This window comes from Rubellimicrobium thermophilum DSM 16684 (assembly GCF_000442315.1).
Taxonomy (GTDB): domain Bacteria; phylum Pseudomonadota; class Alphaproteobacteria; order Rhodobacterales; family Rhodobacteraceae; genus Rubellimicrobium; species Rubellimicrobium thermophilum.
The window spans coordinates 56361-112740 of sequence record NZ_KE557318.1 but is presented as its reverse complement, the minus strand read 5'-3'; the positions used below and the strand labels follow the sequence as shown (position 1 = coordinate 112740).

General features: G+C 69.7%; 51 protein-coding genes and 6 pseudogenes (2 of these 57 only partly in view). 36 read left to right on the top strand and 21 right to left on the bottom strand.

Annotated elements, in window-relative coordinates; genetic code table 11:
• The 3 genes from RUTHE_RS00520 to RUTHE_RS00510 all read left to right on the top strand — a co-directional run.
• Window positions 1-171, top strand: the final stretch of a protein-coding gene (locus tag RUTHE_RS00520) for a protein-L-isoaspartate O-methyltransferase family protein (RefSeq protein ID WP_021096258.1). It extends 471 nt beyond the left edge of the window; the window shows 171 of its 642 coding nt (coding positions 472-642); the start codon falls outside the window, past its left edge; its stop codon occupies window positions 169-171.
• Window positions 172-193: 22 nt separating this feature from the next.
• Window positions 194-1585 carry a TolC family outer membrane protein gene (locus tag RUTHE_RS00515; RefSeq protein ID WP_040644819.1) on the top strand — a complete coding sequence of 464 codons (1392 nt, stop codon included), beginning with the start codon at window positions 194-196 and terminating at the stop codon, window positions 1583-1585.
• 123 nt (window positions 1586-1708) lie between these two features.
• On the top strand, window positions 1709-2344 hold the full coding sequence (locus RUTHE_RS00510; RefSeq protein ID WP_021096256.1) for a hypothetical protein: 636 nt from the start codon (window positions 1709-1711) through the stop codon (window positions 2342-2344).
• Window positions 2345-2347: 3 nt separating this feature from the next.
• Here the strand turns inward: RUTHE_RS00510 and RUTHE_RS00505 are convergent, their stop codons facing one another.
• Window positions 2348-3808 carry a cobyric acid synthase gene (locus tag RUTHE_RS00505; RefSeq protein WP_021096255.1) on the bottom strand — a complete coding sequence of 487 codons (1461 nt, stop codon included), beginning with the start codon at window positions 3806-3808 and terminating at the stop codon, window positions 2348-2350.
• A 67-nt stretch (window positions 3809-3875) separates the two neighbouring features.
• On the bottom strand, window positions 3876-4226 hold the full coding sequence (locus tag RUTHE_RS00500; RefSeq protein ID WP_021096254.1) for a DUF6280 family protein: 351 nt from the start codon (window positions 4224-4226) through the stop codon (window positions 3876-3878).
• A gap of 221 nt (window positions 4227-4447) precedes the next feature.
• Between RUTHE_RS00500 and RUTHE_RS00495 the strand changes: the two genes are divergently transcribed.
• Window positions 4448-5326 carry an inositol monophosphatase family protein gene (locus RUTHE_RS00495; protein WP_021096253.1) on the top strand — a complete coding sequence of 293 codons (879 nt, stop codon included), beginning with the start codon at window positions 4448-4450 and terminating at the stop codon, window positions 5324-5326.
• Window position 5327: 1 nt separating this feature from the next.
• Here the strand turns inward: RUTHE_RS00495 and ygfZ are convergent, their stop codons facing one another.
• Genes ygfZ through RUTHE_RS00480 form a run of 4 tightly spaced genes read right to left on the bottom strand, consistent with a single transcriptional unit; the run spans window position 5328 to window position 8558 of the window.
• Window positions 5328-6074, bottom strand: coding sequence for a CAF17-like 4Fe-4S cluster assembly/insertion protein YgfZ (gene ygfZ, locus RUTHE_RS00490; protein WP_021096252.1), 747 nt, complete (start codon window positions 6072-6074; stop codon window positions 5328-5330).
• Between the two features lie 17 nt (window positions 6075-6091).
• Window positions 6092-7684 (bottom strand): ABC transporter ATP-binding protein, encoded by a 1593-nt coding sequence (locus tag RUTHE_RS00485; protein ID WP_021096251.1) that lies wholly within the window; start codon window positions 7682-7684, stop codon window positions 6092-6094.
• Window positions 7685-7686: 2 nt separating this feature from the next.
• The gene (locus tag RUTHE_RS18115) at window positions 7687-7899 is read right to left on the bottom strand and encodes a hypothetical protein (RefSeq protein ID WP_021096250.1); all 213 of its coding nucleotides are present in this window, start codon (window positions 7897-7899) and stop codon (window positions 7687-7689) included.
• Window positions 7896-8558, bottom strand: a complete 663-nt coding sequence (locus RUTHE_RS00480; protein ID WP_051150345.1) for a fused DSP-PTPase phosphatase/NAD kinase-like protein — start codon at window positions 8556-8558, stop codon at window positions 7896-7898. Before RUTHE_RS00480 ends, RUTHE_RS18115 begins: the two co-directional genes overlap by 4 nt.
• Before the next feature lie 123 nt (window positions 8559-8681).
• On the opposite strand from RUTHE_RS00480, the pseudogene RUTHE_RS00475 reads away from it, so the two are divergent.
• Window positions 8682-9853, top strand: a pseudogene (locus tag RUTHE_RS00475) (pyridoxal-phosphate-dependent aminotransferase family protein).
• On the opposite strand, the gene RUTHE_RS00470 reads toward RUTHE_RS00475, so the two are convergent.
• Window positions 9850-10968, bottom strand: a complete 1119-nt coding sequence (locus tag RUTHE_RS00470; RefSeq protein WP_040644865.1) for a pyridoxal phosphate-dependent aminotransferase — start codon at window positions 10966-10968, stop codon at window positions 9850-9852. The pseudogene RUTHE_RS00475 and the gene RUTHE_RS00470 sit on opposite strands and share 4 nt — an antisense overlap.
• Before the next feature lie 228 nt (window positions 10969-11196).
• Here RUTHE_RS00470 and RUTHE_RS00465 point away from each other — a divergent pair, with 228 nt between their 5' ends.
• Window positions 11197-11403: a hypothetical protein gene (locus RUTHE_RS00465; RefSeq protein ID WP_021096246.1), complete on the top strand. Its 207-nt coding sequence runs from the start codon at window positions 11197-11199 to the stop codon at window positions 11401-11403.
• Window positions 11404-11866: 463 nt separating this feature from the next.
• Here the strand turns inward: RUTHE_RS00465 and RUTHE_RS00460 are convergent, their stop codons facing one another.
• The gene (locus RUTHE_RS00460) at window positions 11867-12361 is read right to left on the bottom strand and encodes a CAP domain-containing protein (RefSeq protein WP_021096245.1); all 495 of its coding nucleotides are present in this window, start codon (window positions 12359-12361) and stop codon (window positions 11867-11869) included.
• A gap of 92 nt (window positions 12362-12453) precedes the next feature.
• On the bottom strand, window positions 12454-14952 hold the full coding sequence (locus tag RUTHE_RS00455) for a GcvT family protein (RefSeq protein ID WP_040644861.1): 2499 nt from the start codon (window positions 14950-14952) through the stop codon (window positions 12454-12456).
• A gap of 427 nt (window positions 14953-15379) precedes the next feature.
• Here RUTHE_RS00455 and RUTHE_RS00450 point away from each other — a divergent pair, with 427 nt between their 5' ends.
• From RUTHE_RS00450 to RUTHE_RS00425, 6 genes are all read left to right on the top strand, one after another.
• Entirely contained in the window at window positions 15380-15694 is a 315-nt protein-coding gene (locus tag RUTHE_RS00450) for a BufA1 family periplasmic bufferin-type metallophore (protein WP_021096243.1), read from the top strand.
• A gap of 112 nt (window positions 15695-15806) precedes the next feature.
• On the top strand, window positions 15807-16694 hold the full coding sequence (gene bufB / locus RUTHE_RS00445) for an MNIO family bufferin maturase (RefSeq protein WP_021096242.1): 888 nt from the start codon (window positions 15807-15809) through the stop codon (window positions 16692-16694).
• On the top strand, window positions 16691-17443 hold the full coding sequence (locus tag RUTHE_RS00440) for an HvfC/BufC N-terminal domain-containing protein (protein WP_021096241.1): 753 nt from the start codon (window positions 16691-16693) through the stop codon (window positions 17441-17443). Before bufB ends, RUTHE_RS00440 begins: the two co-directional genes overlap by 4 nt.
• Entirely contained in the window at window positions 17440-17904 is a 465-nt protein-coding gene (locus tag RUTHE_RS00435; RefSeq protein WP_021096240.1) for a DoxX family protein, read from the top strand. The genes RUTHE_RS00440 and RUTHE_RS00435 overlap by 4 nt, the downstream gene beginning before the upstream one ends.
• Window positions 17792-18568: a sigma-70 family RNA polymerase sigma factor gene (locus RUTHE_RS16590; protein ID WP_084464956.1), complete on the top strand. Its 777-nt coding sequence runs from the start codon at window positions 17792-17794 to the stop codon at window positions 18566-18568. The genes RUTHE_RS00435 and RUTHE_RS16590 overlap by 113 nt, the downstream gene beginning before the upstream one ends.
• Window positions 18565-19239, top strand: coding sequence for an NrsF family protein (locus RUTHE_RS00425; RefSeq protein WP_021096238.1), 675 nt, complete (start codon window positions 18565-18567; stop codon window positions 19237-19239). Before RUTHE_RS16590 ends, RUTHE_RS00425 begins: the two co-directional genes overlap by 4 nt.
• Before the next feature lie 13 nt (window positions 19240-19252).
• Here RUTHE_RS00425 and RUTHE_RS00420 read toward each other — a convergent pair whose 3' ends face one another.
• Together RUTHE_RS00420 and RUTHE_RS16905 are read right to left on the bottom strand one after the other, a co-directional pair.
• Window positions 19253-19918, bottom strand: a complete 666-nt coding sequence (locus tag RUTHE_RS00420) for a LacI family DNA-binding transcriptional regulator (RefSeq protein WP_211217709.1) — start codon at window positions 19916-19918, stop codon at window positions 19253-19255.
• A gap of 28 nt (window positions 19919-19946) precedes the next feature.
• Entirely contained in the window at window positions 19947-20243 is a 297-nt protein-coding gene (locus tag RUTHE_RS16905; RefSeq protein WP_211217708.1) for a LacI family DNA-binding transcriptional regulator, read from the bottom strand.
• 157 nt (window positions 20244-20400) lie between these two features.
• Between RUTHE_RS16905 and RUTHE_RS00415 the strand changes: the two genes are divergently transcribed.
• From RUTHE_RS00415 to RUTHE_RS00375, 10 genes and pseudogenes are all read left to right on the top strand, one after another.
• The gene (locus RUTHE_RS00415; protein WP_021096235.1) at window positions 20401-22746 is read left to right on the top strand and encodes an alpha-L-rhamnosidase; all 2346 of its coding nucleotides are present in this window, start codon (window positions 20401-20403) and stop codon (window positions 22744-22746) included.
• A gap of 23 nt (window positions 22747-22769) precedes the next feature.
• A pseudogene (locus RUTHE_RS17235) lies at window positions 22770-23240 on the top strand (extracellular solute-binding protein); the annotation flags it as partial.
• Between the two features lie 103 nt (window positions 23241-23343).
• The gene (locus RUTHE_RS17230) at window positions 23344-24048 is read left to right on the top strand and encodes an extracellular solute-binding protein (RefSeq protein ID WP_021096233.1); all 705 of its coding nucleotides are present in this window, start codon (window positions 23344-23346) and stop codon (window positions 24046-24048) included.
• A 67-nt stretch (window positions 24049-24115) separates the two neighbouring features.
• Window positions 24116-24982, top strand: a complete 867-nt coding sequence (locus RUTHE_RS00405; RefSeq protein ID WP_021096232.1) for a carbohydrate ABC transporter permease — start codon at window positions 24116-24118, stop codon at window positions 24980-24982.
• On the top strand, window positions 24979-25818 hold the full coding sequence (locus RUTHE_RS00400; RefSeq protein WP_021096231.1) for a carbohydrate ABC transporter permease: 840 nt from the start codon (window positions 24979-24981) through the stop codon (window positions 25816-25818). The genes RUTHE_RS00405 and RUTHE_RS00400 overlap by 4 nt, the downstream gene beginning before the upstream one ends.
• Before the next feature lie 4 nt (window positions 25819-25822).
• On the top strand, window positions 25823-26800 hold the full coding sequence (locus tag RUTHE_RS00395) for an ABC transporter ATP-binding protein (RefSeq protein ID WP_021096230.1): 978 nt from the start codon (window positions 25823-25825) through the stop codon (window positions 26798-26800).
• A 611-nt stretch (window positions 26801-27411) separates the two neighbouring features.
• The gene (gene panC, locus RUTHE_RS00390) at window positions 27412-28275 is read left to right on the top strand and encodes a pantoate--beta-alanine ligase (protein WP_021096229.1); all 864 of its coding nucleotides are present in this window, start codon (window positions 27412-27414) and stop codon (window positions 28273-28275) included.
• Complete coding sequence (gene panB / locus RUTHE_RS00385; RefSeq protein WP_021096228.1) at window positions 28272-29090, top strand: 3-methyl-2-oxobutanoate hydroxymethyltransferase; 819 nt, start codon at window positions 28272-28274, stop codon at window positions 29088-29090. Before panC ends, panB begins: the two co-directional genes overlap by 4 nt.
• A gap of 68 nt (window positions 29091-29158) precedes the next feature.
• Complete coding sequence (locus tag RUTHE_RS00380) at window positions 29159-30139, top strand: quinone oxidoreductase family protein (RefSeq protein ID WP_021096227.1); 981 nt, start codon at window positions 29159-29161, stop codon at window positions 30137-30139.
• Window positions 30140-30387: 248 nt separating this feature from the next.
• Window positions 30388-31881 (top strand): replicative DNA helicase, encoded by a 1494-nt coding sequence (locus RUTHE_RS00375; RefSeq protein ID WP_021096226.1) that lies wholly within the window; start codon window positions 30388-30390, stop codon window positions 31879-31881.
• A 272-nt stretch (window positions 31882-32153) separates the two neighbouring features.
• Here the strand turns inward: RUTHE_RS00375 and RUTHE_RS17220 are convergent.
• Window positions 32154-32783 (bottom strand): annotated as a pseudogene (locus RUTHE_RS17220) (L,D-transpeptidase); the annotation flags it as partial.
• Between the two features lie 227 nt (window positions 32784-33010).
• Here RUTHE_RS17220 and alr point away from each other — a divergent pair.
• From alr to RUTHE_RS00310, 12 genes and pseudogenes are all read left to right on the top strand, one after another.
• Window positions 33011-34048 (top strand): alanine racemase, encoded by a 1038-nt coding sequence (alr, locus tag RUTHE_RS00365; RefSeq protein ID WP_021096224.1) that lies wholly within the window; start codon window positions 33011-33013, stop codon window positions 34046-34048.
• A complete protein-coding gene (locus tag RUTHE_RS00360) occupies window positions 34045-34821 on the top strand; it encodes an MlaE family ABC transporter permease (protein ID WP_021096223.1) in 777 nt (258 codons plus the stop codon). Before alr ends, RUTHE_RS00360 begins: the two co-directional genes overlap by 4 nt.
• Window positions 34818-35570: an ABC transporter ATP-binding protein gene (locus tag RUTHE_RS00355; RefSeq protein WP_021096222.1), complete on the top strand. Its 753-nt coding sequence runs from the start codon at window positions 34818-34820 to the stop codon at window positions 35568-35570. The genes RUTHE_RS00360 and RUTHE_RS00355 overlap by 4 nt, the downstream gene beginning before the upstream one ends.
• A gap of 144 nt (window positions 35571-35714) precedes the next feature.
• Window positions 35715-36590, top strand: coding sequence for a hypothetical protein (locus RUTHE_RS00350; protein WP_021096221.1), 876 nt, complete (start codon window positions 35715-35717; stop codon window positions 36588-36590).
• A 66-nt stretch (window positions 36591-36656) separates the two neighbouring features.
• Window positions 36657-38003 (top strand): DNA repair protein RadA, encoded by a 1347-nt coding sequence (gene radA / locus RUTHE_RS00345; RefSeq protein ID WP_021096220.1) that lies wholly within the window; start codon window positions 36657-36659, stop codon window positions 38001-38003.
• 33 nt (window positions 38004-38036) lie between these two features.
• The gene (locus tag RUTHE_RS00340; RefSeq protein WP_021096219.1) at window positions 38037-38597 is read left to right on the top strand and encodes a CvpA family protein; all 561 of its coding nucleotides are present in this window, start codon (window positions 38037-38039) and stop codon (window positions 38595-38597) included.
• An 89-nt stretch (window positions 38598-38686) separates the two neighbouring features.
• Window positions 38687-40159: pseudogene (gene purF / locus RUTHE_RS00335) on the top strand (amidophosphoribosyltransferase).
• A gap of 149 nt (window positions 40160-40308) precedes the next feature.
• Window positions 40309-40689 carry a hypothetical protein gene (locus RUTHE_RS00330; RefSeq protein WP_040644814.1) on the top strand — a complete coding sequence of 127 codons (381 nt, stop codon included), beginning with the start codon at window positions 40309-40311 and terminating at the stop codon, window positions 40687-40689.
• A gap of 54 nt (window positions 40690-40743) precedes the next feature.
• The gene (locus RUTHE_RS00325) at window positions 40744-41421 is read left to right on the top strand and encodes an SDR family NAD(P)-dependent oxidoreductase (RefSeq protein ID WP_021096216.1); all 678 of its coding nucleotides are present in this window, start codon (window positions 40744-40746) and stop codon (window positions 41419-41421) included.
• A 50-nt stretch (window positions 41422-41471) separates the two neighbouring features.
• Window positions 41472-42263 (top strand): 5'/3'-nucleotidase SurE, encoded by a 792-nt coding sequence (gene surE / locus RUTHE_RS00320; RefSeq protein WP_021096215.1) that lies wholly within the window; start codon window positions 41472-41474, stop codon window positions 42261-42263.
• Window positions 42260-42904, top strand: a complete 645-nt coding sequence (locus RUTHE_RS00315) for a protein-L-isoaspartate(D-aspartate) O-methyltransferase (protein WP_021096214.1) — start codon at window positions 42260-42262, stop codon at window positions 42902-42904. The genes surE and RUTHE_RS00315 overlap by 4 nt, the downstream gene beginning before the upstream one ends.
• A 56-nt stretch (window positions 42905-42960) precedes the next feature.
• Complete coding sequence (locus RUTHE_RS00310; protein ID WP_021096213.1) at window positions 42961-44169, top strand: peptidoglycan DD-metalloendopeptidase family protein; 1209 nt, start codon at window positions 42961-42963, stop codon at window positions 44167-44169.
• A 45-nt stretch (window positions 44170-44214) separates the two neighbouring features.
• On the opposite strand, the gene RUTHE_RS00305 is transcribed toward RUTHE_RS00310, so the two are convergent.
• Window positions 44215-44781: a 5-formyltetrahydrofolate cyclo-ligase gene (locus tag RUTHE_RS00305; protein ID WP_021096212.1), complete on the bottom strand. Its 567-nt coding sequence runs from the start codon at window positions 44779-44781 to the stop codon at window positions 44215-44217.
• Window positions 44778-46163, bottom strand: coding sequence for a magnesium transporter (gene mgtE, locus RUTHE_RS00300; protein WP_021096211.1), 1386 nt, complete (start codon window positions 46161-46163; stop codon window positions 44778-44780). Before mgtE ends, RUTHE_RS00305 begins: the two co-directional genes overlap by 4 nt.
• A 117-nt stretch (window positions 46164-46280) precedes the next feature.
• Here mgtE and guaD point away from each other — a divergent pair.
• Window positions 46281-47564 (top strand): annotated as a pseudogene (guaD, locus tag RUTHE_RS00295) (guanine deaminase).
• 805 nt (window positions 47565-48369) lie between these two features.
• Window positions 48370-49413 carry an LLM class flavin-dependent oxidoreductase gene (locus RUTHE_RS00290; RefSeq protein WP_021096208.1) on the top strand — a complete coding sequence of 348 codons (1044 nt, stop codon included), beginning with the start codon at window positions 48370-48372 and terminating at the stop codon, window positions 49411-49413.
• Here the strand turns inward: RUTHE_RS00290 and RUTHE_RS18505 are convergent.
• The 7 genes and pseudogenes from RUTHE_RS18505 to RUTHE_RS00255 all read right to left on the bottom strand — a co-directional run.
• Window positions 49410-51202 (bottom strand): annotated as a pseudogene (locus RUTHE_RS18505) (ABC transporter ATP-binding protein). The gene RUTHE_RS00290 and the pseudogene RUTHE_RS18505 overlap by 4 nt on opposite strands.
• The gene (locus RUTHE_RS00280) at window positions 51199-52158 is read right to left on the bottom strand and encodes an acetamidase/formamidase family protein (RefSeq protein ID WP_021096205.1); all 960 of its coding nucleotides are present in this window, start codon (window positions 52156-52158) and stop codon (window positions 51199-51201) included. The pseudogene RUTHE_RS18505 and the gene RUTHE_RS00280 overlap by 4 nt, the downstream one beginning before the upstream one ends.
• A 6-nt stretch (window positions 52159-52164) precedes the next feature.
• Window positions 52165-53796, bottom strand: a complete 1632-nt coding sequence (locus RUTHE_RS00275; RefSeq protein ID WP_021096204.1) for an ABC transporter substrate-binding protein — start codon at window positions 53794-53796, stop codon at window positions 52165-52167.
• A 28-nt stretch (window positions 53797-53824) separates the two neighbouring features.
• A complete protein-coding gene (locus RUTHE_RS00270) occupies window positions 53825-54745 on the bottom strand; it encodes an ABC transporter permease (RefSeq protein ID WP_021096203.1) in 921 nt (306 codons plus the stop codon).
• Between the two features lie 3 nt (window positions 54746-54748).
• Window positions 54749-55645, bottom strand: coding sequence for an ABC transporter permease (locus RUTHE_RS00265; protein ID WP_021096202.1), 897 nt, complete (start codon window positions 55643-55645; stop codon window positions 54749-54751).
• Window positions 55620-56228, bottom strand: a complete 609-nt coding sequence (locus RUTHE_RS00260) for an ANTAR domain-containing response regulator (RefSeq protein ID WP_021096201.1) — start codon at window positions 56226-56228, stop codon at window positions 55620-55622. Before RUTHE_RS00260 ends, RUTHE_RS00265 begins: the two co-directional genes overlap by 26 nt.
• Window positions 56225-56380: the 3' end of a transporter substrate-binding protein gene (locus RUTHE_RS00255; protein ID WP_021096200.1), read on the bottom strand. Its footprint extends 885 nt past the window's final position; the window shows 156 of its 1041 coding nt (coding positions 886-1041); the start codon falls outside the window, past its right edge; the stop codon is at window positions 56225-56227. The genes RUTHE_RS00260 and RUTHE_RS00255 overlap by 4 nt, the downstream gene beginning before the upstream one ends.

The window sequence follows — 56380 nt, the reverse complement described above, 5'->3', positions numbered from 1 at the left end:
GAATCCCAACTCGCCGAGGATGGTCGCATCGCCGCCTTGTTCCTCGAGGACGGGGTCGGCGCGGCCCGGCTCGGGCGCAAGGAGGCCGGCCGGCTGCACTGGCGCCATGTCTTCAATGCCGGCGCTCCCGTCCTGCCGGGCTTTGAACGCCCGCGTGTCTTTGTCTTCTAGGATCCGTGGAAGGGGGCAGCCCATGCGTCATCGTCTCGGAGTCCTGCTCGGAGGGGCGCTTGCCATGGCGGTGCTCGCGACCGGAACGGTCCGGGCCGAGACATTGGCCGATGCTCTCGCCTGGGGTTATGAGACATCGGGCCTGATCGAACAGAACCGTGCCCTGCTGCGTGCCGCGGACGAGGATGTGGCACAGGCCGTCGCGACGCTGCGTCCCATCGTCAACTGGCAGGCCAATCTCAGCACGACATGGCCCGATCCCTCTCCCCTGGGAAGCAGCTACACGCTGGGCGAGGCGGCGGTGACGGCGGGTCTGGGGCTTCAGGCCAGCCTGACCCTGTGGGATTCGGGCGCGCGCGAACTGGGCGTCGAGGCGCAGAAGGAGATCGTCCTGGCAACCCGGCAGAGCCTCCTTTCGGTCGAGCAGCAGGTCCTGCTGCGCGTCGTGCAGGCCTATATGGAGGTGCGCCGGGTGCGCGCCTTCGTGGATCTGCGTCAGAACAACCTGCGGCTGATCACGCAGGAGCTGCGGGCTGCGCAGGACCGTTTCGATGTGGGCGAGGTGACGCGGACGGATGTGTCCCTGGCCGAGGCCCGCCTTGCCGCGGCCCAGAGCCAGCTTGCCGCCGAACAGGGTGCCCTGGCCCGCGCCATCGAGGAATATCAGGCCGCGGTCGGTCGGGCGCCGGGGTCCCTGGCCCCTGCCCCTCTTGCCCGCCTGCCCGGCTCGCTGGCCGAGGCCAAGGCCATCGCCCAGCGCACCCATCCCGTCATCCTGCAGGCCCAGCACGAGGTTGCCGCGGCCGAAATCGGGATCGCCCGTGCCCGAGCGGCGACAAGACCGACAGTCTCGCTCGGCGGGCAGCTGCGGATCGATCAGGATTTCGAGGAGAGCGCGGCGCTCTCGCTCACCGCCGAAGGACCGATCTATCAGGGCGGCCGGCTTGCGAGCCAGATCCGGCAGTTCATGGCCCGCCGCGATGCTGCCCGCGCAGGGCTGCTGCAGGCGGCGCGCCAGGTCGAACAGAATGTGGGCAATGCCTGGTCCTATCTCGAGTCTGCGCGTGCCGGACGGCTGGCCTATGAGGCGCAGGTGCGCGCGGCGCAAACTGCGTTCGACGGCGTCCGGGAGGAGGCGACGCTGGGGGCACGGACCACGCTCGATGTGCTCAATGCCGAACAGGAGCTGCTTGACGCCCGTGCGAATCTGATCTCTGCCGAGGTGGACGAGATCGTCGCCAGCTACACGCTTCTTTCGGCCATGGGCCTGCTGACGGCCCGCGATCTGGGCCTGGCGGTGCAGCTCTACGATCCCACGGTCTACTATGATCTGGTTGACGACGCCCCTTCGCCGATGTCGGAACAGGGACGTGCCCTTGACCGTGTTCTCCAGGCGATCGGGGCGGATCGCTGACCGGCCTCCTTGCCGAGGTGCGGCCCCCGTGCCGCAAGACCGGGACCATGGGATGTCCCGTGATTGCCATCGGTTGGCGTCGGAGCCGAATCCGGTCTAGGTTTCATCCGCAAGGAGGAGGCCATGTCCAATCCCGTCCCTTTCCAGTCGCGAGACGATGTCCTGGCCTCGATCCGGCGACTGGTCCTGGAAGAGGCTCCCCGGTCGCCGGGCCCCGGCAGGCTGCTGCTGACACCGGCCCTGCGCGTGGCGCCGCCCGATCCGGTCATCCGCGAAACTCCGGCAGAGGCGGTTGAACCCCCTGCAATCATCGCCCAGGCGGTGGCCGAGTCCGTCTCCGAGCTGCTGCGTGATCACCGGCATCCTGCCCCTGCCGACCCGCTCGACGCAGAGCCGTCCCCCTTCCTGCCGGTGGATCCCCCCGAGCCTTCCGCCGCCGGCGGGGTCGCTGAGATCGCCAGCCCCCTGTCCGAACCGCAGGAGGGCCAAGGCCAGGATGCCAGCGGGGATGCGGCAGAAGAATGGCAGCCGCTGACCAGGCCGGCTGCGGCGACCGCGCTGTCTTCCCGCCATGCCGGGAGTCGTGCCGCCCCGCCGCCGCCCCCCCCCCCGGCGCTCGATGATGACCGTCTGCGGCGTCTGATTGCCGAAGTGGTGCGTGAAGAGCTGCAGGGCGAGCTTGGCGAGCGCATGACGCGCAACATCCGCCGCCTCGTCCGGCGCGAGGTCTTCCGCATCCTCGAAAGCCGGGACGACTGAGCCTCAGACCCGGCCAGAGATTTCGAGGATCGCCTCGAGATCCAGATGCCGCGAAACATGATCGGCCAGCCCGTCCAGGGCGCTTTCCACCGCGGCATCCCAGGCAAAGGGCTCGGGCTTGGCCCCCAGTTCGGCCAGCAGGGCGGCGCGGAAATCATCCGAGCCCAGCAGGCCATGGAGATAGGTGCCGCGCACCCGTCCATCGGCGCTGGCGGCGCCTTCGGGTCTGCCTTCGACGGACAGCCAGGCGCGGGCGCAGTCCGGGCCGCTGCTTCGTCCCATGTGGATCTCGTAACCGCGCAGGCCTGAGCCGCTTGCCGGATGCCGGCCCGAGACAAGCCCGAGGGTCTTGCGGGGCGTCATCACGGTGGTGATGTCGAGAAAACCGAGCCCGTCCGCGCCGCCCGGCGGGCCTTCGATCCCCAGGGGATCCTCGATCCGCCGCCCGAGCATCTGATATCCGCCGCAGAATCCGAGGATATGCCCGCCCCTGCGGCGATGGGCCAGCAGGTCGATATCCCATCCTTCGGCGCGAAGCGCGGCGAGATCGCTCAGTGTCGCCTTGGATCCCGGCAGGATCACCAGATCGGCATCACCCGGCAGGGCACGCCCGGGCGGGACAATCTCCACCGAGACACCGGGATGGGCCGTCAGGGGATCGAGATCGTCGAAATTCGCGATCCGCGGCAGGCGCGGGACGGCCACTTTCACCGTCCCGCCATGACCGGCCGGACGGGCTGACAGGTCGAGGATGTCTTCGGCGGGAAGGCGCCAGGCCTCCTCGAACCAGGGCACCACCCCCAGGGCACACCAGCCCGTGCGTTCCTCGATCGCCCGGCGGCCCTCCTCGAACAAGGCGGGATCGCCACGGAACTTGTTGACGGCAAAGCCCCGGATCATCGCCCGGTCGCCCGGATCCAGCACGGCATGGGTGCCGACAAGCTGGGCGATGACGCCGCCGCGGTCGATGTCGCCGACCAGGATCACGGGCACGCCTGCGGTGACGGCAAAGCCCATGTTGGCGATGTCATGCGTCCGCAGATTGATCTCGGCGGGGCTTCCGGCCCCTTCCACGAGGATGAGGTCATGCGCCTTTGCAAGGCGCCGGAAGCTTTCGAGCACAGGCTGCATGAGCGACGGCTTCAGGACTGCGTAATCCCGTGCCCGGACCGAGGCGAGACGCCGGCCCTGCACGATCACCTGGGCCCCGGTCTCGGTCTCCGGCTTGAGGAGGACGGGGTTCATGTCGACAAGGGGGTCGAGTCCGGCCGCCCGTGCCTGCAGGGCCTGGGCGCGGCCGATCTCGCCGCCATCGGCCGTGACCGCGGCATTGTTCGACATGTTCTGGGGCTTGAACGGGGCAACGCCGAGGCCCCGCCTGCGGAAGGCCCGTGCAAGACCGGCAACCAGCAGGCTCTTGCCGACATTGGAGCCGGCCCCCTGGATCATCACGGCGCGCGCCATGCCTGCCGCTCCATACGAAAAGGCGCGGCCCGAAAGGCCGCGCCAGAGCAATCCGCCCGGCCTGTCCTCAGGCGGCGCGAGCGCGTCCGCCCCCGCCGGAGACGATCTCGGCAAGCTCGGCTGCGTGGCGACGCTCGCTCTCCTCGCGCGAGAGGGCGACCGAGGTCCGCACACCGCGCGCCACGAAGTCCATCAGCCCCTGGACGACCCGTTCGGTCGGGTCGATGCCGGCACAGGTCAGCACCTCGCGCCCGTCCTTGGAGCGCGCCCAGCGCGCGATCTGCTCCGGGCCGTTCCCGAACTTCTTGTCGTCGGCGATGGCGTCGTCGAGCGCAGCCAGAACCACAGCAGCAAACAGCTTGCGCGCACGGTTGCCCTGCTCGTTGTTGTACGCCGTGGCGTCGATGAAGTCCGTCATGATGCTTCCTTTGCCTAGTTCTTGCTCTTGGTTGCCGCGAAGCCCGGCGCACTTATGCCCATCCGAAGCCGCAATAGGCCTGCTTATTCGGCATGGCTGTCATGCTTGACATGCATGGCATGGCAAGACGGCGGGTCCGGCCCCTCGCCTTGCCAGTCAGCCGGAGCAGCCATATAGGTGCACCGACGGATCCTTCAACCTCCCAGCGGACCGGTTGCATCATGCCCTTGCCCGACGGGCTGTCCAGAGCCGACGGCCAGGCCGCCGCGCCGATCACGCAGGACCAGCGGGCCCTGCTTCTCCGTATTGTCCGGGATGCCGCGCGCGAGGCGATCATGCCCCGCTTCCGGGCGCTCGATCCCTCGCAGATCGCCACCAAGAGCGGACCGGCCGATCTCGTGACGCTGGCTGACACCGAGGCCGAGGCCCTCATCCGCGAGCGTGTCGGCGCCGCCTGGCCCGAAGCGGCAGTGCTGGGCGAAGAGGCCGTCGCCGCCGATCCGTCGCTCCGTTTGCAGATGGGAACGGCCGATCCCTGCGTGATTGTCGATCCCGTGGATGGCACCTGGAACTTTGCCAAGGGCCTGTCGCTCTTCGGGGTACTTCTGGCCGTGCTGCGGGGCGGAAAGCCGGTCTGGGGCCTGCTCTATGACCCGGTCATGGACGACTGGATCGAGGCCGCCGTCGGAGAACCGGCACGGCTCGTCTCGGCCGACGGTCGGGAACGCATCCTGCGCAGCTCGCGGGAGGCACGGCCGGGACGGCTGACCGGCTACATGCCGCTTGGCCTCTACCGGCGGGAGGAGCGGGCCCGGATCGTGGCCGAATTCCCGGACTTCCTGCGCATCACCTCGCTGCGCTGCGCGCTGCACGAATACCGCATGGTGGCACAGGGCCATGCCGAGTTCGCCCTGTCCGGGCCGACGCCGCATCCCTGGGACCATGCTGCCGGCGTGCTGGCAGTTCAGGGCGCCGGCGGGGTTGCGCGCTTCCTTGACGGCTCGCCCTACGACGCGGCGCGGCCGAAGGGCGTTCTGCTGGCCGCAGGCTCCGAAGCCGCCTGGGAGAGTCTTGCCCGGCGCTTTGCCTTCCTCGCCTGAGTCACCCCGTCCAGGACGGGTCGGGCGAGACGCGGGCCGTGCCTGCCGCCATGTCCGGCTCTGCCCGGTCAAAGCGCAGATAGGCGATGCCCCGGCCGCCCGACTGGGTGAAGAGCGTGCCGGCCTCGCGCCCGTCCGCCGTCAGGACCGGCGTGCCGACAGGGGCCTCCCCCTCCACCAGAACGCGGGTCAGGCCCTTTCTCAGCACGGTCTTGTGCTTCATCCGTGCCGTGACCTCCTGCCCCACGTAACAGCCCTTGCGGAAATCCACTCCGTGCAATCGCTCGAATCCCGCCTCGAGGATGTAGGTCTCCGGGGTCAGTTCGATCCCGCTTTCGGGGATGACATGGGCGACGCGGATTGCGTCCCAGTCGGTCCCGTCATCGCCCCCCTCCTCGTCATAGAGCCGCCAGCCCAGTGCCGGATGGCGCGGATCGGCCAGCCCGCCGGGGGGAACAGGTCCCGTGCCGCGGCGGACCCGGAGCGCCGTCAGGCCGATCTGCACATCCGAGCGCAGCCGGTAGAGCGAGAGCCGCTGGACCAGCAGCCCGGCGAGGGCCGCATCGACATCGAGCAGCAGACGTCCCCCTGCCTCATGCAGCAGGAAATCGGCCAGATACTTGCCCTGCGGGGTCAGCAGCGCCGCGTAGACAAGGCCCTTGTGCGCGCGCCGCACGTCATTGCTGACCAGAGCCTGCAGGAACGCTTCGCGATCCGCCCCGGCGATTTCCAGCACCGTCCGGCCCATCGCCCTTCCCCCCCTTCTCATCCATGCCGGGCCGTCCGGGAACGGCCGATTTCCGGCGTCGCTGCCGGCTGGAACTGGAGTCGGTGCAGATCGGCATAAAGACCGCCGCGGGCCAGCAGCTCCTCATGCGTGCCCTGATCCACGGCGCGACCGCGGTCCATGACCACGATCCGGTCCGCTGCCTGCACCGTGGCAAGCCGATGCGCGATCACCAGCGTCGTGCGCCCCCGGGCAAGACGCTGGAGCGCGGTCTGCACGATCACCTCGGAGCGGGCGTCGAGCGCGCTCGTCGCCTCGTCGAGCAGCAGCACCGGCGAATCGCGCAGCAATGCGCGGGCTATGGCGACCCTCTGGCGCTGTCCGCCCGACAGGGCCGAACCCCGCGGCCCCGCGGGACTGTCGAGCCCGAGCGGCAGATGGGCCGCGAACTCGTCCACATGGGCGGCCGCGATGGCGGCCTGCAGACGCGTCTCGTCCAGATCCCGCCGCCCCAGCAGGACGTTCTCGCGGATCGTCTCGTCGAAGAGGGGGGTTTCCTGCGTGACCACGCTGAACAGGCGCCGCAGCTCGGCCGGATCCATGGCGGTCACCGGCACCCCGCCCACCGTCGCCTCGCCCGATTGCGGATCCACGAGGCGGGTCAGCACGCCGAAGACGGTGCTCTTGCCCGCGCCCGAGGCCCCCACCAGGGCCGTTGTCTTGCCGGCCGGGGCGACAAAGCTCAACCCGTCGAGAGCCGGCAGGCCGCCATAGGACAGGTGGACATCGCGGAAGACGATCGCGGGCGGGCCTTCGGGCGGCCTGCGCGGCTGCGCCGGCGCGACGACCGAGGGGCGTTCGTCCAGCAGGGCCCGCAGGCGCACAAGGCTCGCGCGGGCCTGACTCCAGCTGCCCGACAGGGCGGCGATGCGGCGCAGCGGCTCGAAGGCCAGGCCCATCGCGGTAAAGAAGGCCATGAATTCGCCCAGAGTCCGGTCGCCCTCCACGATCTGCACCCCGCCCAGCAGCAGGACGGCGATGAAGCCGATCCCGCTCATCAGGTCCACCAGGGACGGGATCACCGCCCGCGCGGCGGCGCCCTTCACTTCGGCGCGCACCCGCGCCCCCTGGAGATCACGATAGCGGCGCGACTGATAGGCCTCGAGACCGTTGAGCTTGACGACGGCCAGGCCGTGGAACACCTCGTCGAGGCGCGTGGACATCCGTGCGGCGAGTTCGCGGGCAGCGGCGGCCCGGCGCTGCACGAGCCGCTGCGCCAGCAATGCAGGCAGCACAAGAAGGGGCACACCCACCAGCGCTACCAGCGTCCAGCGCCAGTCCACCGCCAGCACCACCGCCAGGAGCGAGACCAGCGCCACCCCATCGCGTCCAAGCCCTGTGAGGACCGATGTCCAGACCTGCCCCACGGCCGCCACATCGCCATGGACGCGCTCGATGAGGGCGCCGGGCGGATGGCGCTGATGGAAGGCGCCGTCGAGCCGCATCAGATGGTCCAGCAGATCGCTGCGCAACCGTGCGGAGGAGCGCTCTGTCGCCCGTGCAAGGGCCACCTTCTGTCCGGCCGAGGCAAGGGCGCGCAGGGTAAAGATGCCCCCCACCGCCAGCGCCACGGTCAGCAGTGCCGCCTCGTTCCCCCCCCACGGAAGACGCGATCGAACATCGGTTCCATCATCGCGGCCAGACCGCCCAGGGTGGCCCCTTCGACCGCCATCAGCAGGAGCGCCAGCACGATCATCCGCCATTCGGGCGCCAGATAGCCGCGCCAGAGCCAGGCGGAGAGGCGGCGAGGCGATGGCGTGGCACCCCCAGAAGCCGGGACCGTCATCGCCGGAATCCTGCTTCAGCCGCGTGGCTGTCGTATTCGGTGGCGAACCACTCCTCGATACCGATCGCCCCCCGGGCCAGGCGGGCTTCGTAGAGATCGAGGACATGGTCGAGAATCCCGGTGCGCGAGCCGCGGATGTGGAGATAGCGGAAGGAAAGATGCCGCCGCGCCTCGGTCAGGGTGGCCCCCTCATGGGCCAGAAGATAGAGCGCGGAGGCAAACCCCGTCCGGTCCGCGCCAGACTTGCAATGCATCAGGAAGGGCCGCTCCAGGGTGCGGAAGGCCTCGAACAGGGCAAGGACCTGTTCGCGCCGGGGGGCACGGCGGGCCTGGAGCGCAACCGCGACCAGCTTCAGCCCCAGGGCCTCGCAGCTTTCGCAGGCGAAGAGGAAGGCGGGTGTGCGGCCCGGCCCGCGCAGATTGAGCACCGAGCGAAAGCCCATCGCCTTCAGCGCAACGAAACGGGCATGGGTCGGCTGATTGGATCGCCAGACGCCCGGGGCCACCTGATCCATGTTGGACCAGTGCCGGCGCAGCAGGCCGTGATCGGCCAGATGATAATGCAGCCAGGCCAGGCGGCGGCTCCGGGGATCGGCGATGTCCCAGCCGGACCGCTTCGAGGCGGCATGGCGCCCCCACAGACGTGAGAGAAGGGTCACGGCACGGGTATCCCTCTGGACGGAAGCGCAGCCCGATTTAGGCCCTGTCCCCCCTCTGGGCAAGGCAGTTGCATCGGCCGGCCAGACCGCTAGGGTCGCCCGGCCCTTCACGGAGCCCATCCCATGCCCGGCGTTCCCTACCGCGCCATTCCCGGTCCCTCGGTCGTGCCCGAGCGCGTGCTGCGCGCCATGCACCGCACCTCGCCCGACATCTACGGGGGCGAAATCGTCGCGCTGGGCGAGGGGCTTGTCCCCCGCCTCAAGGCGGTGGCGCGGACCGATGCCGATGTCGCGATCTACATCGGCAACGGCCATGCCGTCTGGGAGGCCGCGCTCTGCAATCTGCTGCGCAGGGATGACAGGGTTCTGGTCCCGGTGACGGGCCATTTCGGCCGCGCCTGGGCGGGATGGGCAGAGGCCCTGGGGGCCGAGGCCGTCATCCTGAACCATGACGCCGGCAGCCCCATCGATGCCAACGCGTGGAGGCGGCGTTGCGGGCGGACCGCGAGGGGCGCATCCGCGCCGTTCTGGCCGTCCATGTGGATACCGCTACCTCGGTCCGCAGCGCCATCGCCCCCCTGCGCGCGGCCATCGATGCGGCCGGGCATCCCGCCCTGCTGATCGCGGACTGCATCGCCTCGCTCGGCTGCGACCGCTTCGAGATGGACGCCTGGGGGGCCGATGTGACGCTGGCCGCCTCGCAGAAGGGGTTGATGGGGCCGCCGGGCCTCGGCTTCGTCTGGTTCAACGCCCGCGCGGATGCGGCGCGCCAGCAGGCGGATCGCGTCACGCCCTACTGGGACTGGCGTCCCCGTGCGCGCCCGGCAGGCGGATTCTGGCAACGCTGGGGCGGCACGGCACCCACGCATGGGATCTGGGCGCTGGATGCGGCGCTGGCGATGATCGAGGAGGAGGGGCTCGAAGCCGTCTGGGCGCGGCATGCCCGGCTTGCCCGGGCAGTCTGGGCCGCGGTCGAGACCTGGGGGCCGCCGATGCGCCTGACGGTGCCCGATCCGGCCGCGCGGTCCCATGCCGTCACGGCCCTCGCGCTCGGCCCCGGGCAGGCGGATGCGCTGCGGGCCTGGGTCGAAGGCGAGGCGGGGGTGACGCTGGGCATCGGGCTGGGGCGCGAGCCGGCGGATGCCTTCTTCCGCATCGGCCATATGGGGCATGTCAATGCGCATATGGTGCTGGGCGTGCTGGGCGCGATCGAGGCGGGACTGGCGGCGCTGGGCATCCCCCATGATGCCGGCGGCGTGGCCGCGGCAGCGCGTGTGCTGGCGGGGCCGGGCTAGCATCCAGCGCCCTCCCTTGCCTCGGCCAGCGCAGCCGGCAGGGCTGCCGCGAAGGCCGCGAGCGCCTCGTCGGGGCCGGCAGAGACGCGGATGCAGCGGTCGAGGGGCGCCGCGCCCGGCATCCGCACGAAGATCCCCCGGCGCAAAAGCCCCTCCAGCACGGCGCGGGCAAAGGGGCCGTCGCGGCCGCAGTCGATGGTGACGAAATTCGTCGCCGAGGGCAGAGGGACCAGCCCCTCGGCGTGCGCGAGGCGGGCGATGCGGTCGCGCGCGGCGGCCACCCGCTCCACCGTCTGCGTCACCCAGGCGTCATCCTCCAGCGCGGCCAGCGCCCCGGCCTGGGCCAGCCGCCCGAGCCCGAAATGGTTGCGCACCCGGTCGAAGGCGGCGATCAGCCCCGCCGGACCGAGGGCATAGCCCACGCGCAGACCGGCCAGCCCATGCGCCTTGGAGAAGCTGCGCAGCCGGATCAGCCGCGGATCGGCGGGGTCGCAATCCGGCAGGGTGCCTTCGGGCGCGAATTCGGCATAGGCCTCGTCGAGGACGAGAAGCGTCTCGCGCGGGAGATCGTCGAGCAGGCGCTGCACGGTCTTTGCCGCATGCCAGGCGCCCGAGGGATTGTCGGGATTGGCCAGATAGACGAGGCAGGCACCGCTTTCGCGCGCAAGGGCGGCCAAGGCGTCGAGATCCGGGCGGTCGTCGCGATAGGGCGCAGTCAGAAGGCGCCCCCCGAAGCCCGCGACATGAAAGGCGAAGGTCGGATAGCTCCCGCGGCTGGTGACGACGGGGCTTCCCGGCTCGACCGTCAGGCGGACCAGAAGCCCGAGCAGGCCGTCGATCCCTTCGCCCGGCATCACATGGGCGGGGTCGCAGCCATGGCGGGCGGCGAGGGCGGCGCGCAGGTCATGCATCTCCGGATCGCCATACATCCAGACCTCGCGGGCGGCCCGTTCCATCGCCGCGACAGCCCGCGGAGAGGGGCCGAAGCCGTTCTCGTTGGCGCCGAGGCGGGCCGTGAAGGTCAGGTGCCGCTGTCGTTCGATCGCCTCGGGTCCGACGAAGGGGACGGTCGCGGGCAGCGCGGCGGCAAGCGGGGTCAGGCGAGGATCGGACATGGGCAGATCGGACATGGGCAGAGAGTGGTGCGCCCCGGACCCCGCGGCAAGGGTGGCCTCCTGCCCCCGCCTCGTGCCGCGCGGCCGGCGCCCTCCGGCCATGCCGGCAAGGGGCCTTGCACGGCCGGAAAAGCAGCCTTGCAGGACGGGCGCTTCTTCGCTGCATCGCAGCGCGCCATATCGGCAGGCGGGGATCAGCCGATCCCCATCCTGCCTGCGGAGCCTGCCATGACCGATCTGCCGCTGTCCCCTTCCCCCCGGCCCATCCGCCTGCTGCGGCATCTGGGCGCTGGTCTCGCCCGGGCGCTGCTCCGGCACCCCCGGATCGCCGCGATCGAGGCGCTGAGCCGGCTTTCGGATGCCGAGCTGGCCGCATCCGGCACGACGCGCCGGCGCGAGCTCGACCGCATCCTGGGCGCGCAGGCGCAGCTCTGACCGGCCGCAGGGCCGGACGGCCTTCGCCGCCCGCGGAACCGGGACGGCGATGGGGAAGCGGCCGGAAAGCCGGACAGGCCGAAGGCGTGGCGAAAGGCGTGCCGGACGGCGGATCACCGTCACGGTTCTGTCTCCCACCTGCAGAAGATGCGTCGTCTGCCGGCGCGCGGACAGCCGGTCCGGGCGCGGGGCTGCCCCCCAGGCATCCGGGCGACGGGGCAAGGTGAGGAGAGAACGTCTGGGCGGCATGGCATCCTTCCTGGGCAGGGGTCTTGCGATGCGCCCAGGATGCCCCCCAAGGGTTAACGGCAGGTTATGGCACCGCGCGCTGCAAGGGCCATCCGCGCAACGCCCGTCCGAGGGGTCGGGCCGGCGCCGAATCAGTGCGGATCGTGGGGATCGTGGATTGCCACGGATCGGATCCCATCAGATCCCATCAGCCGGATCGGCGAATCGGCGCGGATCAGCAGGCATCGGCCAGCAGCAGGACCCAGCTCGTCCCGTTCTGCCCCAGTCCGAAGCGCCCGAAACGGGGGTTGAGGATATTGGCGCGATGGCCGGGCGAGGTCATCCATCCTTCCAGCACCTGCTGAAGGCTGCGCTGGCCGCTGGCGATGTTCTCGCCGATGTAAGGAGTCCGGCAGCCGGCGGCGGCGGCACGGGTGGCGGGGCGCGAGCCGTCGGCGCCCCTGTGGGTCAGCCCCGCCCCGGTGGCGAGGAAGGCGGCATGCGACCGGGCGGCGGCGGTCAGGCGCGAATCGGGCCGCAGGGGGGACAGTCCCCTGGCCATGCGCAGATCGTTCAGCGCCTGTCCCGCGGCATCCAGCGCCATCGGGGCGGGATCGGGCGTTGCCGCGCGCGAGGCCGCGGCAGGGATGCCGGCCGGGACGGGGATGACGATCAGGCAGCCAGGCAGCAGCGGCAGCGCGGCAAGGGCAAGAAGGGCAAGGGGTCTCATGCCGGGGCTCCGTTCCTTCGGGCCTCTTGTCGCATGCCGTTCCTCAATGGCGGATCAACGGGGCCGCCGGGGCGGCCCCGTTCCGCACCGGATCAGCCATCGGCGCGGATGCGTGCGTTCTCCGGATCATAGGGGCTGTCGGGCGTCACCTCGGCGTTCCAGAGCTCGCGGAACATGCGGACCTGCAGGCGCGTGCCGGGCGTGGCCAGATCGGGCCGGACATAGCCCATGCCGATCTGCTTGCCGAAGGCGACGGAATATCCGCCCGATGTCAGCCGGCCGACGCGTTCTCCGTTCAGGAAGATACCCTCGCGGCCCCAGGGATCGGCATCGGCGGGGCCGTCGATCAGCAGTGTCACGCATCGGAAGCGGATGCCGGTCTCGAGCATCTTCGCCTTGCCGCGGAAGTCCTTGGACAGGTCCACGAAGCGGTCGAGTCCGCCTTCGAGCGGCGTGGCGTCGCGCCCCAGTTCGTTGCCGAAGGCGCGGTAGCTCTTTTCCTGCCGCAGCCAGTTCTGGGCGCGGGCCCCCACGGGTTTCAGACCGTGCTTCTCGCCGACGGACCAGATCAGATCCCAGAGGTAGCGGCCCATCTCGATGGGGTGATGCAGTTCCCAGCCCAGTTCCCCGGTATAGGCCACCCGGACGGCGCGGACCGGGCACATGCCCAGTTCGATGTCGCGGTAGGACAGCCAGGGGAAGCGCTTGTTGGACAGGACCGTGTCGGGGTCGGCGTCCCTGACGATCTCCTTCAAGAGGGCGCGGCAGTTCGGGCCGGCCATGGCATAGACGCCCCATTGCGTGGTCACATCGTGGATGTCGATGTGCCCGCCCCCCTGCGCCATCCAGTCCTCGGCCGATTTCAGCAGGAAATCGCTGTCATAGGCTGTCCAGGCGCCAGCGGAGATGAGGTAGTATTCGTTCTCCTTCAGCCGGACGATGGTGTATTCGGTCCGCGTCGTGCCGTGGTCGGTCAGGGCATAGGTCAGGTTGATCCGGCCGACATTGGGCAGCCTGTTGCAGGTGAAGTGGTCGAGGAAGGCGGTGGCGCCGGGGCCGCTCACCAGATGCTTGGTGAAGGCGCTGGCATCGATGATGCCGACCGTGTTGCGGATCGCCCGGGCCTCCTCAACCGCATAGGGCCACCAGGCGGCGCGGCGGAAGCTGCGGGCAAAGTGATCGTAATCCGCCGGCGCGTCCTTCGGGCCATAGTAGTTCGGGCGTTCCCAGCCGTTCACCTGGCCGAACTGGGCGCCCATCGCCTTCTGCCGGTCATAGGCGGGGGCGGTGCGCAGCGGGCGGCAGGCTTCGCGCTCTTCGTCCGGGTGGTGCAGGATGAAGACATGGGCGTAGCACTCCTCGTTCTTGCGGGAGGCGTATTCGGTCGTCATCCAGCCGCCGAAGCGCTTGGGGTCGAGGCTGGCCATGTCGATCTCGGCCTCGCCCTCGGTCATCATCTGGGCGAGGTAGTAGCCGGTGCCGCCCGCGGCGGTGATACCGAAGGAGAAGCCTTCGGCCAGCCACATGTTGCGCAGCCCCGGTGCCGGGCCGACCAGCGGGTTGCCGTCGGGGGTATAGCAGATCGGGCCGTTGAAATCGTCCTTCAGGCCGACATGTTCCGAGGACGGAATGCGGTGGATGAAGGACATGTATTCCTTCTCGATCCGGTCGAGATCGAGCGGGAAGAGATCGGCGCGGAAGCTGTCGGGCACGCCATACTGGAAGCGGGCCGGGGCGCCCTCCTCATAGGGGCCGAGGATCCAGCCGCCGCGTTCCTCGCGCACATACCATTTGGCATCGGCATCGCGCAGGACCGGGTGCTGGGGATTGGTCTTGCGCCATTCGACCAGCGCCGGGTCCGGCTCGGTCACGACATACTGGTGTTCGACCGGGATGGCGGGAATCCGGATGCCCAGAAGCCGCGCGGTGCGCTGGGCATGGTTGCCGGTGGCGGTGACGACATGTTCGGCGCGGATCGTCGCCCGGTCCCCGGTGGGGACGAGATTGCCGCCGCGATCCTCCATGCGGGTGACGGTGACCTCCCAGTGGTCGCCGCGCCAGGCATAGCCGTCCACCTGCCATTTGCGTTCGATCGTGGCACCGAGCTGGCGTGCGCCCTTGGCCATGGCCTGGGTGACGTCGGCGGGGTTGATATAGCCGTCCTGCGGATGGAACAGCGCACCCTTCAGATCCTCGGTGCGCACCAGCGGCCAGCGCTCCTTGATCTCCTTCGGCGTCAGGAATTCATGATAGACGCCGGCCGTCTCGGCCGTGGCGGAATAGAGCATGTATTCGTCCATCCGCTCCTGCGTCTGGGCCATGCGCAGGTTGCCGACGACGAAGAAGCCCGGATCGAGGCCCGTCTCGTCCTTCAGACCCTTGTAGAACTCCACCGAATACTTGTGGATGTGGGTCGTGGCATAGGACATGTTGAACAGCGGCAGCAGCCCTGCCGCATGCCAGGTGGAGCCCGATGTCAGCTCGTCCCGTTCGAGCAGCATCGTGTCCCATCCCGCCTTCGCGAGGTGATAGGCGATGGCCGTCCCCACCGCACCGCCCCCCACCACGAGAGCGCGCACCTCCGTCTTCAGAGTCGTCATCGGCCCTGCCCCTCTCTTGCGTCGCGGCCAATCTCCCCGCCGCAGGGGATAGGGCGCCGCCGCAATCGACGCAACGCGAGAGGAAAACGACCCCCGCCCCGCGCCTGCAGACGCCGACCCTGCGGCGGTGCGGACCAGCGGCACATGGGCCGCGCAGGATCCGTCCGGAGGGCGCGCGAAGCACCAGCCTGCGGCGATGGCGATGGCGCGTTCCTCGGCACTGCGGCGGGGCTGGGGTGGCTGGTCCATGTCCCGATCGGGCCCCCGCCGCCCTGGCCCGCAGCTCGTCTGACAGGCGTGGGGCATGATCCCGGGAAAGCCCTCGTCTCACCTTTTCGTGATGCTGTTACGTCAGATCGCCGCCCTGCGAATGGACAGATCGAGGGGCGATGAGGCCCTTCGACAGGAGGACCATGTGATGAGCACCATGACCGCGATGCCCGCCTTGGGCGCGACATTGGCCTGTGCCCTGGCGGCGATGGCCGCCACGCCTCTTGCGGCCCAGGAGGCGCAAGAGATGGAGAAATGCTACGGGGTCGCGCTCGCCGGACAGAACGACTGTGCTGCCGGGCCGGGAACGACCTGTGCCGGCACCTCCAAGGTCGATTATCAGGGCAATGCCTGGATGCTGGTTCCTGCCGGCACCTGCCTGACCATCGAGATCCCGCCGGCGCCGGACGGCACCCCGCGGATGGGCTCACTCGAGCCGCTGGATCGCGACATCCCGGCCTGAGCACCGCCCGGTCCGCACGAAGGGAACGGGACAGGCCCACCACAGGTCCATACCGGCCGGACAGGCACCCCCGAGGCCGTTCCGGCCGGCCCGCCAGGAGGAGCGATCGACCATGAGCGGACTTCCCGCGGCCGCCGGTATCGGCTTCAAGCCGGTGCATTTTGCCGCCCTGCGCGCTGCCCTTGGCAAGGATCCGGCCGCGATCGGCTTCATCGAGGTCCATGCCGAGACCTACATGGGCGAGGGCGGCCTGCTGCATGCCCAGCTCGCCGCCCTTCGTCAGGATCTGGCCCTGTCGCTGCATGGAATCGGTCTGTCGATCGGCGGGCCGGACCCGCTCGACCGTGCCCATCTCGCCCGGCTGCGCCGGCTGTGCGACCGCTATCAGCCCGAGAGCTTTTCCGAGCATCTGGCCTGGTCGAGCCATGGCGGAGGCTATCTGGCCGATCTGCTGCCCCTGCCCTATACTTCCGAGACGCTCGGGATCGTCGCCGATCACGTGGATGAGGTGCAGCAGACGCTGGGCCGGCGGATGCTCCTCGAGAATCCGGCGACCTATGTCCTGTTCGAACAGTCCTCGATCCCGGAAGGGGAATTCCTGGCCGCAGTGGCCGAACGGACGGGCTGCGGACTGCTGCTCGATCTCAACAACCTCTTCGTGTCGGCGACGAATCATCGTCGCGATGTGGATGCGATGCTGGCAGGTTTTCCGCTGTCCCTGGCGGAAGAAATCCATCTGGCCGGCCATGCCGAGGAGTCTCTGCCCGACGGCCCGTTGCTCATCGACAACCATGCCTCGCCGGTGGCCGATCCGGTCTGGGCCCTGCTGGCCGAGGTCGTCCGCCGCGTCGGCCCCCTGCCGACCCTGATCGAATGGGACAATGACGTGCCGGACTGGCCGGTCCTGGCCGCCGAGGCGGAACGGGCGACCGCCATTCTCCGCTCTGCCGGACAACCGGAGGGGCCAGCGGCCCGCACGAGCCGGGAGCAGCCGGCATGATGCGGCACCATGACTTCGTCGCCGCCTTCGCGGCGTCCCTGCGCGACGGCGTGCCCCCGCCCGGCATGACCGCCGGCCGCCCCGAAGAGACCGCCCGGCGCCTTGCCGTCTATCGCAACAACGTCGCCGTCAGCCTGACAGAGGCCCTGCGGGCGCATTTCCCGGTCGTGGCGCAACTGGTCGGCGACGCCTGTTTTGCTGCGCTGGCGCGTCTCTTCGCGGCGGGCCGCCTGCCACCCTCGCCCGTCCTCGCGGAATGGGGAGAAACCTTTCCCGCCTTTCTCGAAGGCCTGCCTGCCCTGGCCGACTATCCCTATCTGGCCGATGTCGCCCGGATCGAGCATGCGCGCCTGCAGGCCTTTCACGCGGCCGATGCGCCGGCGATCGATCCCGCGCGGCTGGGGGAGGCCGATCCGGGCCGCCTGCGGCTCGGTCTGCATCCTTCGGTCACGCTGCTGCGACTTGCGCATCCGGCCGTCTCGATCTGGGCCGCGCATCAACCCGGCGCGGCCCGGAGTCCCATTCCGCCCGGCCCGGAAACCGCCCTCATCCTGCGCGAGAGATCCCTTGCGATATCGGTCCGCCGCCTGGGGCCCGGCGATGCCGCCCTGATCGGAGAACTGCGACAGGGCAAGCCCCTTCTGGCCGCCGCCGCCGCCGCCCGCGCCGCCGACCCCGCCCATGACCCCCGGCCCTGTCTTCTGCAGCTGATGACCGCCGGGGCCCTTGTCGAAGGGACCGTTGCATGAGGATCCTGATCCCGGTGCTGCGCCGCTTCAACCGCTGGCTTGCCGTCATCCCGGAGGCGGCAGTCTGTCTTGTCCTTCGCCTTTCGGTGGGGATGATCTTCTGGCTTTCGGGACGGACGAAGGTCGAAGGCCTGTTCACCATCCGTGAGACGACCTGGTTCCTGTTCGAGCATGAATATGCCCTGCCTCTGATCCCGTCCGGGGTGGCAGCCGTTCTGGCCACGCTCGCCGAACATCTCCTGCCGCTGCTGCTGTTCGCGGGACTGGCCACACGACTGGCGGCGCTGGGCCTGCTGACGATGACCGCGGTGATCCAGATCTTCGTCTATCCCGACGCCTGGCCCACGCATGCCCTGTGGGGCGCAGCGCTTCTGGCCCTTGTGGCGCGGGGCGGCGGACGGTGGTCGCTGGACCACTGGCTGGGCCTCGACCCGGCCCATGACGGCCGGAGGCCCGCATGAGGCCGCCTCGGCCACGGGGCCCCGCAAGGGCCACCCGTTCCGTCCTTCCCCGTCCCGCCCCGCCATGTCAGAAGGAATGACGGACGCAGCGTCGGAAGGTCGGGAGGGCAGGCTGCAAGCGGAAGACCCATGGGAATCCCTGCTGCGGAGCGCGAATGCCGGGGATGCACGGGCCTTCGCGCGGTTCCTGGTCGCCGTGACACCCACCATCCAGGGAATCGTGCGCGCCCGCGCCCACCTCCTGACACGGGAAGATCGGGACGACCTCGTCCAGGAAATCCTGATCGCGATCCATCTCAAGCGGCGGAGCTGGCAGCCGGACCGGCCGTTGCGGCCCTGGCTGCATGCCGTGATCCGCTACAAGATCATCGATGCCCTGCGCCGCCGCAGCAGACAGGCGCAGTCCCGCCATCTGCCTATCGAGGATCTCGACGAATCCCTGTTCTGCGAGGATCCGGCGGATCCGAGCGTGCCGCTCGATCTCGACCGCATCCTGGCCCGGATCGACGAACGTTCGGCCTTCATCATCCGGGCAAGCGCCCTGGACGGGCAGCAGGCCGCCGATATCGGCGAACAGCTGGCCCTGGCAGAGGGAACGGTGCGCGTGCTGCTGCATCGCGCCCTGCGCAAATTGTCGGATCTGGTGCAGAGGACCCTGCCATGACAGACCGCCATCACCCACGGCCTCGGCATGACGGGACGGAGAGCGGGCTCGAAGGGCTCGTCCTTCGCCTGGCGATCGCCGAACCGCCACCGCCCTTCCGGCCTGTCCGGATCGCCCTGATCATGCTGCTGGGCGCGACAGCGGCGGGCGCTGTCCATCTGACATGGGCAGGCCCGCGTCCGGATCTGGGCGCCTCGCTTCTCGATCCGGTCACCCTGGCCAAACCGGCCCTGCCGCTGATCCTTCTGATCTTCGCCCTGACAGCGACACTGCGGCTGTCCCGACCGGAGGGACAGATCCGGCCATGGCCGCTGGCCCTGGTGGGCCTGGCGGCGCTGGGGCTGGTTCTGGGCAGTCTGGCCGGCCTCTCGGCACCCGAGATCCTGCCTGCCGTTCTCGGCAGCACCCTGCGGCGATACCTGGTCTCGATCGTCGGTCTGGCACTGCTGCCGCTGGCCGTCGGGCTGGGGCTGCTGCGGCGCGGGGCCCCGACCCGGCCGGCACTCACGGGAGGGCTGGCGGGGATGGCCGCCGGCGCGGCCGCAGCCGCCGGCTATGCGCTGTCCTGCACGGAGGATTCGCCGCTGTTCTTCGTTACCTGGTACGGAGGAGCCATTCTGGTGGTGGCAGCCCTGGGCGCACTGGCCGGGTTCAGGATGCTGCGCTGGTAGGCACGCCGTCCCGTCAGAAGCTGCCGCGGGCGATGAGCGTCGGCGAGACGAGGACATGTTCGGCCGTCCGGCGGCCGGCGATGCGCGACAGCAGCGCCTCGGCCGCGAGGCGGCCCATCCGGGGACCGTCCTGATCCACCGAGGCCAGCCCGATCATCGGCAAGGCCGCCACGGGGTTGTTGTCATAGCCGATGATCGCCAGATCCTCGGGAACGCGCAGGCCCAGCTCCCAGGCGAGGTTGCGCAGCGGCACGGCATCGAGATCCGACCAGCAGAAGATGGCGCGCGGCCGATCCGGCATGGTGAGGATCGCGCGCAGGCGTTCGGTATGCGGCTTTTCCGAGGAGGGAACGCGCAGGATGCGTGCCCGGTCCGACAGGCCCAGTTCGGCCATCGCCGCCAGATAGCCCGCCTCGCGCTGGGGCGAGACATCGGCCACATGCCGCGAATCCCACTCCATCGCCACCATCGCGATGTCACGGTAGCCGCGATCGAACAGCGCCCGCACCGCCAGCCGCGCCCCCTGGCGGTCATCCGAATTCACCGTGTCGAAGGATTCGGCCGTCGGCTCGTGATGGCCGACGACGACCGTCGGAATCTGCCGGGCATAGCGGTCCATCACGCTGCCGGGAATCTGGCTGGCCACCAGGATCAGCCCGTCCATCCGGTTATCGATCATCTGTTCGATGAGCTGCGCCTCGCGCCGTTCATGCGCCCGGCCCACACCGACCCATGACCTTGTAGCCCTGCGCCTCGGCCCGGTCCTCGATGCCGTGATAGATGGAGGGCAGGAACGGGTTCTCGATATCCACCAGCAGCACGCCGAAGGTATAGGTCTGCCCGCGCATCCCCCGTGCCGCGATCGAAGGGCGGTAGCCGAGCTTCTCGATGCTGGCCTCGACCTTCTGGCGCAGCGCTTCGGAGACGCCATAGGCATTGCGCATCACCTTGGAGACGGCCGCAACCGACACCCCGGCATCGGCCGCCACCGTGCGGATCGTCACCCTGCCCCTGCCATCGGATGCCTGCCCGGCCATGTCGCCCCCTTTCCCAGGAAGGCTAGCAAAAAAACCTTGCATCGCAAACCGCGATGTAGAATGTTCTACGTAGAACGGTGCACGAATCCCGCCGCAACCGGGCCGCACCGAGGGAGGACAGTTCATGAGCCTTGACGGCCCGATGCGGACCCCGTCCGCCGCCGAAGCCGATGCACCCCACCACCACCTGTCGGCCGAGATGATCGCCCCGCTCTGCGATCAGGGCACCGGCGGACCCGGCTGCTTTGTCGCACGCGACTTCGATCTGGACAGCGTGCCCGAAGGGGCCGTGCTGCATCTGTCGGCGCAGGGGCTCTATCGCGCCTTCCTGAACGGACAGCGCGTCGGCAACGACCTGCTGACGCCGGGCTGGACCTGCTATGACGACCGGATCGCCTATCAGTCCTACGAGGTGTCGTCGCTGTTGCGGCCGGGCCGGAACCGGCTGGAGATCTGGCTGGGCGATGGCTGGTACCGGTCGCGCCTGATGTGGGCCTCGAACCCCATCGAGAACACCTGGGGCGACCGCATCGCCGCCTTTGCCGAGCTGGTCGCCGGCGGCCGCACGATCCTGCGCAGCGATGCCTCCTGGCGATCCGGCTTCACCCCTGTCACCGCCAACGGCATCTATCACGGCGAGGACCATGATGCCCGCATCCGCCCGGCGGACACCCATGGGGTCGAGGTCCTCTCCTTCGACCGCGCCCGCCTGGTCCCCCACGAGACCGAACCCGTGCGCGAGATGGACCCGGTCGCGCCGGTGGCCTCCTGGCCCGATGGCGAAACGACGGTCTTCGATTTCGGCCAGAACTGCGCCGCCTATGTCCGCATTGCGGTGCAGGGCCCGGCCGGGGCCCATGTGCGGGTGGAGTTCTCCGAGGTCCTCGGCCCCGATCGAGCCTTCGACAACCGCAATTTCCGCTCGGCCCGGGCCGAACAGCACTACACCCTGAAGGGTGAAGGGGTGGAGAGCTGGGCGCCGATGTTCACCTTCTTCGGCTTCCGCTATGCCCGTGTCACCCTGACCGGCGGCGCGCGGCTGCTGTCCATCCATCAGGTGCCGGTCACCTCGGTCCCCGTCGCGGCGGGCGGCTTCACCTGCGGCGAGCCGGCAGTCAACCGCCTCGTGCTGAACACGATCTGGTCGCAGCGCTCGAACTTCATCGAGGTGCCGACCGACTGTCCGCAGCGCGACGAGCGCCTCGGATGGACGGGCGATGCCCAGGTCTTTGCCGGCACCGCCTGCTGGCTGGCCGATTGCGAGCGCTTCCTGACCAAGTATCTGCGCGATGTCCGCCATGACCAGCGCCCGAACGGGGCGGTGCCGCATTTCTCGCCCGACCCCACGCGCCTGCACCCGATCGCGGGACGCGGCGACTGGGCCGGCTCCACCGGCTGGGGCGATGCCATCGTCATCATCCCCTGGCAGCTCTACCTGCATTACGGCAACCGGGCGGTGCTGGCCGAAAACTATCCGGCCATGCGGAAATGGCTCGATTACCTGTGGTCGATCTCGGACGGGCCGGTGATCCGCCCGCCCGCCGAATGGGGCGCGCATGGCTTCACCTTCGGCGACTGGCTCCAGCCGGTGGGCGACAACCGCAAGCCGCGCCCCACCATCGCCGACGACTGCGCGGCCACGCTCTATCACGCCATCGCCAACGATCTGACCGCGCGCATCGCCGCCATCCTCGGTCATGACAGCGACGCCGCCGCCCTGCGCGAGCGTGCCGCGGCAATCCGCGCCGCCTTTGCCCACGAGTTCTTCGCGCCCTCGGGCCGGATCGCCCATAACGACCAGACCTCATGGGCGCTGGCCTTCCTGCACGATCTGGTGCCCGAGGCGCATCGCGAGGCCGGACGCGCCTGTTTCCGCAAGGTAATCGAGGATGCCGGCTACCTGATCGGCACCGGCTTTATCGGCACGCCCGCGCTGCTGCCGGCGCTGACGAAGCTGGGCATGACCGACCTGGCCGAGAAGGTCTTCCTCAACCGCCGCGTGCCGGGCTGGCTGTATCAGGTCGAACGGGGCGCCACCACGATCTGGGAACGCTGGGACGCGATCGGCGAGGACGGCACGATCTACGACCCCGAGATGAACAGCTACAACCATTATGCCTATGGCGCGGTCTGCCAGTGGCTGTTCGAGAGCGTGGCCGGCATCGCCCCCGATCCGGACCGCCCGGGCTTCGATGGGGTTCTGATCGACCCGGTAATCCTGCCCGCGCTCGGCCATGTCGAGATGTGGCACGACTGCCGCCATGGCCGGATCGAGGCCGCCTGGCGGATCGAGGGGCCGCGCGTGCACTATCGCGTGACCCTGCCCGAAGGCTGCACGGGGCGGCTGATGCCCAACCCCGCAAGGCGGGGGTGGCAGATCGGCGAGGCGGCGATCGCAATCCCGGAGGGCGGGATGCCGCTGCCCTCCGGCCAGCATCGGATCAGCTTCGACTTCGACATGACCAACTGAACCAACCGGGGAGGAGACCACCGATGAAGACCCTGCGCATGAGTGCGGCCCTGGCCGCCGCCCTGACCCTGGCCGGGGGCATGGCCGCGGCCGATGTGACGCTGACCGTCCTGATCGACAGCAACCCCGAAACGGTCGGCGCGATGGAGGCCCTGACCGCCGCCTACAGCGCGGCGCATCCCGATGTCACCTTCGACATCGAACAGCGCGCCGGCGGATCGGAGGGCGACAACATCGTCAAGACCCGCCTTGCGACCGGCGAAATGGCCGACATCTTCAACTACAATTCCGGCTCGCTCTTCCAGGCGCTGCGGCCGGAACAGACGCTGCTCGACCTGTCGGACATCGAGGGGCAGGCGAATGTCCTCGACAGTTTCAAGCAGGTCGTCACCGCCCCGGACGGCACCGTGCGCGGCATCCCCTTCGGCCCGGCCATGGGCGGGGGCATCTTCTACAACCGTCCCATCTATGAGGAGCTGGGCCTGTCCATCCCCCGGACCTGGGACGAGTTCATGGCCAACAACGCCAAGATCGCCGAAGCCGGCCATGTCCCCGTGATCCAGGACCTATGGCGACACCTGGACGAGCCAGCTCTTCGTGCTGGCCGATTTCTACAACGTCCTGGCCGAGGCCCCGACCTTCGCCGAGGACTACACCGCCAACCGCGCCAAATACGCCACCACGCCCGCGGCGCTGCGCGGCTTCGAACATCTGCAGGAGGTCTTCGAGGCCGGCTATCTGAACCGGGATTTCGGCGTCGCCCTCTTCGAGGACGGGATGCGCATGGTCGCCACCGGCGAGGGCGCGCATTACCCGATGCTGACCTTCGGCATCGGCACGCTGAAGCAGAACCATCCGGAGCATCTGGACGATGTCGGCTTCTTCGCCCAGCCCGGCACCGACCCCGAGCGCAACGGCCTCACCGTCTGGATGCCGGCGGCGCTCTATGTCCCGGCCGACACGCCGCATGCCGAAGAGGCGGTGGCCTTCCTCAACTTCGTCGCCTCGCCCGAGGGCTGCCGCATCATGATGGAGGCGGTCGGCGCATCGGGGCCCTATCTGATCCGGGGCTGCGACCTGCCCGAGGATGTGCCGCAGGCCGTGCGCGACATGATGCCCTATTTCGAGGAAGACGGCCGCACCGCCCCGGCGCTCGAGTTCCTGTCCCCCGTCAAGGGGCCGGCGCTCGAACAGATCACGGTCGAGGTGGGTTCGGGCATCCGCGATGCCGCCTCGGCCGCAGCCCTCTACGATCAGGACGTCGAGAAGCAGGCCCGTCAACTCGGCCTGCCGAACTGGTAACCTCCCGCCAGTTCGCCCCCGCCCGTTCCGGCCGGGCGGGGGCACCCCCATGCCCGACGGAGCCCGCATGGCCACACGCCGCCCTTCCCCCTATCCCTACTGGTTCGTGCTGCCCGCCGCGGTGGTCTTCGTGACCCTGTTCCTGGTGCCGACCGTGGCCAGCTTCTGGTTCAGCCTGACCCGCTGGGACCTGTTCGAGGCCGAGTTCATCGGCCTCGACAACTACCGCCAGTTCTTCCGCGAACCCTTCCTCGTGCAGGGCCTTGTCAACACGCTGATCTATGCCGTCGTCACTTCGGGGGCGAAATCGGTGCTGGGGCTCCTGCTGGCCGTGCTTCTGACCAGCGGCATCTGGTTCCAGGGCTTCCTGCGGTCGGTGGTGTTCTTCCCGGTGCTGGTGTCCACGATCGGCGTCGGCATCGCCTTTGCCGCGCTGATGCATCCCACGCGGGGGGCGATCAACCTGGCCCTGGCCACGATCGGGATCGAGGGGCCCGCCTGGCTGTCGGATCCGGCGCTTGCGCTCTATTCCGTGGCGCTGATCGACATCTGGAAGGGCGTGGGCCTGGCCACGCTGATCTACATCGCGGGGCTCGCCGCGATCTCGCCCGACTATTACGAGGCCGCGCGCATCGACGGCGCCACGCGCTGGCAGCAGTTCTGGCGCGTGACCGTGCCGCTGGTGCGGCCCGCGACGGTGACCGTCGTCACCCTGTCGCTGATCGGGGGGCTGCGCAGCTTCGACATCATCTGGGCCACCACGCGCGGCGGGCCCGGCTTTGCCTCGGACGTGCTGGCCAGCGTGATCTACAAGCAGTATCAGGCCGGCTTCTACGGCCTGTCCACGGCCGGAAACGTGATCCTGTTCCTGCTGATCGCGGCCATCGTCCTGCCCATGACCTGGTGGTTCAGCAAGCGGGAGGTGGACCTGTGAGCCTGCGCCGCGACGCCGCCCGCCGCCGCCTGATCGGGATCCTGTCCCTTCTGGTGGCGACGGTGATCTTCATCCTGCCCTTCCTCTACATCGTTCTCATGGCCGTGAAGACCCCCCAGGAAGCGGCGCTGTTCCTGTTCAGCTGGCCTGCGCAATGGCGCGCCTGGCAGAATCTGGTCGAGGTCGTGCAGACCCGCAACTACATGCTGCTGCTGGCCTATTTCAACTCGACCGTGATCACCGTGGGGGCGGTGACGCTGCTGGTGATCTTCGGTGCCATGGTCGGCTATGTGCTGCAGCGACGGCGGTCGCGCTGGAACCGGGTGATCTATGTCTTCCTGCTGATCGGGCTGATGGTGCCCCCCGCCGTGGTGCCGACGATCTGGGTGCTGCAGAATCTCGGCCTGTTCAAGACGATCCACGGCATGATCCTGATCCAGGTCGCCTATGGCCTGTCCTTCGCGGTGCTGCTCTATCGCAGCTTCATCGCCTCCATCCCCCGGTCGCTGGACGAGGCGGCGATCATCGACGGCGCCCGGCCCTGGCAGGTCTTCTTTCGCGTCATCCTGCCGCTGCTGAAACCCGTCACCGTGACGCTGATCGTCGTGCAGGCGGTGGCGATCTTCAACGACTTCACCAACCCGCTCTACTACCTGCCGGGGCGCGAGAACGTGACGGTGCAGATCACGCTGTTCAACTTCCAGAGCCAGTTCCAGAGCCAGTACAACCTGCTCTTCATGAACATCCTGCTCATCACCATTCCGCCCCTTCTGGTCTTCGTCTTCTTCAACCGCCAGATCGTCGCCGGCATGACCGCAGGCGGCGTGAAAGGATAGGCCCATGTCCTCTGTCGTGCTGCGCAATCTCACGAAGTCCTTCGGCGCGGTCGAGGTCATCAAGGGCATCGACCTGACCGTCGAACCGGGCGAATTCTGCGTCTTCGTCGGCCCTTCGGGCTGCGGCAAGTCCACCCTGCTGCGGCTGATCGCGGGGCTGGAGGATGCCAGCTCCGGCCGCATCGAGATCGCCGGCCAGGATGTCACCGATGCCGAACCCTCGGCCCGCGGCATCGCCATGGTGTTCCAGAACTATGCCCTCTACCCCCATCTGACGGTGCGCGAGAACATCGGCTTCGGCCTGTCGCTGGCCCGACGGCCGAAGGCCGAGATCCGCGCCCGAGTCGAGGCCGCGGCCGAGGCATTGCAGCTGAGCCATCTGCTGGACCGCAAGCCGAAGGAGCTCTCGGGCGGGCAGAGGCAGCGCGTCGCCATCGGCCGGGCCATCGTGCGCGATCCCAAGGTGTTCCTGTTCGACGAACCGCTGTCGAATCTCGATGCCGCGCTGCGGGCGCAGATGCGGATCGAGCTGTCCGACCTGCACCGCAAGCTGGGCGCGACGATGATCTATGTCACCCATGACCAGGTCGAGGCAATGACCATGGCCGACAAGATCGTCGTGCTGAACGCGGGCCGGATCGAACAGATCGGCAGCCCGATGGAGCTGTATGACCGGCCGGCCTCGCCCTTTGTCGCGGGATTCATCGGCAGCCCGAAGATGAACCTTTATGAAGGCCGGGCCGTGGGCGAGCCCTGCGGCACCTATGGCATCCGGCCGGAGCATCTGCGGCTGACCGGGGACGCCCCGCGCTGGCGGGGCCGGGTGCGGCATGTGGAGCGGCTGGGGGCCGATACGGTGATCCATCTCGATGTGCCGACCCTGGGGGCGATGGTCCTGCGCAGCGAAGGGGACCACAGTCCCGCCATCGGCGCGGAAGTCGGGGTCAGCCCGCTTCCGGGCCGCGAGCACCGTTTCCCCTGATCCCCTTCCCCGCACCGGGCCGCACCGGGCCGCACCGGGCCGCAGAGCCGGAGGGGGCAGGAGAGCGGAGAGGGCGATCAGCCCCCCGCACGGCAGCGGCGCGCGCCCCCTTCGAAGGTGCAGGCAAAGCCCGCGGCCGCACCCTCGACACCGCGGCGGACAGGCGGACGGGGCATGCCATCGCCCCTGTCCCCCCGTCATGTCCTCGAGGGGCGGCGAGGCCTCCACCGTCCCGGGGGAGGGGGCCGCCGACACGGTCGGAATCGCGGCCGGAATCAGCGCAGGGGCCTGCCGGCTGCCGGCGTCATGCCGCACGGGCAACACGGACAGGGTCATACCGGCCTTTTCCCCGTCCAGAACCTGCCAGCCGATCCTGCCCGCCGATCCCGCGATCAGCAGCAGGCCAAGGCCCAGAACCGCAACCGCCCTTCTGCGCATGACATGTCCTCCGTTGCCCTGCCCTCCCTTGCCGCGCGACGGTCGGCGCGGCACAGATCAGGCTGAGGACCTTCCATGATGCGGGCGGGGCGGCCTTGTGACCCTTTCGCGGCGGGACCCCGTCTTGCCGCGCCGCGGCGCAGGACCTAAGACAGGAATCGGGGGGGCATGTCATGGAAACCTGCGCGACTGTCGCCGCAATGCGCCGCCTGCGCGAAGGCTGGCAGGGCCGCGTCGCCCTCGTCCCGACGATGGGGGCCCTGCACGAAGGCCATATGGCGCTGGTCGCGGCGGCACGGATGGCGGCGGAACGGGTTGTCGTCTCGATCTTCGTCAACCCCACCCAGTTCGGCGATCCGAAGGATCTGGCCGCCTATCCCCGCACGCTGGAGGCAGACCGCGCGATGCTGGAAGGCGCGGGCGTGGATGCGCTCTTTGCCCCCGATGTCGCCGAGATCTATCCCGAAGGGGACGAAACCATCGTCGAGACGCTCCGTCTGGCGGGGGTGTTCCACGGGGCGGTCAGGCCGGGGCATTTCCGTGGCGTGGCGACGGTGGTGCTGAAGCTGTTCAACATCGTCCGCCCCGACATCGCCCTGTTCGGCGAAAAGGACTATCAGCAACTGGCCGTCATCCGCCGCATGGTCCGCGACCTGTTCCTGCCGGTGGCGATTCGGGGCGTGCCCACGGTGCGGGCGCCGGACGGGCTGGCGCTCAGTTCGCGCAATGCACGCCTGTCGCCCGAGGGGCGGGCCGCAGCCCTGGTCCTGAGCCGTGCCCTGGACCGGGCCGAGAGGCTCGCCGCCGCCGGCGCCCCCCCCGAGCGCCTGGCCGAGGCGATCCGCGAGACGGTCGCCGCCGAGCCTCGGGCCACCCTGCGCGGGCTCGACATCGTCGATGCCGAGAGCTTTGCCCCCGTGACGGAAGCCATCACCCGGCGGGCCGGCATCATGCTGTCGGCCGAGGTGGACGGCGTCCTGCTGATCGACCAGCGCGAGATCGACCCCCCGATCGATCCCCCGGAGGACAGGCCATGAGCACCCAGCCTGCGCAGACCGCAATCCGCCGCATCACCGTGCCCCAGATCCGCGCCCGCAAGGGGGGAGAGCCGATCGTGGCCCTGACCTCCTATCATGCGCATACCGCCGCCATCGTCGACCGCCATGCCGAGATCATCTTGGTCGGCGACAGCCTGGGCATGGTGATGCACGGGATGGAGAGCACGGTGGGCGTGCCGCTCGACCTCATGGTGATGCATGGCAAGGCGGTGGTGCGCGGGACGAAGCGGGCGCTCGTGGTCGTGGACCTGCCCTTCGGCTCCTACGAGGAAAGCCCCTCGGCCGCCTTCCGCAGCGCCGCCCATGTGATGAAGGAGACAGGCTGCGGCGCGGTCAAGATCGAGGGCGGCCGGCGGATGGGCGAAACGATCCGCTTTCTGACCGAGCGGGGCATTCCCGTCATGGCGCATATCGGTCTCACCCCGCAGTCCAGCCATGTCATGGGCGGGTTCAGGACCCAGGGCCGCGACGAGGAGACCTGGCCGCTGCATGAGGAGGATGCCCGCGTCGTGGCCGAGGCGGGGGCCTTTGCGGTGGTTCTCGAAGGCATGGTGGAGCCGCTGGCCGCACGGATCACGGCATCCTGCCCGATCCCGACCATCGGCATCGGCGCCTCGCCTGCCTGCGACGGGCAGATCCTCGTGCTCGAGGACATGCTGGGGCTGAACCCGCGTCCGCCGAAATTCGTCAAGGTCTACGGCGCCCTGGCCGAACAGATCGAGGATGCGGTGCGCCGCTATGCCGATGAGGTGCGCGCCCGCGCCTTCCCCGGCGAAGGGCAGGTCTATCGCTGAGCGCCGCTTGCAGGCCGCGGCCTGACGGGACAGGGTGGCGCATCCGCCCGGAAAGGGGAGTTCCGCGCATGTCCGTTGCCCGCACCGCTGTCCTGCACGCCACCGGCGGCCCCGAGGCCATCGCCTGGGAGGATCGGCCGCTGCCCGCGCCCGGACCGGGGGAAGTGCTGCTGCGTCACCATGCCATCGGCGTCAACTACATCGACATCTACCACCGTTCCGGCCTCTATCCGCTGTCGCTGCCCTCGGGCCTCGGGTCCGAGGGCGCCGGCGTGATCGAGGCGGTCGGCGAAGGGGTGGAGCATGTCGCCCCCGGCGACCGCGTCGCCTATGCCGGCGGCCCCCTGGGCGCCTATGCCGAGGCGCGGGTGATGCCGGCGGCCCCTCTCGTGAAGCTGCCCGATGCGATCTCCTTCGAGGAGGCCGCGGCGGTGATGCTCAAGGGCCTCACGGTCCATTACCTGTTCCGCCGCACGGTGCCGATCCGGCCCGGCGACACGGTTCTGTTCCTGCCGGCCGCCGGGGGCACCGGCCTGATCGCCTGCCAATGGGCCCGCAGCGAGGGGATCCGGCTGATCGGTGCCGCGGGGGGCGCCGCGAAATGCGCCCTTGCCCGCGAACATGGCGCCGCCGAGACCATCGACATGCGGACGCAGGACCTCGCGGCCGAGGCGCGGCGCCTGACAGGCGGGCGGGGCGTGGATGTGGTGATGGACGGGGTCGGGCGCGACAGCTTCATCGCCTCGCTCGACGCGCTGCGGCCGCTGGGCACGATGATCTCCTTCGGCAATGCAAGCGGCAAGGTGGAGCCCTTCGACATCGGCCTGCTGGCCGCCAAGGGGTCGCTGATGCTCACGCGGCCGACGCTGTTCACCCATATCGCCGATCCCGCCGTGCTGCGCCGCATGGCGGCGGAACTGTTCGAGAAGGTGATCTCGGGGGCGATCCGACCCCGCATCGACCAGCGCCGCCCCCTGGCGGAGGCGGCCGCAGCCCATCGCGCTCTCGAGGCGCGCGCCACGACCGGGGCGACGGTGCTCCTGCCCTGAGCGGACAGGGGCGCGGCCCCCTGCGGCCCTCCGGCGGCCCTGCGGCGGCGGGGCAGGCCGGCGGGGCAGGCCGGCGGGGAATCGGGGGCCCTTCTTCATCCCCCCCTCCCACCCGGGGCGCGCGGGCGTTATCCACAGGATCGTCCCCAGCTTCCGCCGACACGGTCCACAGGAATCCCTGTTCCCCCCCTGTTCGCACGGGCGTAATCTCCGGCATAAGGGCGGTCTGCCCGCGAGAGGATCGAGCCATGACCGAGATCGCGCCCTTCCGGCCGCGCCTGCCGGCCGAGCCCCCCTCCCCCGGGACAGAGCCGCTGCCCCACAACATCGAGGCCGAGCAGCAGGTTCTGGGGGCGATCCTCACCAACAACGACGTGTTCGATCGGGTGAGCGCCATCCTTTCGCCCGAGCATTTCTTCGACCCTGTCCATGCCCGCATCTACGAGGTGGCCGCCGCGCGCATCCAGAAAAACGCGCTGGCCTCGCCCGTCACGCTCAAGGCCTTTCTCGAAGGCGACGAGGGGCTGCGGGCGCTGGGCGGGCCGGCCTATCTGGCGCGGCTGGCCGCGGCGGCGATCTCCTCCTTCGCGGCGCGCGACTATGCCCAGCTCATCCGCGACCTCGCCACGCGGCGCGAGCTGATCCGGCTGGGGCGCGAGATCACCGACCGCGCCGCGCGGGTGGAGATCGAGAGCAGCCCCGAGGAGCAGATCGTCGAAGCCGAACAGGCGCTCTATCGGTTGGCCGATCAGGGGCGGAGCGAGACGGGCTTCCAGAGCTTCCTGCGCGCGGTCACCGATGCCGTGCAATCGGCCAATGCCGCCTATCAGCGCGACGGGGGCCTGGCGGGGATTTCCACCGGACTGGTCGATCTCGACCGCAAGCTGGGCGGATTGCACAAGTCGGACCTGCTGATCCTCGCGGGGCGCCCGTCGATGGGCAAGACCTCGCTGGCCACCAACATCGCCTTCAACATCGCGAAGGCCTACCGGCGGGGACGGCTGCCTGACGGCAGCGAAGGCACGGTGAGCGGCGGCGTGGTGGGGTTCTTCTCGCTCGAGATGAGTGCCGAGCAGCTTGCCGCGCGGATCCTGTCGGAGGCGGCCGAGGTCCCCTCCGAGCAGATCCGGCGGGGAGACATGACCGAAGAGGAGTTCCGCCGTTTCGTCGCCGCGGCGCGGGATCTGGAGGCCTGCCCCCTCTTCATCGACGATACGGCGGCGATCCCGATCAGCCAGCTTGCGGCGCGGGCGCGCCGGCTCAAGCGGACGCATGGGCTCGATGTGCTGTTCGTGGACTATCTCCAGCTCGTGCGGCCGGCGACGGCCCGCGACAGCCGTGTCAACGAGGTATCGGAGATCACGCAGGGGCTGAAGGCCATCGCCAAGGAGCTGGACATCCCCGTGGTCGCGCTGTCGCAGCTCTCGCGGCAGGTGGAAAGCCGCGAGGACAAGCGGCCGCAACTGTCGGATCTGCGCGAATCGGGTTCGATCGAACAGGACGCCGATGTGGTGATGTTCGTGTTCCGCGAGGAATACTACAAGGAGCGCGAGAAGCCCGGCGAGCACGAGATCGAGCGGATGGCCAAGTGGCAGGAGGAGATGGAGCGCGTGCACGGCAAGGCCGAGGTGATCATCGGCAAGCAGCGCCACGGCCCCATCGGCACCGTGGAGCTGAGCTTCGACGGGCGCTTCACCCGCTTCGGCAATCTGGCCAAGCCCTGGCAGGGCGAGGAGCGCTGACCGGCGCGGGGCGGAACGGGCCGGCCCGGAACGGCGCAGCCCGGCCTTCAGCGCATCCCCCGGGGGTCGTGCGGGGCCGTCTCGGCTCGCCCGATCAGTAGAGGCCGCCCGTCTCGAACACCGAGAGCGCCGGTGCCACAGGCGCCGGGGACGGCGCGGGGGGGCAAGGCGGACTGGGCCGGGAACGGCAGCACCTCGGCCGGCGGGAAGGGCGCGGACGCGGCCATCGCATCCCCGGTCTCCTCCCCGGATCCCGGATCGGACGAGACGCCCTTGGGATGCAGCACCACCCGGGCATGAAGCGGCACGCGTTCGTAAAGATCGATGATATCTTCGTTCACGAGGCGCACGCAGCCATTCGAAACGGCAGTGCCGATCGTCTCGGGCGCGTTGGTGCCGTGGATGCGCAGCATCGTGTCGCCGCGTTCGGGGGTGAACAGATACAGGGCACGCGCACCCAGCGGGTTGTCGGGCCCGCCCGGCATGCCGTCGGCCCAGCGGGCATAGCGTTCGGGCTCGCGCGCGATCATCTCCGGGGTAGGGGTCCAGGACGGCCATTCCTTCTTGGCGCCCACGGTGAACTCTCCGGCCTCGTAGAGGCCGGCGCGGCCGATGCCCACGTCATAACGCAGCGCCAGCCCGTCCGAGATAGTCCAGTAGAGGACGAAGTCATCGGGATAGACATGGATCTCGCCGGGCAGGCTGCCCGGCGGAGCCGGCACGATCCGGGGCAGGGCATGGCTGTCAGCCAGCGGATCCTCCGGTACCGATCCTGCGGGAGAGAGGCCAGGATCGCCGGTGCCGACCAGCAGTTCGAGCGTCTCGGCCTCCTGCGCATGCAGCAGCCGCGGCCCCGTGAGGGACAGAAGGCCCAGACCCATCAGAAGCGATCGACGGCGCATCATTGCCCTCCTTGGTTTCGGTGTCCCCGGGGAGATAGGTTCAGCCTGCCTGCTTGTCAGGGCCGGGCCCCGCCAGCGGTCAGAGGGCAGGCCATGTTCCCTGCCTGTAGGCACGCAATTCACGCCATGCCGCAATGGCCCGGTCGTTCACAAGATCGCCAGCGCCCGATCGCCGGCCGTGACGCGACCCCTTGCCCCGCCCGGCCCTGCCTGCCACAACGGCGCCCATGGGCACCGGGCGCCTTCATGTCGATCTTTCTGCCATCGTGGCGAACTGGCGGGCGCTGGCCGCCCTTGCACGGGTCGAATGCGGCGCCGTGGTCAAGGCGGATGCCTATGGCCTGGGCGCAGTCCCCGTGGCACAGGCGCTGGCCGCGGCGGGGTGCCGGCGCTTCTTCGTCGCCGTGGCGGAAGAGGGCGCCGCCCTGCGCCGCAGTCTCGGGCCGGGGCCCGAGATCCTGGTCTTTGCCGGCCACATGGCGGGAGATACGGCGGCCCTGGCCGAAGCCGATCTGGTGCCGATGATCAATTCGCTCGATCAGCTGACCCGGCATCTCGAGGCGCTGCCCGGCCATCCCTTCGGCATCCAGCTCGATACGGGCATGAACCGGCTCGGGATGGAATGGTCCGAATGGGCCGCCGTGGCCGAGATCGCTCTCGAGCAGCGGCCCGTGCTGCTGATGAGCCATCTCGCCTGTGCCGACGAGCCCGACCATCCGATGAACGGCTATCAGCTCGATCTCTTCCGCCAGATGACGGACGGGACGGGGGTGCCGCGCTCGCTGGCGGCGACGGGGGGCATTCTGCTCGGCCCCGACTATGCCTTCGATCTGTGCCGTCCCGGCATCGGCCTCTACGGGGGGCTGCCCTTCGATCATGCGCATCCCGTGGTTGCCCTGGATCTGCCCGTGATCCAGATCCGCGACCTTCAGGCGGGAGAGGTTGCCGGCTATGGCAATGCCTGGCAGGCGCAGCGGCCCTCGCGGCTTGCCACCGTATCGGGGGGTTATGCGGACGGGATCTTCCGCGCCCTCACGGGCCGGCTGACGCTGTGGCATGGCGAGACGCCCTGCCCGGCCGTGGGGCGGGTGTCGATGGACCTGATCATCGTCGATGTGACGGATCTCGAAGAGGAACCCGAATCCCTCACCCTGATCGGGCCGCAGCAGGGAATCGACGATCTGGCACGGGCCGCCGGAACCATCGGCTATGAGGTGCTGACCGCCCTGGGCTCGCGCTATGCGCGTCAGCATCACGCGGCATGATCCGCCTGCTGGCGCGGATCGGCGCGCCGGCGCTGGGGCTGCTGGCGGTCACGGGGCGGCTCGCGATCTTCACCGCGCGGACGCTGAGCCATCTGGCCCGCCCCCCCTTTCACGGGCGCGAGCTGGGGCGGGCGCTCTTCCAGATCGGCTGGCTGTCGCTGCCGGTGGTGGGGTTCACGGCGCTGTTCACGGGGGGGGCGCTCGCGCTTCAGATCTATGCGGGCAGCGATCGCTTCGGCGCGCAGGAAGCCGTGCCGCAGATCGTCGCCATCGGGATGGTGCGTGAACTCGGCCCCGTGCTGGTCGGGCTGATGGTGGCGGCGCGCGTCACCTCCTCCATCGCCGCCGAGATCGCCACGATGAAGGTGACCGAGCAGATCGACGCGCTGGTGACGCTCTCGACCCATCCCCTGAAATATCTGGTGCTGCCGCGGGTGCTGGCGGCAACTCTCGTCGTGCCGGCGCTGGTGGCGGTGGGGGACGTGATCGGCATCATGGGCGGCTGGATCGTGGCGACCGAGCGGCTGGGCTATGTCTCGGGCCCCTATCTGCGCAGCAGCCTCGATTTCCTCGAGCGGGTGGACTGGATCTCCTCCCTGGTCAAGGGCGGGGTTTTCGGCTTTCTCTGCGCGCTTCTGGGCTGCTGGTTCGGCATGACCTCGGGGCGGGGGGCGATGGGCGTGGGCCGGGCCACCAAGGGCGCCGTGGTCGCCGCGGCCATCGCGATCCTGGCGGCCAATCTGCTGCTGACCGAAGCCTTCTTCGCCGCATGAGCACGCCCGCCATCTCTGTCCGCGGTCTGCGGAAGTCCTTCGGGGCAACCCCGGTTCTGGACGGGATCGATCTCGATGTGGCGCGGGGCGAAAGCCTCGTGATCGTCGGCGGATCGGGCACGGGCAAATCCGTGCTGCTGCGCTGCATCCTGGGCCTGATGCGGGCGGATGCGGGCACCATCCGCCTGGATGGCCAGGACGCGACGGGGGGGGCACCGGAGGCCTTCCTGCGGCGCTTCGGGATGCTGTTCCAGGGCGGCGCGCTGTTCGATTCCCTGCCCGTCTGGCGCAATGTGGCCTTCCGCCTGCTGCATGACGGCATGCCCCCGAACGAGGCGCGGGCAAGGGCCGTGGCCGCGCTGGCCGCTGTCGGCCTGTCCGGGCGGGTCGCCGATCTCTATCCGGCCGAGCTGTCGGGCGGGATGCAGAAGCGCGCGGCCCTGGCCCGCGCCATCGCAGCGCGCCCTTCGGTGCTCTTCTTCGACGAGCCGACGGCGGGGCTCGATCCGATCCTCGCGACCGTCATCAACCGCCTGATCCGCGAACAGGTGACCGCGCTGGGCGCCACGGCGGTGACGATCACCCATGACCTGACGACGGTGCGCATGGTCGCCGACCGGGTCGCCCTGCTCCATGACGGGCGGCTGCGCTGGACGGGGCCCGTCTCTGCCTTCGAGACCAGCGACGATCCCCATGTCGCGCAGTTCATCACGGGCCGGGCGGATGGCCCCATCGCCACCCTGCGGTGACCCGGCCCTGCAGCGCAGAGCTCCCTCAACGCAGGATTTTTTGCCACGGCGGGCTTCGCTGGCGGAACCGCAGGCCGACAGGGCGCATTTCCCCTGCGGAAGAACCCTGCGCCCATGAGGGCCTTGTCAAGGGAAAGGACTGCCATGCCGATCGGCGCTTCCCTGATGCCCCTTGCGCGGATCGCGCAATCCCTGTCCCAGCATGTCATCGCCCTTGCCGCCGCAGGCATGGCAGGGGTCACGATGGGATCCGCCCTGGGCCTGTGGCCCTGGCTGTCGCTCGAGGCCGCCTGGGGGGATCGGCCGCTTCCCGCATTCGGCATGGCGGTGCAGATCGGACTGACCGCCTTCCTGGTCCTGATCTGCGCCTTCTTTCCATCAGGCTGGCGGGTCCTGGCGCTGGAGCGGTCGCACCGGGATTTCCGCATCGCCATGAAGGATGTGACCGCAGCCTATCACGCGGCGCACATGGCCGACCGCGAGGGCGTCTTCACCCTTTCGGGCGAGTTCGACGCGGTCCGCGAGCGGCTGGAATGGCTGCGCGACCACCCGGACCTCAAGCTGCTGGAGGCCGACATCCTGACGGTTGCCGCACAGATGTCGCAGCAGTCGCATCGCCTTGCCACCATCTATTCGGAAGAGCGCGTGGCCCGGGCCCGCGACTTTCTTGCCCAGCGGCAGCAGGAGGCCGAGGAGCAGCAGAAGCGCATCCAGGAGGCGCTGGCCATCTGCCGCGAGATCCTGCGCTGGAACAGCCAGGTGGAGCTCGAGGAGGCGATGGTGGCCTCGCAACTCTCGCAGCTCGACGAGCAGCTCCAGTCGATCCTGCCGGCCCTCGGCTACCGCATCGGCGACCGGTCCCCGGCCCGATCCGGTATCGGGGCGGATCGGGGCGCAGAACCCGCCGCGATGACGGCCCCGATGGCGGCAGAGGCGACGCCCTCCTCCACCCCGCCGGAGCGGACCGTCCTGCGCCCCGACAATGTCCTGCCGATGACGGCCAAGCCTGCGGCCGAATGAGAAGAGCCCCGCCTGCCCCGCCACCGCCCTTGCGGTCGGACCTGTCATGACGCAGATAGCAGGGACATGGCGCGCGATCTGTCCTATCTCTGCACGGCCTGCGGTGCGCGCCACCCGAAGTGGTCGGGGCGCTGCGACGCCTGCGGCGAATGGAACACCCTGGTCGAGGAGGCCGGCACCCCCGGCCCGCGCAGCGCGCCAAAGGGGCGCATCCTGACGCTGACCGACCTGGCCACCGCCGAATCCCCCCCACCGCGCACCGAGGCGGGCGTGGCCGAGCTTGACCGCGTGCTGGGGGGCGGTCTGGTTCCGGCATCGGCGATTCTCGTGGGGGGGGATCCGGGGATCGGCAAGTCCACGCTGCTGCTGCAGGCGGCGGCGCGCTTTGCCCGCAATGGTCTGAAGGTGATCTATGTCACGGGCGAGGAATCGGCGGCCCAGGTCCGGATGCGCGCCAGGCGCCTGGGCCTGAGCGAAAGTCCCGTGCATCTGGCGGCGCATACCGCGCTGCGCGACGTTCTGGCCACGCTCGAGGCCGAAGCCCCGCAGCTTGCCATCATCGATTCGATCCAGACGATGTGGCTCGATACCGTGGAATCGGCGCCGGGATCCGTCTCCCAGGTGCGGGCCTGCGCCCATGAGCTGACCGCGCTGGCCAAGCGGCGGGGAATCGCCGTCGTGATGGTGGGTCATGTGACGAAGGAAGGCGCGCTCGCCGGGCCGCGCGTGGTCGAGCACATGGTCGATACGGTTCTCTATTTCGAGGGGGACCGCGGCCATCAGTTCCGCATCCTGCGCGCCGTCAAGAACCGCTTCGGCCCCGCCGACGAGATCGGCGTCTTCGAGATGACAGGCCGGGGGCTTGTGGAAGTGCGCAACCCTTCGGCCCTTTTCCTGGCCGAACGGGGCACGCCCGCGCCGGGCTCGGTGGTGTTCGCCGGGATCGAGGGCACGCGGCCCATCCTGTGCGAGATCCAGGCGCTGGTGGCGCCGGCGGCTCCGGGCCAGACGCGGCGCAGCGTCGTCGGCTGGGACGGGGGGCGGCTGGCGATGATCCTGGCCGTTCTCGATGCGCGGGCGGGCCTCAGCTTCGCGGGGCTGGATGTCTATCTCAACGTGGCCGGGGGGCTGCGCATCACGGAACCGGCGGCCGATCTGGCCGTGGCGATGGCGCTGGTCTCGGCCCAGTCGCAGCGGGCGCTCGATCCGCAGACCGTCCTGTTCGGCGAGATCAGCCTGTCCGGGGCGCTGCGGCCGGTGGCGCAGACCGAAAACCGGTTGAAGGAGGCACAGAAACTTGGTTTCACCTCCGCCATCCTGCCGGTACTGCCCCGGCGTGCGGCCAAGACGGGCCTCGATTTGCGCGAAATGCCCGATCTTGCCTCCGCCGTGCAGCGCCATCTTCGGGGATAGGACAGAACGGCCAACAGGAGCGCCGAGGGACGCATGCAAGGCTTCACCATCATCGACGGCGTCGTGGCGGCCATCATCGTCGTCTCGGCGCTGCTGGCCTATTCGCGGGGCTTCGTGCGCGAATCGCTGGCCATCGCGGGCTGGATCGGCGCCGCGATCCTGGCCTTCATCCTGGCCGATCAGGTCCAGCCTCTGGTCCGACAGCTTCCCGTGATCGGCGAGTTCATCGGCGATTCCTGTGAGCTGTCGATCATTGCGGCCTTCGCCCTGGTCTTTGCCGTCGCCCTCGTGGTCTTTGCGATCTTCACGCCCCTCTTCTCCGGGGCGGTCCAGCGTTCGGCGCTGGGGGGGCTCGATCAGGGCCTGGGTTTCCTGTTCGGCGTGGCCCGCGGCGTGCTGCTCGTGGCGGTGGCCTTCTTCGTCTATGAAACCGTGCTGGCGGCCCAGGCGATCCCCATGGTCGAGGACAGCCGCGCCGCGGCCGTGTTCTCGCGTCTGACAGACCGCATCGAGGCGCAGAATCCCGAAGCCGCCCTGAGCTGGATCACGCGGCAATACGAACAGCTCGTGGGGTCCTGCGGCGCGCCGGCCTGACCGGCGGGCCTGCCCCCGACAGGGGTGCGTGACAGTGGCGCCGCTCGGGCCTATGGAGGCGCCGCCCCCCGACTCGCGGAGCCGGATCGATGCCGTTGCCCGGAACCCCTTTCGACACAGCCGACGACGACCACCTGCGCGAGGAATGCGGAGTCTTCGGCATCATCGGTGCCGCCGATGCCGCAAGCTTCGTTGCGCTCGGGCTCCATGCCCTGCAGCATCGCGGGCAGGAGGCGGCCGGGATCGTCACCTATGACCCCCGATCCGGTTTCCACCAGGCGCGGCGGATGGGCTATGTCCGCGACAACTTCACCTCGCGCGAAGTGATGGATCTGCTGCCCGGCTCGATCGGCATCGGGCATGTGCGCTATTCCACATCGGGCGACAAGGGACCGGCGGTCATCCGCAACGTGCAGCCCTTCTTCGGCGAGTTCGCCATCGGCGGCGCGGCCATCGCCCATAACGGCAATCTCACCAATGCCCTCGCCCTGCGGCGCGAGCTGATCGAGCGCGGATCGATCTTCCAGTCCTCTTCGGATACCGAGGTCATCATCCATCTGATGGCGCGATCGATGGGCCGCACCATGGTGGACCGCATGGAAGACGCTCTGCGCAAGGTGAGGGGGCCTTCTCGGTCGTGGCGATGACGCGCACCAAGCTCCTGGGCTGCCGCGATGCGCTGGGCATCCGGCCGCTGGTGCTCGGACGGCTGGGCACGGCCTGGGTGCTGGCCTCCGAGACCTGCGCACTGGACATCGTCGGGGCCGATCTGGTGCGCGAGGTCGCGCCGGGCGAGATGGTCGTCATCACCGCCGAAGGCGGCGTCGAAAGCCATTTCCCCTTCCGCCCCCGCCGGCCCCGCTTCTGCATCTTCGAGCATGTCTATTTCAGCAGGCCGGACAGCCTGATCGGCGGGCGGTCCGTCTATGAGACACGAGAGGCCATCGGGCGGGAACTGGCCCGCGAGGCGCCGGTGGAGGCCGATCTCGTCTGTCCCGTCCCCGACAGCGGCACCCCTGCCGCCATCGGCTTTGCCGCCGAAAGCGGCATTCCCTTCGGCATGGGGATCATCCGCAACCAGTATGTCGGACGCACCTTCATCGAGCCGACCGACCAGATCCGCAACATGGGGGTGCGCCTCAAGCTGAACGTCAACCGGGCCCTGATCCGCGGCAAGCGGGTGGTGCTGGTGGACGATTCCGTCGTGCGCGGCACCACGAGCCGCAAGATCAAGGAGATGATCCTCGATGCCGGCGCGCGGGAAGTGCATTTCCGCATCGCTTCGCCCCCACCGCCTGGCCCTGCTTCTATGGCGTGGACACGCCCCAGCGCGAGAAGCTCCTGGCGGCGACGATGTCCGAGGAGGAGATCGCCGGCATCTGGGGGTGCATTCGCTGCGCTTCATCTCGCTCGACGGGCTCTATCGCGCCGTCGGCGAGGCCGGCGGGCGCGATCCGGCCAGCCCCCGCTACTGCGATGCCTGCTTCTCGGGGGATTATCCGGTGGAACCGGCCGACATGATCGAGGCCGGGTTCCGCCTGAAGGCGGTCGGGCAGGGCTGAGCCGATTCCCATCGGCAACTCCCCGCCGAAAGGGGGGGCCTTGCCGCGCAAGGCTCCGCGCAGATGCCGCGCCGCAGCAAGAGGGTGGTTCCCCCCCTGCCCCGCGATGTGACAGGCCCCGCCGTCCCCCAGTCGAGGAGACGGACCCCATGGACGAATCCACCCTTCGGCCGCTGCGACCGCGGATCCGTCCGCGGGATCTGCCGCAGGCCGCCCCCGAAGGGGCCATGGCCGATGCCCCGACCGAGCCGCTGCGCCCGGTCGCGCGCTCCGACGGCCCTGTCGCGGTCCCGCCGGAAGTGGCCGAGGCCGCCACGCAGCCCGATGCGCTCGACCCGGACCGGCTGGCCCTGATCGGCCTGTTCCACAGCCCCGGAGCCTCGGCGGCGCTGGTGCGGCTGGCCAGCGGGCAGATCCTGCGCGTCGAGACGGGCCAGGTCGTCGCCGGGGCCGTTGTGTCTGCGATCGGGCCGGATTCGCTGCGTCTGCAGCGGGGCGGGCGGGAGACGATCCTGACCATTGCCGGCTGATCCCCGCGACCTGTCGGCTTGCGCATGCCGCCCGTGCGGGGCATGAGGCGCCGCATGGATCAGCCCGAACAGCCCCCCGTTCCGTCCCGCCGTCCCATCGCCCTTGTCACGGGGGCCTCGCGCGGGCTCGGTCATGCGCTGGCCCTCGCGCTTGCGGCCACACATCATGTCGTGGCGCTGGCCCGCACGCAGGGCGCGCTCGAGGAGCTCGACGATGCGATCCGGGCCGCCGGCGGCGAGGCGACGCTCGCGCCGATGGATGTCACGGTGCCGGCCGCGATGCGTCAGCTGGCCCGGACGATCTTCGACCGCTGGGGCCGGCTCGATCTGTGGGTCCATGCGGCGATCCATGCCGCCCCGCTCGCCCCGGCCCCGCATCTGGCGGCAAAGGATCTGGATCGGTCGATCGCCGTGAACCTGCGGGCCACGGCGGATCTGATCCAGGTGCTGGCCCCGCTTCTGGGCGACGGCGGCCGGGCCGTGTTCTTCGACGATCCGCGCGGGGGCGAGCGGTTCTTCGGCCATTACGGCACGACCAAGGCCGCCCAGATCGCCCTCGCCCGGAGCTGGCAGGCCGAGGGCGAGCGGATCGGGCCGCGCGTCCTGATCCTTGCCCCGCGCCCCATGGCCACCGCCCTGCGGGCCCGCTTCTACCCGGGAGAGGATCGCCGCGCGCTTGCCTCTCCGCGCGAGGAAGCCAGACGCCTGCTGCCCGCCATCCTCTCTGCTTGAGCCGCGGCGCCTGCTCCCGTAGGACTGCAGGGCAGCGGGAGACAGAGCCTTTGCGGATTCTCATCACGAATGACGACGGCATCAACGCGCCCGGCCTGCGCACGATGGAGGCCATCGCGGCCGAGATCGCCGGCCCCCGGGGGGAGGTGTGGATCGTCGCGCCGGCCTTCGAGCAGTCGGGCGTCGCCCATGCGATCAGCTACACCCATCCCTTCATGATCTCGAAACTGGGCGAACGCCGCTTTGCCGCGGAAGGCTCGCCCGCCGATTGCGTTCTGGCGGGGCTTCATGACGTGCTGGCCGGCTCTCCCCCGGACCTTGTCCTGTCGGGGGTGAACCGGGGCAACAATGCCGGCGAGAACGCGATGTATTCCGGCACCCTGGGCGGGGCGATGGAGGCGGCGCTGCAGGGTCTGCCGGCCATCGCCATCAGCCAGTTCATGGGGCCGCGGACGGTGCGGCTCGAGGATCCGTTCGAGGCCGCGGCGGTCCATGGCGCGGCCATCGTGCGGCGCCTGCTCGATCGGGGGATCTGGGACGACGGGCCCTACCGGCTGTTCTACAATGTCAATCTTCCGCCCTGCGCGGCCTCCGAGGTCAGGGGCCTTGCCGTCACGCGGCAGGGCTTCCGCAGCCGCAGCCGGCATGTCGTCGAATCCCAGATCTCGCCCACCGGGCGGCGCTTCCTGTGGGTCCGCGGTGGGGCCCAGGACGAACGGACCGGGCCGGGCACCGATGTGGAGGCCAATCTCGATGGTCTGATCGCGGTGACTCCGTGCCGTGCCGATCTGACGGCGCATGATGTGCTGGACGAACTGGCAAGGGGGCTGGCCGGACCATGACCCGCGATGCCGAGAGGACCATGCAGTTCCTCTTTGCGCTCCGCAGCGCGGGCGTCACGGATCCCCGTGTGCTTTCGGCGATGGAACGGATCGACCGCGCGCTGTTCGTCCGCGGCGTCTTTGCCGCCCGCGCCTATGAGGATGTGCCCCTGCCCATCGCCTGCGGGCAGACGATCTCCCAGCCTTCGGTCGTGGGGCTGATGACGCAGGCCCTGGATGTCTCTCCCCGCGACAAGGTTCTCGAGGTGGGGACGGGATCGGGTTACCAGGCTGCGATCCTGGCGCTGCTGGCGCGGCGGGTCTACACGGTGGACCGTTTCCGCAGCCTCGTGATGCAGGCACGGACGATCTTCGAGGCGCTGGGCCTGCACACGATCACGGCGCTTGTCGCGGACGGCAGTCATGGCCTGCCCGATCAGGCGCCGTTCGATCGCATCCTCGTGACCGCCGCCGCCGAGGACCCGCCCGGCCCCCTCTTGGCCCAGTTGCGCATCGGTGGCATCATGGTCCTGCCGGTCGGACAGTCCGACACGGTGCAGACCCTTTTGCGTGTGACACGCAAGGGGGAGAGGGCGTTCGACTACGATGAGCTGCGCCCTGTCCGTTTCGTCCCCCTCGTCGAGGGGCTCGGTCAGGACTGAGGCGCCGCAGAACAAGGGGCAACGACCCTGGGGCAGGACGGAGCGAGGGCGGGCGGATGAGGATCCGGGCGAATTCCCTGCATGCGGGTTGTGCCGCGCTGCTGCTGGCGGCAGCAGGTTGCGACCGGCCGCTCGATGTGGACATGCGCGATCTCGGCGGGGGATTCTCGACGACCGAGGCCGCGCTGGCCGCGCCCGCCCGCCCCGCGCCGGATGCCCGCGGGGTCATCACCTATCCGACCTATCAGGTCGCCGTGGCCCAGCGCGGCGACACGGTGGCCTCGATCGCCGCGCGGCTCGGGATCGATGCCGCCGAACTGGCCGCCTATAACGGTGTGGAACCGAATGCCCCCCTGCGGCGGGACGAGATCATCGCCCTGCCCCGGCCCGTCCCCGCGGCGCCAGCGACCGGAACTCCGACCACGGCAGCCGTCGCCCCGGGAACGGATCTGGTCGGACTGGCCTCGGCCGCGATCGACCGGGCAGCCCCACCCGTGACGACGACCCCGCTGGCCCCGGCCCAGACCGCCCAGCCCGCCACGGCATCGGCCACACCCGTCCCCTTCGCGACCGCCGCCCCGGATCTTGCCGGCGGGGTGGAGCCCGTGCGCCACCAGGTGGCCCGTGGAGAGACCGCTTATTCGATCGCCCGGCTCTATGGCGTGCCCGTCCGCACCATCGCCGAATGGAACGGGCTCGGCCCCGATCTTGCGGTTCGGGAAGGGCAGTTCCTGCTTATCCCGCCGACCCCGGCCACCGTGCAGCCCGCCAGCACCCAGCCCGGCCAGGGCAGCCCGACACCCGTGCCGCCCAGCGCCGCCACACCCCTGCCGCAGGAGGAGCCCAGCCCTGCATCGGCCCAGCCTCCGGCCGCCCCGCAGCAGGATCTGGGCAGCCAGCAGTCGGCCCAGCCCGCCAGCCGCCTGGCCCAGCCGGTGCAGGGGCCGATCATCCGCGCCTATGCGCCAGGCCGCAACGAAGGCATCGACATCGGGGCCCCCGCGGGGGCCGAGGTGCGGGCCGCCGAAGCCGGCACCGTGGCGGCCGTCACCACCAACACCGACGGGATCCAGATCGTCGTGATCCGCCATGCGCCGGACCTGCTCACGGTCTATACTCATCTCGACCGTCTGACCGTGGCCAAGGATGACCGGGTGACGCGCGGACAGGTCATCGGGCGCGTGCGCGCGGGCGATCCGTCCTTCCTCCATTTCGAGGTGCGCCGCGGCATGCAGAGCGCCGACCCCGCCGAATACCTGCCCTGACGGCCGGGCTCTGATCGCCGGTCACGGCGGGATCGGAACGGCGCCTCAGGACCGCGCGGGGGTGATGATCTCGGCCTCGGTCACCACGAGGTCAAGCAGTGCATCGGTCTGTTCCAGAGGCAGGGAATTGTCCTCCTGCGCGGCCCAGGCAAAGCCGATCGCGGTCACGGGCCCGGCCGCGCGCAGGGCCGCCAGCGTCCGGTCATAGAAGCCGCCGCCATAGCCCAGCCGCCCGCCTCGCCTGTCGAAGGCCACCAGCGGCACGACCAGGACGCGCGGGACGATCCAGTCCCCTTCTTCCGGCACCAGCGTGCCGAACCCCCCCTCCACCAGGGGAACACCTGGCTTCCAGGCCCGAAAGCGCAGCGGCGCCCCCTTGCGCACCATCACGGGCAGGCCGACAGGGCCGTGGCGGGCGGCCTCGGCCAGGGCGGGACGCGGGTCGATCTCGCTGCGCATGGGCCAGTAGCCGGCGACGGCCTCGCCCCGGTGGCGGGCCAGAACCTCTCGCAGCAGGGCGGAGGGATCGGGATGTCCGGCCTTCCAGGCGGCCTGCCGCCGCGCGAAGGCCTCGGCACGGGCGGTCGCCTTGACGGAAGCAAGATCCTTCACAGCAGCACCATGGTGGCAATCCCGAGAAAGACGAAGAACCCCACGATATCCGTGACCGTGGTCACGAAGGGCCCCGAGGCGACCGCCGGATCGATGCCGAAGCGGTTGAGCGTCAGCGGCACCAACACCCCGCCCAGCGAAGCCAGCGTCAGGGTGATCCAGAGCGCCACGGCAATGACGAGGCCGATCATCGGCTCGTGGAAGAAGATCAGCACGACCAGCCCCATGATGGCTCCGAAGGCGAAGCCGTTGACCAGGCCGACGCCGATCTCGCGTCGAACGACGCGCAGGGCGTTGGAGGGGTTGAGATCGCGCGTCGCCAGCGCCCGGACGGCCGTCGCCACGGCCTGGGTGCCGGCATTACCCGCCATCGAGGCCACGATGGGCATCAGCACGGCAAGCAGCACGATCTGTTCGATGGTCGCCTCGAACTGAGCGATGACCTGCGCGGCGACATTGGCCGCGATCAGCGTCACCAGAAGCCAGCGGAAGCGGCGCTTGGCCGTTTCCCAGACCCGGTCGCCGATGGAGGTCTCGTCCACACCGGCCAGGGCAAGATAGTCTTCCTCATGTTCTTCGTCGAGGACGGTCATCGCATCGTCGATGGTGATGACACCGACAAGGCGGTCGTCGTCGTCCACGACCGGGACGGAGATGAGGTGATACTTGTTGAAGACATGCGCGACGGTGCCTTCCTCGTCCCGCACATGGACGGTGCGGAAACTGTCCTCGGTGATGTCGCGCAGGCGCGTGCTGCGGGGCGAGGACAGGATCCGGCCCAGGGTGACATAGCCCACGGGCTTGAGCCGCGGATCGACCAGGATGACATGATAGAACTGGTCGGGCAGGTCCACACCCGAACGCAGGAAATCGATGGCCTCGCCCACGGTCCAGTATTCGGGCACGCGGACCACCTCGGCCTGCATGAGGCGGCCCGCGGAATATTCGGGATAGGCCAGCGCCTTCTCGACCGCGATCCGATCGGCGGCGGCCAGCGCGCCCAGAACCGCCTCCTGCCCTTCGGCATCGAGGTCCTCGACGATGTCCACGACATCGTCGGTCTCGAGATCGCGCACCGCCAGGGCAAGCTCGCCGGGGGGCAGCGCCTCGATGATCTCCTCGCGCAGCGATTCGTCCAGTTCGGAGAGAACCTCGCCATCCACCCCGCCCCGCCAGAGCGAGAGGAGCGCGCGCCGCTCGCGCTGGTCGAGCTGTTCGAGCAGATCGGCCACATCGGCGGGATGAAGCGGATCGAGCAAGGCATGAAGACGCGCCGAATCGCCGGCCTCGATCGCCTCGCGCACATCCTCGACGATGCCGGGGGGCAGGCCGAAATCGTCGGCCTCGTCATCGGCCATGGTGCTGTCCGGCCTGGTGTCCATGTCCTGCCCTCCTGCCTGCCGAGGAGCCCGAGGCCCGCCCCGGACCATAGCCATGCATCGTGCCGCCGCAACCTCTCCCCTTGCGGCCTGGCATGCAGCGGCTAAGGCTGCCATCCCATGACAACCCTCCTGCTCGGCCAGACCCTTGCCTTCTGCGGCGATCCCTTCTGCCAGCCCCTGGAAGAGTGCGTGCGCCATGACAGCCGGGGCGGCGTGCTGATCGAGGGGGGCCACATCGTCGCCCTGGGCCACGGGCCAGACCTGCGACGCGCCCATCCCGACGCCGCCGTGGCGGATCATGGCGAGGCCCTGATCCTGCCGGGCTTCGTGGATGCCCACATGCATTATCCCCAGACGGGGATCATCGCCTCCTGGGGCAAGCGGCTGATCGACTGGCTCAACAGCTATACCTTCCCCGAAGAGATGCGCCTTGCAGATCCCGCCTATGCCCGCGCACAGGCCGAGCTCACGCTCGATCTCGCCCTGGCGCATGGCACGACAAGCCTGCTCAGCTTCTGCACCATCCACGAGGCCAGCGTGGATGCCTGGTTCGCCGCCGCCGAGGCGCGGGGGATGCGCGTCGCCGGCGGGCGAACCTGCATGGACCGCAACGCCCCGACGGCCTGCGCGACACGGTGCAGACCGCCCATGACGAAAGCGCCCGCCTGATCGCGCGCTGGCACGGCGGGCCGGGCGGTCTATGCCGTCACGCCGCGCTTCACCCCGACCTCCAGCCCCGAGCAGCTCGAAGCGCTGGGGGCGCTCTGGGCCGCCCATCCCAGCTGCCTCATGCAGACCCATCTGAGCGAACAGACCGACGAGGTGGAGTGGGTGCGCATGCTCCACCCGGAGGCGCGAGACTATCTCGACACCTACGAAAGGCACGGCCTCCTGCGCGAGGGGGCGCTGTTCGGCCATGCCATCCATCTGACCGCGCGCGAACGCGACAGGCTGGCCGAGACGGGAGCGGCGGTGGTGCACTGCCCCACCTCCAACAGCTTCATCGGCTCGGGTCTGTTCGACCTGGCGGGGATCAAGGGCCGGGGCATCACGGTGGGCCTGGCCACCGATACCGGTGGGGGATCGTCCTTCTCCATGCTCCGCACCATGGCCGCCGCCTACGAGATCGCCCAGCTGCGCGGTCATGCGATCCATCCCGCCCAGCTGCTGTGGCTGGCCACCGAAGGATCCGCCCGTGCGATGCGCCTCGGCGGCGTGATCGGCCATCTGGGGCCGGGGGCCGAAGCGGATCTGGTGATCCTCGATCTGGCCTCCACGCCGGCCATCGCCCAGCGGGCCGCGCGCGCCGGAAACCTGTGGGAGGCCCTGTTCCCCACGATCATGATGGGCGACGACCGCGCGGTGCGATCGGTCTGGATCGCGGGACGGCGCCACTTCTGACGCAAGGACAGACCGGGGCCATCCGACGCGCCGCAGGGCGCCCCATCCGGAGTTCATCCGGAGCAGGATCCGGAGCCGCTGCGTCGGCACGGCCGTCCTGCCTGTCCTGTAGCAGCAGCCCTTGCCATGGCCGATCGCGACGGGGGGCTGCGCCCTGCGCAGGGGCGGTGCGCGCGGGCGGCGTCCGGCCGTCAACCCGAACGGATAGGGGGCGCCATATGGCCTGGATGCCCGCCGCCATCGGTCGCAGCCATCCGGGCGATGGCATGGCCCGATGTCACCATGTCATCATGTCACGGTGCGACGGGATCACCCCGGGATCCGGGGACCCCCTGTCGGAGCAATGCGCGATGATGCGCGATGACGCGCGATGTCGTGCCCGGCGATTGCGGCCCCCATCGGTTCGACGTCATGCCCCCGGACATGCGGAAGGGGGAATAAGGGAGGGGGACAGGGCTGCCGGGCGGTGCGGGAAATCGGGAATGTCTCACCTCCTTCGGGTTGGTTGCGGTTTCGATGCGCCCTTTTTCGCGGGCAGACGTTAACAACCGGTAAGCGCAACGCGCGCTCCTGCCCCGATTCGCGCAACACCCCCGCCCGCCCCGCCGCCGGCTGCCCTGCCCCGCCCGGACAGGCCCGGCCGCAAGAGGGGGCCGGAGCGGTCAGCCCCCCGCCCACCGGGCGCGGACATGCGGCGACGCGCACAGCCCCTGTCCCCCGGCGCACGCTCCCTTCGCTTGTGACAGGGGTCGCAGCGGCCTAGATCGGGGGCATCCCCCTCTCTGCCAGATCCGCGAGGCCCGCCATGACCCTTTCCCTCTCCCTCGGGCTCGACAGTTTCGGCGACATGACACGGGACGCGGACGGGCGGCCCAAGCCCGCCGATCAGGTCCTGCGCGACGTGGTGGAAGAAGCGGTGCTGGCCGATTCGCTCGGCATCGACTTCATCGGTCTGGGCGAGCATCACCGCCCGGACTTCGCCATCTCGGCGCCCGAGATCGTGCTGGCCGCAATCGCGGGGCGGACCTCGCGCATCCGGCTCGGCACCGCGGTCACGGTCCTGTCCACCGACGACCCCGTGCGCGTCTATCAGCGCTTCTCCACGCTGCATGCCGTCTCGGGCGGGCGGGCCGAGATCATCGTCGGCCGGGGTTCCTTCACCGAGAGCTATCCGCTCTTCGGCTTTGCCCTCGAGGACTACGAGACGCTGTTCGAGGAGCGGCTCGATCTGCTGGTGCGGCTGCTGCGCGAAGAGCGGGTGACCTGGTCCGGCCGGACGCGGACGCCGCTGCGCGATGTCACGGTGCATCCCCGCATGGCCGAGGGCTTCACGGCCTGGGTCGGCGTGGGGGGAAGCCCCGAATCGGTCCTCCGCGTGGTGCGGCACGACCTGCAGCTGATGCTGGCCATCATCGGCGGCGATCCGATGCGCTTCCGCCCCTATGTGGACCTGTATCATCGCGCCTGCGCCCAGCTGGGCCGGACGCCGCGGCCCATCGGCGTCCATTCCCCCGGCCATGTCGCCGCCACCGACGAGGCCGCGCGCGAGGCGCTCTGGCCCCATTATGCCGAGATGTTCGGCCGCATCGGGCGCGAGCGCGGCTGGCCCCCGGTCACGAAGGACCGTTACCTGGCGGAGATCGAGCATGGCTCGCTCTATGTCGGCTCGCCCGAGACGGTGGCGCGCAAGATCGCCCGGACGGTCCGGGGGCTGGGGCTGGCGCGGTTCGACCTGAAATACGCCAACGGCCCCATGCCGCATCCCGAGCTGATGGAGGGCATCCGTCTCTACGGAGAGCAGGTGATCCCCCGCGTGCGGGAGATCCTCGCCCTGGAGGAGGCCGCCTAGATTCCGGCCACGAGATGGCCCTGCCCGATGTCCCGCAGTTGCAGGCGGGGGGGCGGGTCCCCGCGGCGGCGGACGGGCGAGGGGGATCTCGCGCGCCTCGCGCGGGCGGGGGGGGCGGACATGGCGGGGGTCGGGGACGGGAACGGCCTCGATCAGGCGGCGGGTATAGGGATGGCGTGGATCGCCGAAGACCTGTTCCCGGCTGCCCATCTCGACGATCTGGCCCAGATACATCACCGCCACGCGGTCGGCGATGGCGTCCACCACCGCCATGTCGTGCGAGATGAACAGGTAGGACAGCCCGCGTTCGGCCTGCAGGTCGCGCAGCAGGGCCAGAACCCGCGCCTGCACCGAGACGTCGAGGGCCGAGACGCTCTCATCGGCGACGATCAGCTGGGGGTCGAGGGCAAGGGCACGGGCGATGCAGATGCGCTGGCGCTGGCCGCCCGAGAATTCGTGCGGGTAGCGGTCGAGCGCCTCCCGCGGGAGGCCCACACGCTCGAACAGCTCGGCGGCGCGTTCGCGCCTCTGGGCAGGGGTGCCGAGGCCGTGGATGACCAGCGGTTCGGCCACCAGATCGCCCGCGCGCATGCGGGGATCGAGCGCAGCCGCCGGGTCCTGGAACACGAGCTGGGCATCCCGTCGCACGGCACGGGTGATGTCGCGCTGGCTTTGCAGCCGGCGGCCGGCGATCCCGATCTCGCCCGAGAAGGGGACGAGGCCGGCGATGGCCTTGGCGATGGTGGATTTGCCGCAGCCCGATTCGCCGACAAGGGCAAAGGTCTCGCCCCGGCTGATGGTCAGCGACACCCCCTCGACGGCATGGACGCGGTGGGTGGGCCGGCCAAGCAGCCCGCGCCCCGTGTCGAAGCCCACCACGAGATCGCGCAGCACGAGGACGGGCGGCGCCCCGGCGGGGGACGGGTTGCGCGCCGCCGGCGGGCGGGCCCCCATCCGGGGCACCGCGGCCAGCAGGGCGCGGGTATAGGGCGCGGACGGCGCGGCGAAGATCTGCCCGACGGGGCCCTCCTCGACGCACCGGCCGTCCTTCATCACCAGCACGCGGTCGGCCATCTCGGCCACGACGCCCATGTCATGGGTGATGAGGATCGAGGGCCGTGCCGGTCTCGCGGCGCAGGTCGCGCAGCAGATCCAGCACCTCGCGCTGGACGGTGACATCGAGCGCCGTCGTGGGTTCGTCGGCGATCAGCACATCCGGGCGCAGGGCAAGGGCCATGGCGATCATCACCCGCTGCCGCATCCCGCCCGAGAGCTCATGCGGATACTGTGCGAAGCGGCGGGCCGGATCGGACAGGCGGACGGCCTGCAGCGCCTCGATCGCGCGCTCCCGCGCTTCGCGCCGGGACAGGGGCGCATGGGCGCACAGCGCCTCCGTCAGCTGGGCCCCGATGGTCATCACCGGATTGAGCGAGGTCATCGGCTCCTGGAAGATCATCGCCACGCGGTTGCCGCGGATGCGGCGCAGCCCCCGTTCGGGCAGGCGCAGCAGATCCGTGGGGCCCAGCATCACCCGGCCCGCGACGGGGGCCATGCCGGGCGGCAGAAGCCCCATGATCGCCAGCGCGGTGATCGACTTGCCCGAGCCCGATTCGCCGGCGAGGGCGAGCGTCTCTCCCCGGCGGAGGGCAAAGCCGATGTCCTGCACCAGGGTCCGCGGACCGGCCGCGGTGGCGAGCGAGACGGTCAGCCCCTCGACAGACAGCACCAGGGACGAATCCGGGGCCGGGGCCGGAGCGGCCCCGGAGGGGGCGGAGGCGGCAGGGCTCACTCGAACACCACCCGCGGGAAGTAGAAGCTGACCACCCAGTTGGGCATGTCCACCACCTCGGAGATGCGCAGATCGCCGCAGACGGAGCAGAGCATGTAGGCGTCCGTTGCCGACATGCCCCGCGTGGCGCAAAGCAGGTCGATCATACCCGAGACAGCATCGCGCGCCGCCGTCATGAGATCCGGGCCGATGCCGGTCGTGACCTCGTAGCCCCTGGCGTCGAGATGGCGCGTCACGGGCCCGGAGGTGGTGAAACGGGGGGTCTTGAGGTTTGCGCCCTTGACGAGATCGAGCGTGAGGACCGCATCCATCGGGCTTTCGATGGCGGTGCCGCAGACCTCGCCGTCTCCTTGCGCGGCATGGGTATCGCCGATCGAGAAGAGGGCGCCCGGCACCTCGACCGGCAGCCAGAGCGTGGTGCCGGCGGCAAGGTCCCGGATATCGAGATTGCCGCCCACGCGCCGCGGCGGCACGACCGAATGCAGGCCCGGCTCGGCCAGCGCGTTGCCGATGGTGCCGGCAAAGGGCTTGAGGGGAATGCGCGCCTCGCGGCCCCACATCGCGGGTGCAAGCGTCGCCGCATTGTAGGTCCAGACGATCAGGGCGGGGTCCGGGAACTGATCGGCCAGAAGCCCGAAGCCGGGGATATTCGCGGTCCAGCCCCAGGCCGTCCCCTCCTGCAGGCGGGGGATGAAATCCCCGATCGTCACCTTCAGCGCATCGCCGGGTTCCGCCCCCTCCACCCAGATCGGGCCCGAGACGGGATTGATGCGCGAGAAGTCGAGCGCGACGACATCGGCCAGAGTTGAAGACGGGCCGAGCTGGCCCGCCGAAGAATCCTGACAGTGAAACAGGATGGTCGATCCCGGTGCGACCCGTTCGGCCGGGGCAAGGGCGTTGTCCCAGCCGAAATGGTGCTGATGCCCGTGGATCGTGTAGTCGCAGGCGCGGCACATGCGGGTTCACTCGGTCACATAGACATAGTCGTAATTGACCGGGATCGACACCGGATCCACATAGAGCGCCTCGTCACCGCCCATCCGGGGCGAACGCATGGTGTAGCGCTCCTCGTGGAACACGGGCGCCCATGGGGCGTCCTCCATGACGCGCGCATAGATCCCGCTCCACAGGGCGAGACGCTCCGCAGCCTGGGCGGGGTCAGACATGGAGTCCGCCTGCGCGGCCAGCGCGTCGAGCTCCTCGTTGCAGTACTTGGCCCAGTTCCAGCCGCCCTCCACGGCACCGGCGCAGCCGAGGATCGGGTAGTAGAAATTGGCGGGATCGGGGAAGTCCGCGATCCAGGCCATGCCGCCCGACCAGATCATCGGCGCCGTGCCTGCGCCGCCGGCCTCGATGACATTGGCCTGGGCCAGCGACTGGATCGAGGCCCGGATGCCGATGGCCGCGAGATCCTGCTGGATCGCCTGGGCGATGCGGGGATTGGGATCGGTGTTCATGACGAACAGCTCGGTCTCGAAACCGTCCGGGTAGCCCGCCTCGGCCAGAAGCGCCTTGGCGCCTTCGGGGTCGTAGGGATAGCCCTCGTAATCCGGGTCGTAGCCGGGCATGGAGGGAGGCAGCGGCTGGTTGGCGGGCACCGCGCGGCCATTGATGATCTGGATCACCCGGTCCTTGTTGATGGCCATGTTGACGGCCCGGCGCACGCGGACATCGTCGAAGGGCGGTTGGGTCACGTTCATCGTGACATAGCCCGTATGAAGCTGACCGCCCTGCACCACGCGGGCGGCCTGGGCCGGATCGTCCATGATCTGCTGGAACTGCGCGGGCGGGATGCCGTCGCCGGGGATGTCCACCTCGCCATTCTGGAGACGCAGAAGGGCCACGGTCGGTTCCTGGCCCACCTCGAAGACGATCCGGTCGAGATAGGGCAGGCCCTCGCGCCAGTAGTCGGGGTTCTTCTCGAAGACGAGCCTCTGGCCGAGCGTCCATTCCGCCAGGCGGAAGGCCCCGGTGCCCACCGGATGGCGGCCGAAATCGGGGCCGTGCTCCTCCACCGCCTCGCGCGGGACGACATAGGAGAAGTTGAGGGCCATCACATGGAGGAAGGTCGCATCGGGACGCGAGAGGGTGATGCGGACGGTGCGGGGGTCCACCACCTCCACGCCCGACAGTCCCTCGGCCTCGCCGGACATCTGCGCCTCGAACCCCTCGATCATGCCGAAGAAGCCGGCGCCGGGGGACTGGGTCGCGGGGTCGGTGACGCGGTCGAGCGAATATTTCACGTCCTCGGCCGTCATCTCGCGGCCGTTGTGGAAGCGCACGCCCTCGCGCAGATGGAAGGTATAGGTCAGGCCGTCCTCGGAGATCTCCACGCTCTCGGCGAGGCCGGGGCGCAGCTCGGTGGTGCCGGGGACATAGTCCATGAGGCCGTCGAAGAGCGACTTGATCATCGACCAGTTCTGCCAGTCATAGCCGATGGCCGGATCGAGGGTCGCCACATCGTTCTGATAGGTGATGGTGATCGTGCCCCCGGGGCGGGCCTCGGGATCGGGCTGCCAGGGATCGGCATTCTGCGCAAGCCCCGGCACGGCCAGCACGGCCAGAAGGGCGGTGGTGGCAAGGATTGTCTTCATGGTTCCTGTTCTCCCTGATGGTCAAGGCTCAGCGCAGGCGGATGCGCGGATCGATGAGGGGGGCCACGATGTCGGCAAGGAGATTGCCCAGGACGATCCCCACCGCCGAAACGAGGGTCACGCCCATGATGATGGGGATGTCCACGCGCTGGATCGCCTGCCAGGCCAGCTGGCCGATGCCGGGCCAGCCGAAGACGCTTTCGACCACGACGATGCCGCCCATGAAGATGCCGATATCGATGCCGATCATGGCGATGACGGGCAGGATCGCATTGGGCAGCGCATGGCGCAGGATCACCCGGGCCCGCGTCAGGCCCTTGGCCCGGGCGGTGCGCACGAAATCCTGGCGCAGCACCTCGACCATGCTCGAGCGCATCATCCGCGCATACCAGCCCGCGCCCAGCAGGCCGAGCGTCAGGGCCGGCAGGATCAGATGGGCCGCGGTGCCGTAGCCGCCGATGGGCAGCCAGCGCAACCAGACGCCGAAGACATAGAGCAGCATCAGCCCGACGACGAATTGCGGCGCGGAGACCCCGGCGAAGCTGGCCAGCATCAGACCGGTATCGACCGCCGTTCCGCGGCGCAGGGCCGCCCAGATGCCCATGGCAAGGCCGATCGCCACCTCGCAGGCGATGCCCGCGGCCATCAGCAGGAGGGTGGCCGGCAGGCGGGCCGCGATCAGTTCGGCCACCTCGGCGCGCTGGAGGTAGCTGCGCCCGAGATCGAGATGCAGCAGCCCCCAGAGATAGCGCCCATACTGGACCCAGAAGGGCTGATCGAGGCCGAGCTGCCGGCGGATCGATTCCACCGTCTCCGCGGTGGCCGACCGCCCGGCGATCTGCCGCACGGGATCGGCCGGCAGGACATAGAGCAGGAAGAAGGTGACGAGCGTCACGCCCAGCAGGATCAGCACGGACTGGAGCAGGCGGCGGGCGAGATGGAGTGCCATCGGTCAGTCCCTCTCGCGCTGGGTGGGATCGAGAACGTCGCGCAGCCCATCCCCCACGAGGTTGAAGGCCAGGGCCAGGGCGAGGATCGCGAGCCCCGGAAAGAACACGAGCCAGGGGGCGGCCTGGAAATAGGTCTGGCTCTCGAAGATGATGTTTCCCCAGGACGGATCGGGTGGCTGCACCCCGATCCCGAGGAAGGACAGCGTCGCCTCGAGCAGCACGGTCGTGGAGATGCCGAGCGTGCCATAGACGATGATCGTCGGCAGCAGATGCGGCAGGATATGGCGCAGCAGGATGCGCCCATGGCCGGCCCCGATTGCCCGTTCGGCCTGGATGAAGTCCCGCACCGCGAGGGAGGTCGTCTCGGTATAGAGGACGCGGGCGACCTGGACCCAGTTCACCAGCGCAATGACAAGGGCCACGATCCACAGCGAGGGACGCAGGATCGCGGCGAGGCAGATGGCCAGCAGCAAGGCCGGAAAGGCCATCATCAGATCGGTGAAGCGCATCAGCAGGGCGCCGACGATCCCCCGGAAATAGCCCGCCGTGACCCCCACCAGCGTTCCCACGAGCAGCGCCATGCCGTTGGCCAGGATCCCGATCACGAGCGAGGTGCGCGCCCCGTAGAGGATCCGGGTGAGCAGGTCGCGCCCCAGAAGGTCCGTGCCGAGCGGAAAGGCCCCGTCCGGTCCGCCGCCGGGCGGCAGCGGCGCCCCCTGAAGGGTGAGACCGTCGAAATGCTGCTGATCCGGCGCATAGGGAGTGAGCCAGGGGGCCAGGATCGCGGCCAGCACGGTCAGCCCGATCACCGCCAGCCCCGCCAGGACCAGCGGACGGCGGGCCAGCCGCGCGAGCACCCCGCGCCGGCGCGGCTCAGGCAGGGCGACGGCGTCGGACATGCCGGCCTCCCTCCTTGTCCGGGCAGGCGGCAAGGATGCGGGCCGCCGCCTCCTCGACCGTCACGCGCCAGTCCATCGCCCGGCGGCGCAGCGCCGCGTATCCCGCTTCCTCCCCCTGCCCTTCGGCCAGGGCAAGGACCGCCCGCAGCACCGTGCGCCGTTCGGCCAGACGCGCCCGCAAGCCCTGCACCTCGGCGGCGAGCCTCCGGCGCGCGACAAAGGCGCTGTGCGCGATGAGCAGCGCCGAATAGACGCCGCCATCCCCCACGGGCTTGAGAAGCTGCGCATCCGCCCCCATCGACAGCGCCCATTCGATGCGTCCGGGGGCCTCGGATCCGATCAGGGCGATCATCGGCATCGGCGCCTCGCCCGGCTTCCAGGGAAACTGGGCATCATGACCGCGATCGACATCGAAGAAGACGAAATTGGCCCCCAGGGCCGAAGGGTCGAGATCGGGCCACTGGGCTGCGGACAGAAGGCCGATGGCGGAGAGCTGGCGCATCAGAGCCTCCACCGTCGGATGCGGACGGTGGAGGATCACCGCACGGGCGCCGCCGAGGACGGGGGTGGCCAGCCGTCTCATGGTGCCACGGCCCGAAGATGCGGAGCCGCAGCCAGAACGGGACGGCGGGCGAGATAGGGATCGGCCGCCACGGCCTCCTGCCGTTCGAGCACATGGAAGGCGCCGTTCCGCACCTGGGCGATGAGCGCGGGCAGCGTGGCGTGATGCGTCGC

Coding starts and splice junctions, on each gene's coding strand:
- RUTHE_RS00515 (WP_040644819.1), top strand. CDS start 194: ATGCGTCATCGTCTCGGAGTCCTGCTCGGAGGGGCGCTTGCCATGGCG.
- RUTHE_RS00510 (WP_021096256.1), top strand. CDS start 1,709: ATGTCCAATCCCGTCCCTTTCCAGTCGCGAGACGATGTCCTGGCCTCG.
- RUTHE_RS00505 (WP_021096255.1), bottom strand. CDS start 3,808: ATGGCGCGCGCCGTGATGATCCAGGGGGCCGGCTCCAATGTCGGCAAG.
- RUTHE_RS00500 (WP_021096254.1), bottom strand. CDS start 4,226: ATGACGGACTTCATCGACGCCACGGCGTACAACAACGAGCAGGGCAAC.
- RUTHE_RS00495 (WP_021096253.1), top strand. CDS start 4,448: ATGCCCTTGCCCGACGGGCTGTCCAGAGCCGACGGCCAGGCCGCCGCG.
- ygfZ (WP_021096252.1), bottom strand. CDS start 6,074: ATGGGCCGGACGGTGCTGGAAATCGCCGGGGCGGATCGCGAAGCGTTC.
- RUTHE_RS18115 (WP_021096250.1), bottom strand. CDS start 7,899: ATGACGGTCCCGGCTTCTGGGGGTGCCACGCCATCGCCTCGCCGCCTC.
- RUTHE_RS00470 (WP_040644865.1), bottom strand. CDS start 10,968: ATGTCCGATCCTCGCCTGACCCCGCTTGCCGCCGCGCTGCCCGCGACC.
- RUTHE_RS00465 (WP_021096246.1), top strand. CDS start 11,197: ATGACCGATCTGCCGCTGTCCCCTTCCCCCCGGCCCATCCGCCTGCTG.
- RUTHE_RS00460 (WP_021096245.1), bottom strand. CDS start 12,361: ATGAGACCCCTTGCCCTTCTTGCCCTTGCCGCGCTGCCGCTGCTGCCT.
- RUTHE_RS00450 (WP_021096243.1), top strand. CDS start 15,380: ATGAGCACCATGACCGCGATGCCCGCCTTGGGCGCGACATTGGCCTGT.
- bufB (WP_021096242.1), top strand. CDS start 15,807: ATGAGCGGACTTCCCGCGGCCGCCGGTATCGGCTTCAAGCCGGTGCAT.
- RUTHE_RS00440 (WP_021096241.1), top strand. CDS start 16,691: ATGATGCGGCACCATGACTTCGTCGCCGCCTTCGCGGCGTCCCTGCGC.
- RUTHE_RS00435 (WP_021096240.1), top strand. CDS start 17,440: ATGAGGATCCTGATCCCGGTGCTGCGCCGCTTCAACCGCTGGCTTGCC.
- RUTHE_RS16590 (WP_084464956.1), top strand. CDS start 17,792: ATGCCCTGTGGGGCGCAGCGCTTCTGGCCCTTGTGGCGCGGGGCGGCG.
- RUTHE_RS00425 (WP_021096238.1), top strand. CDS start 18,565: ATGACAGACCGCCATCACCCACGGCCTCGGCATGACGGGACGGAGAGC.
- RUTHE_RS00420 (WP_211217709.1), bottom strand. CDS start 19,918: ATGATCGATAACCGGATGGACGGGCTGATCCTGGTGGCCAGCCAGATT.
- RUTHE_RS00415 (WP_021096235.1), top strand. CDS start 20,401: ATGAGCCTTGACGGCCCGATGCGGACCCCGTCCGCCGCCGAAGCCGAT.
- RUTHE_RS00405 (WP_021096232.1), top strand. CDS start 24,116: ATGGCCACACGCCGCCCTTCCCCCTATCCCTACTGGTTCGTGCTGCCC.
- RUTHE_RS00395 (WP_021096230.1), top strand. CDS start 25,823: ATGTCCTCTGTCGTGCTGCGCAATCTCACGAAGTCCTTCGGCGCGGTC.
- panC (WP_021096229.1), top strand. CDS start 27,412: ATGGAAACCTGCGCGACTGTCGCCGCAATGCGCCGCCTGCGCGAAGGC.
- panB (WP_021096228.1), top strand. CDS start 28,272: ATGAGCACCCAGCCTGCGCAGACCGCAATCCGCCGCATCACCGTGCCC.
- RUTHE_RS00380 (WP_021096227.1), top strand. CDS start 29,159: ATGTCCGTTGCCCGCACCGCTGTCCTGCACGCCACCGGCGGCCCCGAG.
- RUTHE_RS00375 (WP_021096226.1), top strand. CDS start 30,388: ATGACCGAGATCGCGCCCTTCCGGCCGCGCCTGCCGGCCGAGCCCCCC.
- alr (WP_021096224.1), top strand. CDS start 33,011: ATGGGCACCGGGCGCCTTCATGTCGATCTTTCTGCCATCGTGGCGAAC.
- RUTHE_RS00360 (WP_021096223.1), top strand. CDS start 34,045: ATGATCCGCCTGCTGGCGCGGATCGGCGCGCCGGCGCTGGGGCTGCTG.
- RUTHE_RS00355 (WP_021096222.1), top strand. CDS start 34,818: ATGAGCACGCCCGCCATCTCTGTCCGCGGTCTGCGGAAGTCCTTCGGG.
- RUTHE_RS00350 (WP_021096221.1), top strand. CDS start 35,715: ATGCCGATCGGCGCTTCCCTGATGCCCCTTGCGCGGATCGCGCAATCC.
- radA (WP_021096220.1), top strand. CDS start 36,657: ATGGCGCGCGATCTGTCCTATCTCTGCACGGCCTGCGGTGCGCGCCAC.
- RUTHE_RS00340 (WP_021096219.1), top strand. CDS start 38,037: ATGCAAGGCTTCACCATCATCGACGGCGTCGTGGCGGCCATCATCGTC.
- RUTHE_RS00330 (WP_040644814.1), top strand. CDS start 40,309: ATGGACGAATCCACCCTTCGGCCGCTGCGACCGCGGATCCGTCCGCGG.
- RUTHE_RS00325 (WP_021096216.1), top strand. CDS start 40,744: ATGGATCAGCCCGAACAGCCCCCCGTTCCGTCCCGCCGTCCCATCGCC.
- RUTHE_RS00315 (WP_021096214.1), top strand. CDS start 42,260: ATGACCCGCGATGCCGAGAGGACCATGCAGTTCCTCTTTGCGCTCCGC.
- RUTHE_RS00310 (WP_021096213.1), top strand. CDS start 42,961: ATGAGGATCCGGGCGAATTCCCTGCATGCGGGTTGTGCCGCGCTGCTG.
- mgtE (WP_021096211.1), bottom strand. CDS start 46,163: ATGGACACCAGGCCGGACAGCACCATGGCCGATGACGAGGCCGACGAT.
- RUTHE_RS00290 (WP_021096208.1), top strand. CDS start 48,370: ATGACCCTTTCCCTCTCCCTCGGGCTCGACAGTTTCGGCGACATGACA.
- RUTHE_RS00280 (WP_021096205.1), bottom strand. CDS start 52,158: ATGTGCCGCGCCTGCGACTACACGATCCACGGGCATCAGCACCATTTC.
- RUTHE_RS00275 (WP_021096204.1), bottom strand. CDS start 53,796: ATGAAGACAATCCTTGCCACCACCGCCCTTCTGGCCGTGCTGGCCGTG.
- RUTHE_RS00270 (WP_021096203.1), bottom strand. CDS start 54,745: ATGGCACTCCATCTCGCCCGCCGCCTGCTCCAGTCCGTGCTGATCCTG.
- RUTHE_RS00265 (WP_021096202.1), bottom strand. CDS start 55,645: ATGTCCGACGCCGTCGCCCTGCCTGAGCCGCGCCGGCGCGGGGTGCTC.
- RUTHE_RS00260 (WP_021096201.1), bottom strand. CDS start 56,228: ATGAGACGGCTGGCCACCCCCGTCCTCGGCGGCGCCCGTGCGGTGATC.